The sequence below is a fragment of the candidate division KSB1 bacterium genome, assembly GCA_034506395.1.
GTDB lineage: Bacteria > Zhuqueibacterota > Zhuqueibacteria > Thermofontimicrobiales > Thermofontimicrobiaceae > Thermofontimicrobium.
Genome location: JAPDPQ010000001.1, coordinates 288,358 through 346,028 on the forward strand (window position 1 = coordinate 288,358; position 57,671 = coordinate 346,028).

Annotated in this window: 42 protein-coding genes and 1 tRNA gene (2 of these 43 only partly in view); 17 read left to right on the plus strand and 26 right to left on the minus strand. The window is 45.4% G+C overall.

All coding sequences use genetic code 11. The features are described 5' to 3' along the window. Together ONB37_01125 and ONB37_01130 are read right to left on the minus strand one after the other, a co-directional pair. Positions 1 to 777 carry the beginning of a TonB-dependent receptor gene (locus ONB37_01125; GenBank protein ID MDZ7398742.1) on the minus strand. Its footprint begins 1,593 nt before the window's first position, so the window shows 777 of its 2,370 coding nt (coding positions 1-777); its start codon is at positions 775 to 777; its stop codon lies off the left edge, out of view. Between the two features lie 195 nt (positions 778 to 972). Further along, positions 973 to 1,632, minus strand: a complete 660-nt coding sequence (locus tag ONB37_01130) for a hypothetical protein (GenBank protein ID MDZ7398743.1) — start codon at positions 1,630 to 1,632, stop codon at positions 973 to 975. Positions 1,633 to 2,078: 446 nt separating this feature from the next. Between ONB37_01130 and ONB37_01135 the strand changes: the two genes are divergently transcribed. Beyond that, on the plus strand, positions 2,079 to 2,483 hold the full coding sequence (locus ONB37_01135; protein MDZ7398744.1) for an OsmC family protein: 405 nt from the start codon (positions 2,079 to 2,081) through the stop codon (positions 2,481 to 2,483). Positions 2,484 to 2,699: 216 nt separating this feature from the next. Continuing rightward, positions 2,700 to 3,449 carry an HAD family hydrolase gene (locus tag ONB37_01140; GenBank protein ID MDZ7398745.1) on the plus strand — a complete coding sequence of 250 codons (750 nt, stop codon included), beginning with the start codon at positions 2,700 to 2,702 and terminating at the stop codon, positions 3,447 to 3,449. 269 nt (positions 3,450 to 3,718) lie between these two features. On the opposite strand, the gene ONB37_01145 is transcribed toward ONB37_01140, so the two are convergent. Then, positions 3,719 to 4,642 carry an NHL repeat-containing protein gene (locus ONB37_01145; GenBank protein MDZ7398746.1) on the minus strand — a complete coding sequence of 308 codons (924 nt, stop codon included), beginning with the start codon at positions 4,640 to 4,642 and terminating at the stop codon, positions 3,719 to 3,721. Positions 4,643 to 5,247: 605 nt separating this feature from the next. Between ONB37_01145 and ONB37_01150 the strand changes: the two genes are divergently transcribed. Further along, the gene (locus ONB37_01150) at positions 5,248 to 6,027 is read left to right on the plus strand and encodes a lysophospholipase (protein ID MDZ7398747.1); all 780 of its coding nucleotides are present in this window, start codon (positions 5,248 to 5,250) and stop codon (positions 6,025 to 6,027) included. A gap of 11 nt (positions 6,028 to 6,038) precedes the next feature. Then, the gene (locus ONB37_01155) at positions 6,039 to 6,914 is read left to right on the plus strand and encodes an LEA type 2 family protein (protein ID MDZ7398748.1); all 876 of its coding nucleotides are present in this window, start codon (positions 6,039 to 6,041) and stop codon (positions 6,912 to 6,914) included. A 441-nt stretch (positions 6,915 to 7,355) separates the two neighbouring features. Here the strand turns inward: ONB37_01155 and ONB37_01160 are convergent, their stop codons facing one another. After that, positions 7,356 to 8,972 (minus strand): sodium:solute symporter, encoded by a 1,617-nt coding sequence (locus ONB37_01160; protein MDZ7398749.1) that lies wholly within the window; start codon positions 8,970 to 8,972, stop codon positions 7,356 to 7,358. 588 nt (positions 8,973 to 9,560) lie between these two features. Here ONB37_01160 and ONB37_01165 point away from each other — a divergent pair. The 3 genes from ONB37_01165 (at position 9,561) to ONB37_01175 (ending at position 16,884) form a co-directional block, all read left to right on the plus strand. Further along, positions 9,561 to 10,766, plus strand: coding sequence for a 6-phosphofructokinase (locus ONB37_01165; protein ID MDZ7398750.1), 1,206 nt, complete (start codon positions 9,561 to 9,563; stop codon positions 10,764 to 10,766). 622 nt (positions 10,767 to 11,388) lie between these two features. Beyond that, complete coding sequence (gene gatE / locus ONB37_01170; GenBank protein ID MDZ7398751.1) at positions 11,389 to 13,317, plus strand: Glu-tRNA(Gln) amidotransferase subunit GatE; 1,929 nt, start codon at positions 11,389 to 11,391, stop codon at positions 13,315 to 13,317. A gap of 147 nt (positions 13,318 to 13,464) precedes the next feature. Continuing rightward, the gene (locus tag ONB37_01175; protein MDZ7398752.1) at positions 13,465 to 16,884 is read left to right on the plus strand and encodes a UvrD-helicase domain-containing protein; all 3,420 of its coding nucleotides are present in this window, start codon (positions 13,465 to 13,467) and stop codon (positions 16,882 to 16,884) included. 694 nt (positions 16,885 to 17,578) lie between these two features. On the opposite strand, the gene ONB37_01180 is transcribed toward ONB37_01175, so the two are convergent. Next, on the minus strand, positions 17,579 to 17,761 hold the full coding sequence (locus tag ONB37_01180; GenBank protein MDZ7398753.1) for a hypothetical protein: 183 nt from the start codon (positions 17,759 to 17,761) through the stop codon (positions 17,579 to 17,581). A gap of 311 nt (positions 17,762 to 18,072) precedes the next feature. Here ONB37_01180 and ONB37_01185 point away from each other — a divergent pair, with 311 nt between their 5' ends. Then, complete coding sequence (locus ONB37_01185; GenBank protein ID MDZ7398754.1) at positions 18,073 to 18,951, plus strand: M28 family peptidase; 879 nt, start codon at positions 18,073 to 18,075, stop codon at positions 18,949 to 18,951. 4 nt (positions 18,952 to 18,955) lie between these two features. Here the strand turns inward: ONB37_01185 and ONB37_01190 are convergent. Next, positions 18,956 to 19,028, minus strand: a tRNA-Thr gene (locus ONB37_01190). 416 nt (positions 19,029 to 19,444) lie between these two features. Further along, positions 19,445 to 19,807 (minus strand): hypothetical protein, encoded by a 363-nt coding sequence (locus ONB37_01195; protein ID MDZ7398755.1) that lies wholly within the window; start codon positions 19,805 to 19,807, stop codon positions 19,445 to 19,447. 217 nt (positions 19,808 to 20,024) lie between these two features. Between ONB37_01195 and ONB37_01200 the strand changes: the two genes are divergently transcribed. From ONB37_01200 to ONB37_01210, 3 genes are all read left to right on the plus strand, one after another. Further along, positions 20,025 to 21,722, plus strand: a complete 1,698-nt coding sequence (locus tag ONB37_01200) for an L-lactate permease (GenBank protein ID MDZ7398756.1) — start codon at positions 20,025 to 20,027, stop codon at positions 21,720 to 21,722. Positions 21,723 to 21,825: 103 nt separating this feature from the next. Further along, entirely contained in the window at positions 21,826 to 22,398 is a 573-nt protein-coding gene (locus ONB37_01205) for a sigma-70 family RNA polymerase sigma factor (GenBank protein ID MDZ7398757.1), read from the plus strand. 181 nt (positions 22,399 to 22,579) lie between these two features. Next, positions 22,580 to 23,119 (plus strand): zf-HC2 domain-containing protein, encoded by a 540-nt coding sequence (locus ONB37_01210; GenBank protein ID MDZ7398758.1) that lies wholly within the window; start codon positions 22,580 to 22,582, stop codon positions 23,117 to 23,119. Positions 23,120 to 23,140: 21 nt separating this feature from the next. On the opposite strand, the gene ONB37_01215 is transcribed toward ONB37_01210, so the two are convergent. Next, a complete protein-coding gene (locus ONB37_01215; protein MDZ7398759.1) occupies positions 23,141 to 23,947 on the minus strand; it encodes a M55 family metallopeptidase in 807 nt (268 codons plus the stop codon). A 137-nt stretch (positions 23,948 to 24,084) separates the two neighbouring features. Continuing rightward, complete coding sequence (locus ONB37_01220) at positions 24,085 to 24,768, minus strand: TIGR00730 family Rossman fold protein (protein MDZ7398760.1); 684 nt, start codon at positions 24,766 to 24,768, stop codon at positions 24,085 to 24,087. A gap of 300 nt (positions 24,769 to 25,068) precedes the next feature. Between ONB37_01220 and ONB37_01225 the strand changes: the two genes are divergently transcribed. Together ONB37_01225 and ONB37_01230 are read left to right on the plus strand one after the other, a co-directional pair. Next, positions 25,069 to 25,488, plus strand: a complete 420-nt coding sequence (locus ONB37_01225) for an RNA-binding S4 domain-containing protein (protein ID MDZ7398761.1) — start codon at positions 25,069 to 25,071, stop codon at positions 25,486 to 25,488. A gap of 398 nt (positions 25,489 to 25,886) precedes the next feature. After that, positions 25,887 to 28,181, plus strand: coding sequence for a hypothetical protein (locus ONB37_01230; protein ID MDZ7398762.1), 2,295 nt, complete (start codon positions 25,887 to 25,889; stop codon positions 28,179 to 28,181). A 300-nt stretch (positions 28,182 to 28,481) separates the two neighbouring features. Here the strand turns inward: ONB37_01230 and ONB37_01235 are convergent, their stop codons facing one another. Then, the gene (locus ONB37_01235) at positions 28,482 to 29,783 is read right to left on the minus strand and encodes a radical SAM protein (GenBank protein MDZ7398763.1); all 1,302 of its coding nucleotides are present in this window, start codon (positions 29,781 to 29,783) and stop codon (positions 28,482 to 28,484) included. 442 nt (positions 29,784 to 30,225) lie between these two features. Here ONB37_01235 and ONB37_01240 point away from each other — a divergent pair, with 442 nt between their 5' ends. Next, positions 30,226 to 30,990, plus strand: coding sequence for a DUF72 domain-containing protein (locus tag ONB37_01240; protein MDZ7398764.1), 765 nt, complete (start codon positions 30,226 to 30,228; stop codon positions 30,988 to 30,990). A 146-nt stretch (positions 30,991 to 31,136) separates the two neighbouring features. Beyond that, positions 31,137 to 31,304, plus strand: a complete 168-nt coding sequence (locus ONB37_01245) for a zinc ribbon domain-containing protein (GenBank protein MDZ7398765.1) — start codon at positions 31,137 to 31,139, stop codon at positions 31,302 to 31,304. Positions 31,305 to 31,376: 72 nt separating this feature from the next. Here ONB37_01245 and ONB37_01250 read toward each other — a convergent pair whose 3' ends face one another. From ONB37_01250 to ONB37_01275, 6 genes are all read right to left on the minus strand, one after another. Continuing rightward, positions 31,377 to 32,108, minus strand: coding sequence for a radical SAM protein (locus ONB37_01250; GenBank protein MDZ7398766.1), 732 nt, complete (start codon positions 32,106 to 32,108; stop codon positions 31,377 to 31,379). Between the two features lie 79 nt (positions 32,109 to 32,187). Then, positions 32,188 to 33,288, minus strand: coding sequence for a prephenate dehydrogenase (locus ONB37_01255; GenBank protein ID MDZ7398767.1), 1,101 nt, complete (start codon positions 33,286 to 33,288; stop codon positions 32,188 to 32,190). 224 nt (positions 33,289 to 33,512) lie between these two features. Continuing rightward, positions 33,513 to 34,526: a 3-deoxy-7-phosphoheptulonate synthase gene (aroF, locus tag ONB37_01260; protein MDZ7398768.1), complete on the minus strand. Its 1,014-nt coding sequence runs from the start codon at positions 34,524 to 34,526 to the stop codon at positions 33,513 to 33,515. Continuing rightward, complete coding sequence (locus ONB37_01265) at positions 34,492 to 34,797, minus strand: chorismate mutase (GenBank protein ID MDZ7398769.1); 306 nt, start codon at positions 34,795 to 34,797, stop codon at positions 34,492 to 34,494. The genes aroF and ONB37_01265 overlap by 35 nt, the downstream gene beginning before the upstream one ends. Positions 34,798 to 35,537: 740 nt before the next feature. After that, positions 35,538 to 36,095: a hypothetical protein gene (locus ONB37_01270; GenBank protein MDZ7398770.1), complete on the minus strand. Its 558-nt coding sequence runs from the start codon at positions 36,093 to 36,095 to the stop codon at positions 35,538 to 35,540. A gap of 106 nt (positions 36,096 to 36,201) precedes the next feature. Beyond that, positions 36,202 to 37,443 (minus strand): PLP-dependent aminotransferase family protein, encoded by a 1,242-nt coding sequence (locus tag ONB37_01275; protein MDZ7398771.1) that lies wholly within the window; start codon positions 37,441 to 37,443, stop codon positions 36,202 to 36,204. A 470-nt stretch (positions 37,444 to 37,913) separates the two neighbouring features. On the opposite strand from ONB37_01275, the gene ONB37_01280 reads away from it, so the two are divergent. Further along, positions 37,914 to 39,701: a hypothetical protein gene (locus ONB37_01280; protein MDZ7398772.1), complete on the plus strand. Its 1,788-nt coding sequence runs from the start codon at positions 37,914 to 37,916 to the stop codon at positions 39,699 to 39,701. A gap of 424 nt (positions 39,702 to 40,125) precedes the next feature. On the opposite strand, the gene ONB37_01285 is transcribed toward ONB37_01280, so the two are convergent. The 9 genes from ONB37_01285 to ONB37_01325 all read right to left on the minus strand — a co-directional run bounded on the left by ONB37_01285 (position 40,126) and on the right by ONB37_01325 (position 55,475). Then, positions 40,126 to 42,030: a hypothetical protein gene (locus tag ONB37_01285; GenBank protein ID MDZ7398773.1), complete on the minus strand. Its 1,905-nt coding sequence runs from the start codon at positions 42,028 to 42,030 to the stop codon at positions 40,126 to 40,128. Continuing rightward, positions 42,027 to 43,325 carry an HD domain-containing protein gene (locus tag ONB37_01290; GenBank protein ID MDZ7398774.1) on the minus strand — a complete coding sequence of 433 codons (1,299 nt, stop codon included), beginning with the start codon at positions 43,323 to 43,325 and terminating at the stop codon, positions 42,027 to 42,029. Before ONB37_01290 ends, ONB37_01285 begins: the two co-directional genes overlap by 4 nt. Before the next feature lie 330 nt (positions 43,326 to 43,655). After that, positions 43,656 to 45,038: a hypothetical protein gene (locus tag ONB37_01295; protein ID MDZ7398775.1), complete on the minus strand. Its 1,383-nt coding sequence runs from the start codon at positions 45,036 to 45,038 to the stop codon at positions 43,656 to 43,658. Positions 45,039 to 45,123: 85 nt separating this feature from the next. After that, the gene (locus ONB37_01300) at positions 45,124 to 46,530 is read right to left on the minus strand and encodes a hypothetical protein (GenBank protein ID MDZ7398776.1); all 1,407 of its coding nucleotides are present in this window, start codon (positions 46,528 to 46,530) and stop codon (positions 45,124 to 45,126) included. 72 nt (positions 46,531 to 46,602) lie between these two features. After that, positions 46,603 to 48,051, minus strand: coding sequence for a trimethylamine methyltransferase family protein (locus ONB37_01305; GenBank protein ID MDZ7398777.1), 1,449 nt, complete (start codon positions 48,049 to 48,051; stop codon positions 46,603 to 46,605). A gap of 620 nt (positions 48,052 to 48,671) precedes the next feature. After that, the gene (locus tag ONB37_01310) at positions 48,672 to 51,695 is read right to left on the minus strand and encodes a DEAD/DEAH box helicase (protein MDZ7398778.1); all 3,024 of its coding nucleotides are present in this window, start codon (positions 51,693 to 51,695) and stop codon (positions 48,672 to 48,674) included. A gap of 289 nt (positions 51,696 to 51,984) precedes the next feature. Continuing rightward, positions 51,985 to 52,341 carry a sulfite exporter TauE/SafE family protein gene (locus ONB37_01315; protein ID MDZ7398779.1) on the minus strand — a complete coding sequence of 119 codons (357 nt, stop codon included), beginning with the start codon at positions 52,339 to 52,341 and terminating at the stop codon, positions 51,985 to 51,987. 39 nt (positions 52,342 to 52,380) lie between these two features. After that, on the minus strand, positions 52,381 to 53,298 hold the full coding sequence (locus tag ONB37_01320; GenBank protein MDZ7398780.1) for a DUF72 domain-containing protein: 918 nt from the start codon (positions 53,296 to 53,298) through the stop codon (positions 52,381 to 52,383). A 515-nt stretch (positions 53,299 to 53,813) separates the two neighbouring features. Then, positions 53,814 to 55,475 (minus strand): M14 family metallopeptidase, encoded by a 1,662-nt coding sequence (locus ONB37_01325; protein ID MDZ7398781.1) that lies wholly within the window; start codon positions 55,473 to 55,475, stop codon positions 53,814 to 53,816. Between the two features lie 897 nt (positions 55,476 to 56,372). Here ONB37_01325 and ONB37_01330 point away from each other — a divergent pair. Then, a complete protein-coding gene (locus ONB37_01330) occupies positions 56,373 to 57,077 on the plus strand; it encodes a transglycosylase SLT domain-containing protein (protein ID MDZ7398782.1) in 705 nt (234 codons plus the stop codon). Positions 57,078 to 57,221: 144 nt separating this feature from the next. On the opposite strand, the gene ONB37_01335 is transcribed toward ONB37_01330, so the two are convergent. Then, a protein-coding gene (locus ONB37_01335) for a saccharopine dehydrogenase NADP-binding domain-containing protein (GenBank protein MDZ7398783.1) crosses the window boundary here: on the minus strand, positions 57,222 to 57,671 show its end. The gene runs 789 nt beyond the window's last position; the window shows 450 of its 1,239 coding nt (coding positions 790-1,239); the start codon falls outside the window, past its right edge — the gene reads right to left on this strand; its stop codon occupies positions 57,222 to 57,224.

Genomic DNA, 57,671 nt, shown 5'->3' on the forward strand with positions numbered 1-57,671 from the left:
TAAGGTATCGGGATCGAATGAGAGCTCTGAAATCATATTCACCACACCGCCGATCGCATCGGAACCGTACATCACCGAGCCAGGCCCTTTGGTGACCTCGATCCGATCTAGAGTCTCCACATTGATGGTGTTCATATATTGGTTGGCACCAAAGCGAAAGGTTGGCTTGTTCAAACGGATACCGTTATAGAGGAGCAGCACATCTTTTCCGATCATTCCTCGAATAATTGGAGCACCATGACCAGCCGTGGTCTTTTGGACAAGTACTCCAGGAATCTCCCTTAGCACATCGGCAGTATTCGGCGAAGGTCGAGCTGCAATTCTATCTCGCGTGGCAATCGTCACCTGCATTTGGCTCTTAAAAACTGTCTCCACATGTCGACTCGCTGTGGACGTCACTTCGGCAAGCTTGATTACCCTCGGGATCAACAAAATATTGAGCTTTTTGCTCTCGCCAGGTCTCAATTTGAGCGGGATAATTTTTGATTGATAGCCGATGTGGCTAACAACCAATAATTGTGAGCCCGTAGGGGCTTTCTCTATGGCAAACCGACCATGCTCATCCGAACTGGCGCCGATATCGCTGGTTTTAAAATAGAGATTGGCGTTGGCAACTGGCAATTGCGAAGTTTCATCGATCACCCACCCAAAGATCTGACAATGATCTGTGGGAAACTCAGCGCTCAACGCCTGATTGAGCGACCCAAAAGCCAAGTTGAAAAAGAATATAAAATAAATATTCGATAATTTGGTTTCACTTCTCAATCTCGAAAACATCCTTGCTCCCTCTTGGATTCCTTATCGCTTTTGACATTGGAAAAGAAAAACTGGAATACCTAAAATTATCCAGATCACTTATCAAAACTTCTACCTTCATTCCTGCATTTGCTCTTTAAAAAAAGGCTCCCCTTTTAAATCAGAATCGAGCTGGTCTTCTTAATTCGAATTCCCACTTTGTGGGCGCTTATCATCTTAGGGTCGATCTTGAACTCGTTGAATCATTCGATTCAAATCTGGGAGCAACGTGCTATCGCGTTTGGCAGCTTCCAAGCGCTTGAGATTTACAATATTGGAATCTCGTTTGAATAGGTAATAATGCGCATCGATGAACGACCGCATCAGCTCGCGATCGACCAAAGCCCGATATTCATAAACGCGGTTGCGTTGGTTTTGAGGACTCATTTCGATCAAAACGCCGAACGCATTGAACTCGTTTCTTGGAGAGACAATCTTGCGACTCACCAGCCCTTTACGCGCCATTCCCTCCAGCAATTGATTTAAATCCATCATAGTGATATTTAACACGGTATCCAGACAAGAATAGATCGTCGTATCCTGCACATCTGGTTTTGCCCAGAGCACTTCCAGGACCGCCATCTCAGCTCGGTTGGGCAAGAAATAATGGCGAAACGGCAACGGTTTTGGCTGAGGATCTTGGAGATCACTGGTTGTTATGGGCACAAGCATGGTCGAAGATTCGAAATAATTATATCGATCCGGTGGTTTATGAAAGGCGTCATAATTAGTCCATTCCTCAGGACGAGCCGATCGATAATGGCTGCGAATATCGAAATAGATGTTCTGCTGATCACCCTTGAGTGATGGCAATCGCGGCAATGTTGGAGCTAGCAACTGAGGCCTCTTTCTCAAAACAATTGACGTCTTTGATGTGTCGATTCGCAAGGTATCGGAGAAAAATTTGGGAGGATCGCTTGATTGGCTCTGCCCCAGACAGATAAGCAAAGGGTGAAGAAGCAGCATGAAAATAAATTTTTTCATATCAATCCTGATCCGTATTTATTTGAACCGCTTCGTCGGATAAAACTCCGCTCCCGCTTTTCAAAACACCATCGCCTTTGTGTATGCACTGGTAACGATCGGCTTTTCCGATTGGTTTGGTTCATTTATGAGGCTCCAATAGAAAATAGCATCCATATATTTCTATACAACCAGCTTCTAAATCCAACCAAAAACATATGTCCATCTGCACCTTTTGACCCAAATTTACATCTAATTTTTAAACCAAAATTGCAAATCTTAGTTCAAAGTATAAAGCAAAAATTTGAAAGGATAACTTTATGGAAATGGAAATTGTTTTCCCTGGTGGCAAAAAGGTCGATGCGATATTTAATGGTTTTCGGATTAAAACTGATCAACCGAAAATGAGCGGAGGCGAAGGTTCTGCCCCAGCGCCGTTCGATCTCTTTTTGGCTTCAATTGGAACTTGTGCTGGCATCTATGTCTTGGGTTTCTGTCAGCAGCGTGGGTTACCGACTGAGGGTTTGAAGATCATTCAGCGCATAGAATATGATCCCATGAAACGCGGTATCGGGGCCATCGCGCTCGAAATCCAACTTCCGCCAAATTTCCCTGAACAGTATAAAGATGCTGTCATTCGTTCGGCGGAATTATGTGCAGTAAAAAAGCACATCCAAGATCCACCCGAGTTTAAGATTTACACGAAAACAGCCCATAAGTCATAATTGCTTCAGAGAGACTTGAGAGGATGTAATGACCATGCGATTGAGAAAATGAGGACGAGGATGGGATTAAGCGGGAATGATTTATTCCGCCCATCTTCGAACAATCTCAAATCAAGAATTCACCCCCTGATGATTGCTCAATTATTGTAATGAGTCTTATTGATAAATCTTGCTGAATTTCTATTTTCTGATTCCCAGCAATATGAGGAGGCGATTTTGAAATTACAAGCTGTCCTATTTGATCTTGATAACACGCTCATCTTGTTCGAAGAACTGGTTTTTTTCAAGCATTATAGCCAGAAACTTTATGCTGCATTTGCTGACCTGATGACCCCTCAGGAATTTTCTGGGCGGCTGATCCATTCAACACAAATGATGATTCAGAACAATGGGGAACTCACCAACGCCGAGTTCTTTATTCAGGATTTTGCGAATGGAACTGGCGCCGACGAGCGAGAGTTGTGGCAACGATTCGCTAAATTTTATGAACAAGAGTTTGAACAATTTCAGCCCCTCATGCAACCCCACCCAGATGGCAGGGACGTAATCCAATTTCTCAAAAGTAAAAAATTGAAGATAGTGATCGCCTCTAACCCCATGTTTCCAACTCATGTTCAACTGGCGCGCCTGCGCTGGGCTGGATTGGGCGATATCGAATTCGACCTAATCACCAGTGCTGAGAATACTACCTATGTAAAACCTCGGCTCGAATATTACCAACAAATTTGCGAGCGGATTGCAGTCCCCGCCGATTGTTGCGTCATGGTGGGCAATGACCCGTTCAACGACATGATCGCTGCCAAAATCGGGATGAAAACTTATCTAACGACCGACACGAATCACTTATCGATCGAGCTGAGCCGGGAATTGGCGAAAAATGCAAATTTAGAAATGCCAAAACCAGATTTCAGTGGACCTTTGTCAGGGCTCAAGCAAGCGATCGAACAATTGCTTCAAGAAAAATGAGTTTTTGAACCCCAAGCTTTCAACGCGAGGGATCAGGCTATCGAAAGCGCACAAGGACTTCATCATCTGATACCATAAAGCGAAACCAAAAGCGCAGCGACATTCATAACTATGCCTTAGTTATCGATCTGACTCATTTTTGAAAAATATCAGAGGTAGAGTGGAACCATTGTTCGTTGAATGCACGATCATATTTCAAGAAGGATATGCCTGGATTTGAGTGAATATCGACCGGAAAGAATCAATTTTTGGGTGAACGCTTCTCAATTTTATTTAAATTCAAATACCAACACGCGATCGTTGTCTAACACAAAAACTTGATGTTGGAACGCCGCCACATCAATGGGTTGCTGGAATGAGCCATGTTGATCCGATATTTTCGACCACGTGATCAAAAGCTCGCCATCACTCTTGAACACCGCGATCCGCTTATTGCCCGCGTCAGCGACAAACAGTCGTTTCAATGCATCGAAAAATATCCCTTGCGGCTCCTTCAAAAAATTGGTGCCGATTTCGGTTAAGTAGTTGCCAAAATAATCGAACACCATTACCTTGTTCGCCCGACCGTCCGATACGTAAATGCGATCATCGCGACCGACAGCAAGCTGGATCGGCTGTAATAATCGACCCCGGCCATCCGCCAGCCCTCCGAAGCTGATCTCTGGTATTCCAAACGAATTGAGCTTGAGCACTCTAATATTTTCAGCATCGAGAATAAAAAGCTCGCCGTGGATCGAACTGGCGATGCTTTTTGGATAACCGAATTGCAAGTGGTTTGCCCAATCCTGGTTGGAGTATAACGAAGAAATGTAATTCAAATCTTTATCATAACGCTCAATGCGATGATTATTATAATCGGCGACAAAGATGTCCAGGACAGCGCTGGCATGAATATCAAACGGCGAAAAGAACTGCTCTTTCCCCCATCCAAAGCCGCCGACACTCCGCAATAGACGGCCATTCCGATCAAACTTCAAAATGCGATTATTGCCTGTGTCCGCAATGTAAACGGCTCCAATGAGGTCTACTGATATGCCTCTGGCCCCTTTTAATTGAATGCCCGAGGCACTATCCCCGGCCAAGGTGTAAAGATAAATTGGCTGGGCAATCTGGTCCGTCTGTGCTGAAAGCTCCCAATGGATCATAAACCCGATAGCAATGCCCAACCATAGCAGTTTCTTGCCAATTATCATAATAATTCCTTTTTTCAGACCTTCCTATTATCTTGAACCATCCTCCTGCAATACAAAATACATCTTTCTGTCCAAATAAGCAACATTAAATTTTGGCAGATGTGAAAGAGGCATAGCCAATTGTCTTATTGTCCATAAATGAAGGAAAACATAGAGTCACCGATTTTGAGCTATGCATCCAATATCCTCGTCTTTCATCTTGCTAAGCTTCTCTCTTCCAAGGTAATTCTGTCACTTCTTGAGGAAGAAACTGCAAGTCCTTTCTCACAAAACGGAGATGCATAGAAAAAATTTTCGAAGAATTTTGACGCAATTGATCTATTTAAATTTCCACCAGCTCCCACCACACTGCTGAAAATTCATCAAGGAATTTTTAGGGACCTTTATTTCTTGAGTGGAATTTGTAAATTGGCATTTCTGTGCGATTCCAATTCCCTAAAAAAGAAGTAACTAGCTGCCTCAAGTCAAAGTTGCAAGCCCAATGGCAAGACAAGAAAACCCCAATCACCGCAGCGATTGCTTGCCTCAGAACTGATTGGAACTTGCACGACAGTGTGCGGAGTATAATTGGTCGAAAAATAAGTCATTTAAAAATCGCTGGTCTTATGATTTCCAAACGACTTCATTTTACTGGCAGCCTCGGTTTCAAACTCAGCGCATTGTTGGACCTTCCGGATCGCGGCGACCCGCTGGTATATGCGATCTTTGCCCATTGTTTTACTTGTAACAAAAATTATAAGATTCTGAACCATGTGAACCAAGCTTTAACCGATCATAACATCGGAGTCCTCCGATTTGATTTTACAGGGCTGGGGGCCAGCCAGGGAAGCTTCGCTGATACCAATTTCTCGTCCAATGTGGGCGATATTTTAGCGGCTGCTGAATTTTTAGACCTGAATTATCATTCTCCCCAACTGCTGATCGGCCATTCTTTCGGCGGGGCGGCTGTGATCCATACGGCCCCAAAGATTTATTCCTGTGCGGCTGTGGTGACCATCGCTACACCAGCGGATGTTTCATCAATTCGGGCGATCTTATTAAGCAAACGGATCGAGCTGGAGCGAAACGGATTCGCCACGTTCAGTATCTCTGGAAGGGAATTTCTGATCGGTCGACAGTTTTTGGACGATCTCGAACAAATCGATTTTGCTCAATCGGTCAGAAATTTAAATAAGCCAATCCTAATTTGCCATTCACCCCAGGACGAATTGGTCGACATTCAAGAGGCTTATCGATTGTTAAATTTGGCTAATCACCCCAAAAGCTTACTGTCGCTCGATCGCGCCGATCATTTGGTCTCAAATGAAAAGGATGGCAAATATCTCGGTTCTGTTATAGCCGCCTGGGCACAAAAGTACATTCATCTTCCTTCATCATCTAACTGAAAGGGGTCATTATGAAAAAATCGGGTTTGATCTATGGTTCGTCTTTGCTGCTGGGGTTAATGCTCCTGGCAATTCTAGTTTTTCGGTGCGCCACATTGCAGCAGATTGCAAATATCCAGCAACCGGTAGTCAACATAGAGAGAGTGAGATTTACCGGTATGAGCTTTGAGTCGCTGGACCTGGCGTTTGATCTGAAAATCACTAATCCAAATCCGATTTCCGCTACATTGGCCGGTTTCGATTACGATTTTCAAATCGGCGATGCTTCTTTTTTGCGCGGCAATCAGGAAAAACAACTCACGCTCCAAGCACGAGGCGAAAGCTTGTTAGAGATCCCTCTTACTCTCAACTTCAAAGATCTTTATAACACATTCCAGACACTAAAAAATCAGGATAGCTCCGCCTATAAATTGATCTGTGGGCTATCATTCAATCTCCCAGTTCTGGGTCCTACGCGGATCCCAGTCAGCAAATCGGGCAGTCTTCCGAATCTTAAGCTACCAGACATCTCCATCAGCTCGTTGAAGCTGAACAAAATATCACTCACTTCCGCAGATTTGGAACTGAAATTAAACTTGAAAAACGCCAACACTTTCAGCTTGCTACTGAGTCAATTGGATTACGATTTTGCAGTGAATGGAAAGACCTGGGTGAAGGGGCTAACTCAGAAACAAATGGAGGTCAAGGAAAAAGCAGCAAGCATCATCTCCATCCCCATTACGCTCAATTTTCTGGAAATGGGATCCGCCATTTATCAAATGGTTACTGGGAATCAAAAGCTCAATTATCAATTGAAGGGCAATGTTGATTTAAAATCTTCGTTGCCATTATTGGGCCAGGTAAAGTTGCCATTGGATCATGTGGGAGAAATAAGCATTTCGCGATAGTTCGATCTTTCATAGCAACGAGAAAATCATTCAACTTGAAAATTGGCTCCGCTTCTCCCATGCGCCTCTCATTTTACAGGCTGGTGAGAAAGGGAGAAACCCGGCTTCTCTCCGCTCCGTCGACTGGCAGATCTGTTCAGTTTTTAGAGGCCTGAAATAAAACGGTTGGTCCCTGATCGGACTGCCAGTCTACGGAGGGATCTGTCCCAAATGAGTATTGAATTCTAAAGCTGCGGAGCTTTATCCCAAATGATATTTGCGCAGAATGCAGTCGGCAAGGGGTTTTCATCCAATTTCCTTGGCGATGGTCTATGGAAAAAATGAGTGGCTTGACCCGAGAAAACTGAAAACCTCTATGTCCAGTTGCATAAATTTGGGACGCTTTTTCAAGTTAAGGACTAACTGATTCCCTCCGTTGGGTCGGCTGCACACGATCTGAAGTCAATTTCGTGCAACCATGGCAACCAGCACGCCAACTATCAAAGCCACGCTACAGCCAAGGAAGACGTACCATGGCCAGAAAAAATGCAGCGGTTGAACGAAGCGGATCAATGAAACGAAGCCGATCAAGAGCACAGATAAAATCATTTGCTCGCGCCGGTCGTTCAGTTTCATGAAAATCCAGATGAAAGCGATCACCAACACAATGAGGATCGCATATTTTGGAATACCTGTAAAATTTCTGGCTGAGATAATGATCCAGGACATGAAGAAAATGGCGCTCCATTGAGCGATGAGCGCAGCGTTTTCCTTGACATGCCTGAAGAATACTCCGAGCAGAAATGTGCCCAACAACCCACCATAAGTGAATGAAGCGATTTCGAGGCCCAGTTCGACCACTGGATTGGTTTTATCTTTGAACAACATGGCCCCGCCAATGAACACAAATCCCCAAACAGCTGTCATCAGCCGAGAAATAAATAGGTCTTTTCTTGGAGCGTTTCCCTTGCCAAAACGTGTTTTATAGATATCCAGCACCGAAGAAGATGCAAGAGAATTCATCGAGCCGCTCAAGGTGGACATGGCTGCGGCAAAAATCCCTGCGATAATGAGTCCAGAAAGACCTGGCGGCAAGGCTTCAACGATAAATTTGGGAAAAATTTCATCGGAGCTTGTGACAAAACTGCTCCCATCGCCCACTGGTTGAGCGTGATAAAAAGCATAAAGCATCAGGCCAATGGTAAGAAATATGGCGAACTGTACCATCACCAAAACACCGCTGGTGATGAGCGCCTTCTGGCTATCCCGTAAATTATTGCAGGTCAACAATCGTTGCACAATGAGCTGATCCGTTCCATGAGAGGCCATTGATAGGAACATTCCGCCTACAAGGCTGGTGATGAAATGATAACCGGACTGAAAGAACGTACGCCAGTCGCCGTTCCAGGAGAAATTGAAAAGCTGAAATTTATTCTCTGGCTGAGCAGCGGCAACCACATCCTGCCAGCCATTGGGCAGATGCTGTAGCAGAAAAACTCCCGCAACAATTGCACCGCCGAGGTAGATTACCATCTGAATCACATCAATCCAAACTACAGCGCGAATCCCACCCAAATAAGTATAGACCACTGTCAAAAATCCGATGACGGCAATAGAAACTGGATAGCTCCATCCGGTAATCACTGAGAGCGGAATGGCTGTTGCGAACAATCGGACACCATCGGCCAGCAGTCGAGTAATCTGGAATATGACTGAAGAAAAATTTCGCATTCGCTGTCCAAACCGACCACCTAAAAATTCGTAAGCGGTAGCCAATTCGCCTTTATAATAGGCTGGTAAGAAGACGAAACTAACGATAATGCGCCCCAGAATGTAGCCGAACGTGAGCTGAAGAAAATTCAGGTTGCTCACATAAGCAATGCCGGGGATGCTAATAAAAGTCAGCGTGCTGGTTTCAGTGGCGACCACTGAGAAGCACACCGCCCACCAAGGCAAGTTGCGACCACCCAAAAAATAATCCCGAGTATCCTTTTGAAATTTTCCAAACCAAGAGCCCAGAACTGTCACACCAATCAAGTAGAAAAGCAAAATACCATAATCCAGCGGGGTAAATCCCATGTCCACTCCTTGTTCGTTTTAAGATCTGACCGTCTGCTTACGCTGAAGTTGCGAAGCACAAGGGAATTCGGTTCTAAAAATTAATTTGAAAAGTTCAGTTTTTTATCTATCCCAAGCAAAAGTAGCTCATTGATCAGCCAAAATCTCTATCGAGCATGACTTGCGCAGATTAACGATGTGTCCGCTTTTTTTGATATGATGCAAAAGGAGTTCATGAACTGCATCAGCCATGAAAAACGAACGTCCTTACTCAATTTTGAACCTAATAAGATAAAAATAAAACGTCAAAAAGCAAGGGGAATTTGCAGGGATCCGATTGGGCGAGTACCCGCATTAATTGATAATTTTATGAAATAGCGAAAAAAGGTATTGACAAAATCTGCGAAAAGCATTATATTTTACTCCCAAAATTGATACCACAGGTAGAAATAATTAGACCGACCGTATCCCCACTGATAGTTTGCCGTCCTCTGGATTGATCAGCGAACAGAAGCTGAGATGATTGTTGATGATTGCTGTGTTATGCGAGAAGTATGTAGAATGAATTTATAGATAGAAAGAATGAATTTTCAAATGGAGTGAACAACTATGATGACAATTGACAAGAAAAAAGGTATTATAGCCATTCTTACGGGCGGCGGCGATGTCCCGGGGCTGAACCCGGCGATTCGGGCGATCACCATTCGGGCGTTGCGTGAAGGCTTCCAAGTTATCGGTATTCGCCGAGGCTGGGCTGGGATGATCGATATTATTCCAGATAAAGATGCCGACAACAGCGAGAATTTCATGGTTTTGACTGAAGAGATAGTGAACAAAGTTGGCCGAACTGGTGGCACTTTTCTTCATACATCTCGAACCCGTCCCAGTCATGTTCCGTTAGATGCAGTCCCTGCACATCTCAAAGACAAGTATCATGACAAAGTGAATGATTTAACTCCAGAGGTGTTGAAGAATCTGGATTTCCTCGGGGTAGATTATCTAATTCCGATCGGCGGCGATGACACCTTGAGCTATGGAGTTCGACTGCATGACGAAGGAGTGAAAGTGATTGCAATCCCTAAAACCATGGATAATGATGTCCCAGGAACTGATTATTGCATCGGCTTCAGCACCTGCGTCACCCGGACCATTGAGATGACCCATCGATTGCGGACCTCAGCCGGATCGCATGAGCGCATTTTGGTCATCGAGGTGTTCGGCCGTTATGCGGGCTTCACCGCCTTATTGCCCACAATGGCCGGTGCGGCGAATCGCTGCGTCATCCCAGAGTACGAATTCGATATCGAGCGGTTGATCGAACTGTTGGTCGCAGATCGGTTTACGAACCCCAGCCACTATTCTGTTGTATTGGTCTCCGAAGGGGCAAAATTCAAAGGCATGAACGAGATGGTCTATCAAAGTCATGAAACCGACGCTTATGGCCATAAAAAATTAGGTGGCATCGGCGATATCATCTCTGAGAAGATCAAAGAGCTCTCGCCCAAATTTAATAATGGCAAGCGCATCAACGTGATCAATCAGCGACTGGGCTACCTGGTGCGCTGCGGCGACCCCGATGCATTGGATTCCATCGTGCCCATGGCCTACGGTAACCTCGCCTTGGACCTGATCCTCGACGGTGCGCATGGTCGAGTGACCATTTTGAACAACGGCCGTTATGACAATGCCCCCATCGGAGTGGTCACCAGCTTTAAAAAGGTCGTCGATGTCGAGAAATATTACAATACCGATCGATTGCGACCGCACTACAAACGGTTCGAATCCAAACCGCTCTTCATTATGGCAAGCGATTAATTTCGACAAAAATCTCAAAACAAACCTCCCGATGCTGATCTTTCAGCCTCGGGATTTTTTTTTGCCTATTGCGAATTCAAACGATACATAATTATGTTTAGCAACAATACTCAGAATTTTTATGCCTCAATTTTGTGGTTATCTCAATCCTATGAGAGAAATCTATCAGTTCTCCATGGAAATGAAATCCCCCAAAGATGGGTTAAAACTTTTTCGGAATTAAAAGCAATCAAAAAAAGCTATTGAGCATCTTTCAGTAGAATGAGCGATAAAACTTTGGACTGCGGAGTCAAAAGGATGCGCTCGACAATCTTATTCACCATTTCTCTGGATCACAATGCTGTGGGAACAATCAATCGTTTTGCTCCGAACCTATTATCATCGCCATAAACTAAAAATTATTTTTCAAAATGCCTACCAACAGAAAACATTTTTTGAGAAATTTCATTTCTGATTTGGAACGATCCTCATCATGGCGATACATTTGCACATAATTTTCCTAGCATGCATTATCGAAGTTGTCCTTTTGATCCCGCCATATTAATCTCTTGACATTTATCAGCCAATTTTGTATTTTCCACTCTTCTCTTTTGGATGATGAATAAAGCAACTCGAGGGGATTATGCTGAAGCCGATCGAGGCGATGAGCCCTGAGGATTATCTCGCTTTGGGATTAAAGTCTGGGCTGGAAATTCACCAACAATTACGAACAGAAAAGAAATTGTTTTGTCGTTGCCCAGCGGGGCGTTACAGCGAGAAATATGATGCAGAGATCTTGCGGCACATGCGCCCCACGCTTTCAGAGTTAGGGGAGTATGACGGCACGGCACTGATGGAATTCAAAACCAAAAAGGAGATCGTATACCAGCTCAATAAAGAGACCGTTTGCACTTACGAAATGGACGATGCGCCGCCATTCGAGCTAAATCAGCAGGCGTTAGATATCGCGCTGGAAATCACGCTGCTGTTGCACTGTAATGTTGTCAGCGAGCTGCACATTGCGCGCAAACAATACCTGGATGGCAGCATTCCTACTGGTTTTCAGCGGACGACTATTCTCGGGATCGATGGCTGGATCCCTTATAAAGATCGCCGCATTGGGATCATCCAGTTGGGATTGGAGGAGGATGCCTGCCGCGAAGTCAGCGACATTGGACATGTTCGCACCTATAAAACCGATCGTCTCAGCATGCCGCTGATCGAAGTTGTCACCTATCCCCACATGCGAACGCCACAGGAGGTGGCAGAGGTGGCGCAACTGATCCGTCAGCTAACACGAAGCACGGGCAAGGTGAACCGTGGTATTGGAGCGACCCGTCAGGATGTTAATGTGAGCATTGAGGGAGGGACTCGGGTAGAAATTAAGGGCGTGCCGCGCATTCCACTCATCCCGTTGCTGGTCCATAACGAAGCGGGACGCCAAAAGGCCCTCCTGGAGATCCGCGATCTGCTGAGACAGCGCGGCCTAACACCGGAAAATTTCGCACCTGAATGGTTCGATGTTACGGACATTTTAAAAGACACTGGCTATTTGCCTATCAAAAATTATAGCAATGGTCCAATCAAGATCAAATGCGTGAGACTGCCTTTATTTCAGGGCATCTTGCGGTTTCCAACTCAGCCTGGGACCAATTTCGCCAAAGAGATCTCCGATCGCGTGCGAGTAATCGCCTGCCTGGATAAAATTCCAAACATTATCCACTCCGATAGCGATGACGAGACCATCGGCAGCGCAGCTTGGATGAAGATCAAAAAACAGTGCCATTGGGAGCAGAGGGACGCGCTGGTGATCGTCTGGGGGGAAGCTAAGGATGTTGAGACAGCAGCGCAGGAGATCGCCATTCGGGCACGCGAGGCCATCATCGGCGTGCCCAACGAAACGCGCCAAGCATTATCCGACGGAACGACTGGCTTCGAGCGCATCCTGCCAGGGCCAGATCGCATGTACCCAGATACCGATCTGCCGCCCATCGCGCTAACGAGCGAGCGTATCGCGCGCATCCAGAAAAACCTGCCACCCGCACCCTGGGAACGACGGCAACGCTATATAAAAGCAGGGTTACCCGATTTCATCATCGAGCAATTGCTGCTCTCTGGGAGGGCAAATCTGTTCGACCGAATGATCGAACTTTTGCAAGTGCCTCCAATGATCGCGGCCGTGTGTCTCACTCAACATTTAAAGCATTTCAGCAGAAAAGGGCTACCGGTCGCCCAATTAACCGATGAAACCATTTTCGCCATTTTTCAGGCACTTCAAAAACGAACAATCATTTCAGAGGCCATCCCTCTCATTTTTAAACAATGGCTATCGAATAATTCTCAACCGATTGAATCGCTGCTGGAACAACATCACGTGGCGTCTGAAACAGAATGCAAGCAGGTAATTCAACAGGTCATTGACCAATTTGGGGGCGAGCCAATAGCTGATCCCAATAAAAAGTTTTCATATCTGATGGGCAAAGCTATGGATCAAATCCGCGGACGCATCGATGGTCGAACGATTGCAATCATATTGAGACAGAAGCTTTTTGGCAGAAATGAATCCCAATAATCAAAGCTTACGATTGCAACTCTTGGATTTAAGCAACTCGACAATATTCGAAATTTCTAATCATCTTTGAATGCAAGAAGAGCTTTTTAATCGAAATTTTGGTAAGTAATTCAGTGCGTCAGCCTTTGTTTCACGAAGTGATCGTCTATGAAATTCATCGCTGATTTACATATTCATTCCCATTATTCCCGCGCTACGAGTCAGGAGTTGAATATCGAGCCGCTGTATGAATGGGCACAGCGCAAAGGGATTCAGGTAGTGGCAACAGGGGACATTACGCATCCTGGCTGGCTGGAGGAAATCAAGCGCAAGCTTGAGCCGGCTGAGCCAGGGCTATTTCGGGTGAAAGGCGAGTTGGCGCGCCCCATCGACTCGCGCATACCCAAGGCGTGTAGGGGTGAAGTACGGTTTATCCTCTCCGGGGAAATCAGCAACATCTACAAAAAAGGCGATCAGGTCCGCAAGGTGCACAATGTTGTCTATTTTCCCAGCATCGAAGTCGCTGAGCGATTTCAGGTTCGACTGGAACGGATCGGGAATATCCGCTCCGATGGCCGGCCCATTTTGGGATTGGATGCGCGAGACCTTTTGGAACTGGTGCTTGAATCCGATCCCCAATCGTTCCTCATTCCAGCGCACATCTGGACCCCATGGTTTTCGGTATTGGGTTCCAAATCTGGATTCGACTCGATCGAGGAATGTTTTGAGGATCTGACGCCGCAGATTTTCGCATTGGAGACTGGGCTTTCTTCTGATCCTCCCATGAATTGGATGCTTTCAAAATTGGATCGCTTTGCGCTGGTTTCTAATTCAGATGCCCATTCTCCAGCTAAACTGGGTCGTGAAGCGAATCTGTTCGACGCCGAATTTTCCTATCCAGGCATTCTCAATGCCCTGAAAGGGCAAGGACCTGATCGATTATTGGGGACGATTGAATTTTTTCCTGAGGAAGGGAAATATCATCTTGATGGTCATCGCAAATGCAATCGGCGGATGACCCCGGCGGAAACCATCGCCAATCACGAGCTGTGTCCCGTTTGCGGCAAAAAGGTCACAGTAGGCGTGCTTTATCGAGTGCAACAATTAGCCGATCGCCCAGCCGGCAGCAGCCACCCGAATGCTCGCCCCTACCACAGCTTGATACCGCTGAGCGAAGTGCTGGCGGAAATCCTCTCTGTCGGCGAGGGCAGCAAAGCTGTCATCAGAAAATTTGAGCAACTGGTCGAGCATCTTGGCTCTGAGCTAACAATTTTGATGGAATTGCCGATAGACGATATTGATCGTTGGGGCGGTCCTATGCTGGCTGAAGCGATCCGCCGTATGCGCGCCAAACAAGTACAAATTGCAGCCGGCTATGATGGCGAATTTGGCACGATACGACTCTTCTCTGATGAGGAACGGCATCGTTTCCAAACGCAGTATTTGTTTGTCCCAGAGGAGATCCTATCAGAGTCAACAACGATCCCAGACGCTTCTTCAAAAAAGGTTCGAGATCAGCAAGCTTCGTTCCCAGCAGGGGTGGATATTGCAGCCTCAGCAGCGATCAGCACAATTGAGGATGAGGAGGAAGACGAGACTGGTCTTAACAGGCAACAGCGAGAGGCGGTGACTTGTCGAGATCGTCATCTATTGATCGTCGCTGGTCCTGGAACTGGTAAAACCCGAACGCTCACCCATCGCATTGCCCATCTGGTTCAAGAGCATCATGTGCCTCCAGAGCAAATTCTGGCCATTACCTTTACTAATCGCGCTGCTGAAGAAATGCGCGAGCGACTGATTCAATTATTGCTACCAGAAGATGCCAATCGAATCACGATCAAAACATTCCATGCTTTTGGGGCTTCTATTCTGCGTCAGGAGGCAGCTCTCCTCGGATATCAAAGCAATTTTTCGATCTATTCCGAGACAGACAAGCGTCAATTGCTTCGGCGCCTCACCGCTTCGTTGTCATCCAAAGAGCTGGATGTTTATTCAGAGCGCATTGCTACCATCAAAAACCAATTGCATCCTATCCTGAGCGAAATTGATGCCGCATTTCCAGATATCGACGGCCAATTCCAACAAATATTAAAAAAATATCAGGCGACATTGAAAGATTATCAAGCTTTCGATTTCGATGATCTGATCGCGCAGCCGATTCTAATATTCAAGAAGCACCCTCGCATCCTTAAACGTTATCAAGATCGCTATCGCTGGATCTCGATCGACGAGTATCAAGATATTAATCTGGCGCAATATCAACTGCTTCGGTTGCTCGCCGGACCTCAGGCCAATATCTGCGCCATTGGTGATCCAGATCAGGCGATTTATGGTTTTCGCGGCGCAGACCGAAAATTTTTTCTCCAATTCGAGCAAGATTATGCTGGTTGCAAGGTCATTCGCCTTGAGAAGAACTACCGATCATCACAAACCATCGTCCAGGCAGCTACTCAGGTCATCCGCCGAAATTCCGATCATCAGACGCTCAATCTCTGGTCCCCCATCATGGATCGAGTCAAGGTGGATATTTTTGAAGTGCCGACCGAAAAAGCGGAGGCAGAAACGATCGTTCACCAGATCGAGCGGATGATGGGAGCAACCAGCTTCTTTTCAGTGGACTCTGGCCGAGCAGGAGAGGCTGAGTTGGAAAGCTGCTCGAGCTTTAGCGATATTGCAGTGTTTTATCGTGTCACTGCACAGCTATCCGCTTTGGAAGAAGCTTTTATTCGATCGGGGATCCCATATCAATCGTTTGGGGAAGTCCCTTTTTATGAAACCCCCGAGGTCAGCGAGATCATTACCGTTCTCAAAGCCATTCACAATCCACATGCCGATCCAGAGCTAATGCGTCTCATTCAAATGCCTCCCCGATCGCTCTCGGAATCGACGCTGAAGCTGCTTATCAATTACCAAAAGAGTAATGAATTTTCGCTATGGCACGCCATGCAAAAAAGCCACCAGATTGCCTGGCTCAGCCCTACTCAAAAACAACCGATCGAATTGTGGGTTGAGATGATACAAACTGCTCAACGGATCTCTCAAACAGAAAAGCTCCCAGCTATCATTCAGTATATTATCGAAGCGTTTGGGTTAGCAAAATATTTTAAAAATGATCGGAAACGCCAGCATTTTTGGAAGCAGTTGATCGAACGGACCGCCAATTTTAATGGGAGCTTAGGCGAGTTTCTCGAGCTTATCGCATTGCAGAAGGAGACGGATATTTATGTTCCCAATGCTGAGAAAGTCACATTGATGACGTTGCACGCGGCCAAGGGATTGGAATTCCCAGTGGTGTTCATCGCAGGCTGCGAAGAAGGACTGCTGCCTTATCATCGCGCTGGTTCATCGATTGAAAACATTGAAGAAGAGCGCCGACTGTTCTACGTCGGAATGACGCGCGCGAAAAAACGGCTCATCCTCCTTCATGCAAAGAGCCGCTTCCTATTCGGCGAACGAACGACTCATCGACCGTCCCGCTTTCTCAACGAAATCGATGCGGCTTTAAAATATAAGCAGCGCGCAGAATTAAAGGCAAAAAAAGTTTCTAAAGAGAATATAGCTGAACAAGCACAATTACGTCTATTTTAAGCTATTCAAAAGCCAAGTAGTTCTGATTCGGATCGCATTATGGTTCATACACAGTTCATAATTCAAAAATCACGATAGATGAAATAATGTCGTTCCTGCGATTACAGGAATCTCCTCTTTACCCCATGCTCTTTTGGAGTAAAAAGATGGCTGCTTGAGCAAACATGATATGTGAGCCTATTTTGATAATTTTGCAATAGAAATTAACAAAAAAGGCAGCCGTCTCGTTAAGCGAGCGACTGCCCAACGTAAGTCCTGGTATTTTGATAGAAACTAATGATGCAATTCCAGCCGAAGCAATCATTGCCTGGAAATAATTGAAACAAAAGCTTTGCAAATGTGTGCGTCAGTCGCTGGCATCGAGGATCGTTTTCGCAAACCAGGTCAAGATATGGATAGAAAATACTTGTCGTTCATCAATTCGATTTTCAGTTTGATAGCGGTCGCTCGAAATTTTTAAGGAGGTCCCTTATCAGTAAACTTGAAATTCTTATCTTAACCAAGAGTTTTGGATCGGAAACCGCAAGTGCATTCATTTGATCAGGTTCAGAATAGGCACCAGAAAGAGGACTTCGGAATAGACAACGCAATCGAAAAGCATAATGATTTTCGGGCATCTACGATTCTCGATGTGCAAAAATTTTGTTAAAAAAGCGCTATCGTTATTGAGCGCTGACACACAGATTTGCATACCCTATGCGCAGATCCTTGGCGGAGGCGGCGGCGGTGGAGTCGGTGGCAAAGGTGTCGGATCGCCCTCACCAAGCGTTAGCAACAGCAGGCAGTTTCTTACCATGAAAAAACGATTCGATGATGCAAGATCAGCAATGGAGTCAAATAGCCAGGAACCGATTTTGAAATACATCGCTCTGTTCATATAACCCCCTGAAGCTGATTGAATGAGGTGGGAACATCGGAATTGTATGCTAATCATATGCAATCGCTATACCAGAAATAACCCTTTAAATTATTATGCATAACTGCTTGTTTTTGAGGGTTAATATTTGGATAAACGGTTCTGGCTTGTTTCGTTTTGTTGTGCTGTTGACACAAAAATAGGGCAAAGCTGTTGTATTTCTGCAACAACTCTACTGACCGTTCAGGGCAGCGCAACTTGATAAATCGCAAAATATGAAATCAAAATTTAGGAGAAAACACACTGCTCGGATGAGCTGGCGAGACTATCGGATGCTGAAACGCAGGCTCTATGGTCATGTATACAAACTCGCTTGTGAATTTGGCCCCCGAAATCTTGAACATCTAGCTGCGCTTGATAAAACGCGAGAATATATCCAGCAACAGATGTCGCATTATAACAACAATCTATCGACACACGATTACCTGGTCACTCACACCTTGATCCAGAATTTAATCGCTGAGCAAACTGGACATCAATACCCCGACGAAATTATCGTTATTGGAGCGCATTATGACACCGTGAAGGACTCCCCAGGCGCCGATGATAATGCGTCTGGTGTTGCAGGCATGCTAGAATTGATCCGGTTGATGAAATTTTACGAGAATCAAAGGACATTGCGCTTCATTGCCTTTAACCTTGAAGAACCACCATTTTTCGGCACAGAAGAGATGGGAAGCCATCGCTACGCGAATCATTGCAAAGCGCTAAATGAGAATATCGTCGCAATGATCTCTCTTGAGATGCTTGGGTTCTATACTGAAAAACGCGGGACCCAAAAATATCCGGGGGCGGGCATGATTGGTCGGTATGACACCCGAGGAAATTTTATTGCAGTGGTTGGGAACAATCAATCGAGAGAATTGGGCAATTTCGTCGCAAGAAAACTGGACGAGATGGCTTTGATTAAAACGAAAGAAATGATCCATCCAACTCCAGTTTTTGGGAGCGATCTATCGGATCATTCTTCATTTTGGAAGCATAATTATCCAGCCATTATGATTACCGATACCGCCTTCTACCGCAATCCGCATTATCATGAGACCAGCGACACGATTGACAAGCTCAATTTTCGTTATTTTGCTCGCTTGGTTTATTCGCTGGCGTATATGATCCAGCAATTAGATGCCGAACAATCCTTGACAAAATAAAAAGAGCCACCGGGCGGATTCGAACCGTCGACCGTCTGATTACGAATCAGATGCTCTACCTGCTGAGCTACGGTGGCTTATACAATTCCTTGAGCTTCTCTTGCCCTGAACAGCTAAAAATCCATCAATGAGCGGATGCGCCATCTGTTATGCTGCGGTGGCTGATCAATATCAAACTTGTTTTTTGAATAACCGTCGATCTCCCACCGGCCTGAAATTTGCCTGATAATGCATCGTCGAATCAATTGAAGCTTGTTGGGACTTATGCTAAAGAGCTGCTCATTTGGTTGGCAATAATATAATAAATGAAATGCCAAAAGTCAATAACTTTAATTTGATCTTGTTAAATTGAAATAGCACGGAATAGCCATTTGGGCAGCAACTTTCGATCAGCAAGGGTGAAGGATTGCAATTAGGCATGCAGGCCCTTCGAGCAAAGGGTCCATTATTCGGAGGACCTGCATGTGGAAATTAGTTGCAGTGACTTATCAGCTTAATTCTGTGAGGAATTTTTCTCCTCTTCTTTCGCCTTGCTATAAATACGCTTAGCAACAAAATAATAAACAATTAACCCCAGGCCAGCAAAAAAGAACATAGCGCCTATGGTCACCTCTTCGAACGCGCCGCGAGGTGCCATCTGCCCCACGAAGAATGCCAGCCCGATGCCAACAAGCACAAAACCCCATTTCAATGAGGCAGGGACCTTTCCCTCAAATCTGTCTAAGAAAAGATATTTCATGTTTTCGTTGAGCAAGCCTTTCTCAATCGCTAACCGCCGAATCTTATTATCTGAAAGCAATTTTATGACATAAGCGACTGCAATGAAAAACGCTAATGGAACCAAATCATCAATCATGATAACCTCCTCATGGATGAATTTTTTCTCAATTTTCAAGAAGTGAACTTTAGTGGTTCTATTAAAACAGACAAGTGATTTGAAAAAATGTTGCATATCGTAGCTGATCATTTGAATTCAGGGGGCTTTGCCAACTGAAATTCTTAGCATCAAATAAATTGCTTGATTTTTACATAAAATGCTTATAACTTTGGTGTCCTAAAATGAGGAATTCGACATGTTAACTTGGACACAGACTTATACTCCGATACTGGATCAACTCGCCCTCTCGGCTCTGGTTGCAGCGTTGCCCGTAATCGTCTTATTGGGATTACTGGCATTTTTTAGGGCAAAGGCTTATCTTGCTGCGTTTCTTGGGCTCATCAGTTCTCTACTTATCGCTTTGTTTATCTATAAAATGCCAGCTCCCCTTGCGCTCATGGCAGCCGCTAATGGTGCGGCTTATGGTTTGTTTCCCATTGGCTGGATTGTGCTCTGCGCTATTTTTGTTTACGACATTAGCGTTGTTACTGGCAAATTCGAAATTGTGAAACGCTCGATTGCCGGACTTGCTGGTGATCGGAGGATTCAACTGCTATTGGTCGCGTTCAGTTTTGGCGCCTTTATTGAAGGTGCTGCAGGCTTCGGCACGCCAGTGGCCATTTCTGCCGCCATGTTGATCGGTTTGGGATTTCAACCATTGCCAGCCGCAGGATTAGCGCTGCTGGGGAATACTGCCCCGGTCGCTTTTGGTGCGCTAGGTACTCCCATCATCGCACTGTCGGCGGTCACTGGACTGCCGCTGGAAACGCTCAGCGCAGCAGTCGGGCGTCAACTGCCATTTTTCTCCCTTATCGTGCCGTTCTGGCTGGTCTGGGCCATGGCGGGCTTCAAAGCGATGCGAGAGGTCTGGCCTGCATGCCTCACCTCAGGGCTAAGCTTCGCAATCGTCCAATTTCTGGTGAGCAATTACCATGGTCCCTGGGTGGTGGATATCGCTGGAGCCATCGTCTCCATGGCTGCCATGGTTGTTTTGCTCCAGTTTTGGCAGCCCCAATCTATCTGGCGATTTCAACATGAAAACGAAACCGAATCAGGGCTCACAACAGAACCAACCATGACCATCGACCATGCCGCTCACAAACAATCCCAACAGCCTACAAAGCATGAAATCTTTATGGCCTGGCTGCCATGGATCCTATTGTCCATTTTCGTATTCATCTGGGGGCTCCCTCAGGTGAAAGCCTTCTTGAATAAATTTGTCGGGGTTACTTTCTTCAAATTTTCTGTCCCAATGCTCCATCAAGCTATTTTTCGCACTGCACCGGTCGTCATGCAGCCCAAAGCCGAGGATGCCATCTTCACCTTTAACTGGCTATCTGCCACTGGCACAAGTTTATTGCTTTCTGGGATTCTCTCTGGCCTATTGCTCCGTCTCAGCCCAATGCGATTGCTCCACATCTTTTATGGCACGATAAAACGCGTCAAGCTCTCTCTGCTTACCATCGCTGCGATGTTGGCGTTGAGCTTCACTACCCGATACGCTGGATTAGATGCTACTCTTGGGCTCGCCTTTGCCAGCAGCGGTTTCCTGTTTCCGTTTTTTTCACCGCTCTTGGGCTGGTTGGGCGTGGCTTTAACTGGCAGCGACACATCATCCAACGTGCTGTTCGGAAACCTTCAGCAGATCACAGCGCAACAGCTTGGTCTGTCGCCCATACTGGCCACCTCGGCAAATAGTTCCGGTGGGGTTATGGGCAAAATGATCGATGCCCAAAGTATTGTCGTTGCTGGCGTCGCCACTGGCCAACAAGGACAAGAGGGCATCATTCTTCGCTACGTGTTTTTTCACAGCCTCGTATTAGCGATCCTGGTGGGCATTCTGATCTTATTGCAAGCCTATGTGGTTCCCGAGATGATTCCAATCATAAAATAGTCAATGCATCAAACTCTTAATATCTGGTGCTCGCAAGCGATCGGTTCTGCCAGCTCCTTGCTGCTTTTGCGGCAACATTTTTCAATCAAATCTGTCATATTCAATGATGAATGATCCCAAAGACCTAATAAAAAAAATTCAAGCTGGCGACACCATTTCGTTTCGATCGCTAATCGAACAATATCAGCGACTGGTAAGCCATATTGTCTTCCGGTTGGTCCGTTCACCGAAAGATCGAGAGGACATCTGCCAAGATGTATTTCTTCAAGTTTATCAAAATTTGGGGACATTCAAATTTGAATCAAAGCTTTCGACCTGGATCGCTCGGATTGCTTATAATCGCTGTCTCAACTATTTAGAAAAGAAACGAATCCCACTCTATCATGATGTTCTCAGTGCTGAAGCATCGGTTGAGACGTTAGCCGAGCACGGTGTGCAGCCAGATCAAGAGGTTGAATCAAGAGACCTTTCGGATGTGTTACAGCACGAAATTGAGCAACTACCCATCCAGTCTCGAACGATTATTACGCTCTATCATCTCGAGCAAATGAAATATCAAGAGATCGCTGAGGTGATGCAAATGCCAGAGGGCACAGTGAAAAGCTATCTGTTTCGTGCGCGAAAATTGCTGAAACAAAGACTCAGTGAAAAATATCGGATCGAAGAGTTAATTTGAGTGATTCGGCTGGGAAATTATCAATTCTTGAGTTTGCAGGCTATTATCATTTGAGATTCTGAATGTTGATTTCATCGATCCTGTTCATCGATCATCTTCCTGATGGCAACCGGCTCAAGAGCAAGAGAAATCAGGCCGAATGAAAAGTCATTACCGTGGGGAAAAATTTGTTGGAGGCCTAATGACAAGCGATCATTTAACCGATCAACAACTGCAAGAATATCTTGACGGAGTTCTCGAGCCGCAGCAGGTGCTTGGTATCGAGAAACACCTCCGGCATTGCGATGTGTGCCAGGCGGAGTTGCAGCAGTACCAATTTCTTTATTCTGAGTTGCAGGCCGCACCTCCAGCTATATTAGCTCCAGATTTTTCTGTCGCGGTGATAAAGATAATTCGCTTTGAAAAAACAAAAGCTTTGTTGACTCGGTTATGGTCCGCGTTGTGGCCGATCGGCACTTTTGCAGCGGCTGTCGGTGTGATGAGCCGTTACGTCGATCTCAAATCGTTTGTCAGCTTATTCATCGAAAGTTTGAATCCAACGCGCTATTTCGATAGCACTATCATCGCCAATCTCTATCAGATCTTGGAAAAATACCACATCAATTTGAACATCATCATATTCGCTGGACTCACACTGATCCTAGTATTTCTGATCGATCAATTCATCTCAAAATATCGATCCAAGATTTTCACTGATTTGAAAATTCTACCTATCTTGTAGCCAATTGTTATAGAAAAATTTTCAAAATCCCAAGTGAAAAAACCGAATGCAATCGAAAAAATCATCGCATTTCAGCATCACAGTGAAATCGCCTCTGCGCTGTGCGCCTGGATACCATGCCGCTCGATTGGCGACATCCTTCTTTTTAAAATCGACTTCGATCGTATAAGGGGGATCATATCTCAGAGGCTTAAAAGTGCCAAGCCGTTGTAACGCTCGGCTCACCCCAGATTTAATGAGCTCCTGCGATTTTTTGGGATGCAGATTCAAACTGGCCTCTCCGAGCCCGCGTTTCACCGCAACGGTTTCAATCCCAGGGATTAGCTTCTGGGCTTGATCGCAAATCGCCTGATCGCCCGACACAAAAATTACTGGCACGTTGAAATAACCAGCAATCAACGCATTCCAGCCCAGCTCTGGCAGCGAAATTCCATTAACGCGTAGATCGAAAATGGCACCACTCATGGTATGGGCAAGCGTGCCGTCTGGAGTCATGGATTTGGCATGATAGCCAACGCAGCAGACCGCTGCAAAACTCTGATCCAGCCCCTCCATCATGGCGAATGGCCCTTTGGACCACTCTCGAATCAATAATGCACTTTCGTGCAATTTATCTGGAATCAGATTTCTGGCAGAGCTATGAGCGTCGCGCACGACAATTTCCGTTGCACCCTGCTCCAAAGCACCCTCTATAGCCGCGTTCACCTCATTGGTCATGATCTGCCGAAAATACTGGTAATCTGGATGATTCCCGCTGGTCTCATCCCAATGGATCACACCCGTTATTCCCTCCATATCTGCCGAAATGTAGATTTTTTTATTATTCATCGGAATCGCCTCATTATTCGATTCATCCCCGTTCTGATTTGGATAAGATCCATCAAGCATACCACCGTTCGTATGCAAGGATATAATTTCAATTCTCCTTTGCGCAGCAATTTATCAGTTATTAAATCGCGAGTTGTTCATTTAGAATTTATTTCTCGATAAAACGAGACGATCCTTTGTACCACATCCTCTGCTGAGTCTGCGATTTGGAACAACAATAGATCTTCCTCAGATATTTTCCCCTCTGCCAGCAAGGTATTTTCCAGCCAATCGACAAAACCTTTCCAATACTTGGAGTTCACGAGGATCACTGGGAATTTGCCGATTTTTTGCGTTTGGATCAAAGTAAGAGCCTCACAGAGCTCATCGAGCGTGCCGAATCCGCCCGGCAGGATGACAAATGCCTTGGCATATTTCACGAACATCACCTTTCGAACAAAAAAGTAACGAAAATCGAGCTGGATATTGGCATACGGATTGGGTTTTTGCTCAAACGGAATATCAATATTAAGTCCCACAGAGACACCTCCAGCCTCGGCCGCACCGCGATTGCCTGCTTCCATAATTCCAGGTCCGCCACCCGTGATAATTCCGTAACCTGCTTGCACCAGAAGCTGCGCGATCTGTCGTGCCATCTCGTAATCAGGATCGCCTGGTTTCGAACGAGCAGAACCAAACATGGTAACGCAATCCCCTACCTTGGAAAGCTCTTCAAATCCTTCCACAAACTCCGAAATAATCCGAAACACGCGCCAGCTATCCTCAATGAATAATTTCTCGATCTGTCCATTGATTGGCTTATACATTTTCCGTTTCAGCATATTGCGACCTCAGCTTTCTTAAAATTCATCGTTCCCAAAATTAGACCACAATTCAACTCGATCAGATTTTGCCAGTTAAATAAACCGCTGTTGCTTTCAACTGGTCTGGTCCTTTCACTGATGCGCTTCTTTCGAAAGTCCCAAATTTATGATAAATCAATTTGAAAAGCAATGAATTTTTTGGTTGTTTCAATGATATAAGATTAGTATATTTTTCTGTCGAAAACATTGCCCTGACGCAATAAAAGATGCAACATCAACGATCGACATAACATGAAAAACGATTATGGGAATCCCATCATGACTGAAAGCCAACAGAAGACGATCCGAATCGATAAATGGTTGAAGATTGCGCGGATCATCAAAACGCGCAATCAAGCAGCAGAAGCTTGTGATCAAGGTAGGGTAAAGGTGAATGATCAAATTGCTAAGCCAGCGAAGCTCATCAAGGTTGGGGATGTGATATCGATTAAATTCAAATGGCGAACCCGGACCTTTGATGTGCTGGATGTAGTGCAGAAGAACGTAAAAGCGGAACAAGCTCGGTTGCTCTACCATGAACATGAATTGACGCCTGAGGAAAAGGTCCAAGAGGAGCTTCGAAGTCTGTTTTATCAAGCTGCGAAATCGCAGCGACCCAAATTTAAGGGTCGTCCCACTAAAAAGGAACGTCGCGAGCTGGAAAAATTTCGCGGGAGATGGGGTCATTTCAATGATTGAATTGCTACTGAATGATTAATTTCAATACCAAGCACACCGATCCATCAAAAAAATCTCCTGATTTGAGATCAAATTCTCCCTTCTTTTTCCCTGCGCTGGTTATTGTTATAATAATTTTACTTGCCTAAATGGCCAATTTTTACTATTATTACCGAAGCAAATCCTGGACTATATGGAGGGAGGACCAATAGTCCACCTGGTCTTTTGTCTCATGCTCGGAGCTCAGATCATTCGGTGGTTTGAGCTTTTTTTATTTAAAGAGACATAAAACCTGGGTCGCCAGTGGGGCCTCAGCGCTAATTTTTTCAACCGATTTTTATCTGGCCAAGCGAAATGATCGATACAATGACGGAGCGATCTTTTATGCGAAACGATCACGATAAATCTGAGAACCAGCTATGATGAAGATGATAAACATTGTCTGGGTGCTTCTGAACATAGCGGCTACTATTTTTCTTTATCTCTTAACCAAAAGAATTAACGCTAAAAAGTTCAAAGTTGAAGTCTTGGATACAAAAGTAAAAGCCATTCAGAAACGTCTGGAGAATGAACGCCATGAATTGGAGGAGTTAAGCCAAACGCTGCAAGAACAAAAGATGGTTCTCAATCAAAAATGGGATCAAATCCAAGAAGCCAACCAACTTCTGGATGCACGTGCCTTGAAATTGGATGAAGAACGGAAAGGGCTGGCGGCGCAACAAGAGGAGTTGACTGCAAAAAAAATTGAGATCGAGCAGCAAGAGGTCAAATTGGAACAGACGATGCAGCAGCTCAAGGAAAAGTGGCAGCAGCATCGGAATGAGATAAGGGCTGAGCGAGAGCAATTGGTCAATGAATTTGAGCGCATCAATGAGGCAATTCGATATTTGGAGTCGCTGGAGAGCAAAGTAAAGCTCGAGAATCAAAAAGCAGACAAGGAAAAAAGCTATTTAGCCGAACAGTTCAAGGCATTAGAAAACGCGAAACGCGACTTGGAGCAAAAGAGCCAACAACTTCAGGAAAAGGAAAAGCAACTGAACGAAGCGGCTCAACAGCAGCGAGAGGAACGGGATCGTCTGGAACGCGAGCGGGAAAAATTGTTTCAATGGCAACAATCATTGGAACACCAGATAGCAGAACAAAAGATAGTGAAAGGATCCAAAACTTCGGCTCATCCGAAAAGTGAAGTGCCTAACAATGACCTGCGACAAGATCAAGTCGCGCCATCATCGCCGAGAATCTCAATTCCTCGGCCCGATGAGGCAATGGAAAAAAATATCGCTGAACGGTGGCATTGGGTGGGAAACCTGTTGCGAGATGATGGCCGGCCTGACGAATTGCTGTTCGGCAAAACGCTCCCGCGCATAATTGATCAACAGCGGTGGGCAGACGTTGACGGGATCGTTATCGGAGAGCAAGTCGACGGAACTGATCAACTTCTGTGGCAACTTCGACCCAATAGAAGCGAAATGGAATTGGATCTCAATGCTCTGGAACAACAGCAGAAAATAAATATCTTGACACAGAGCCACAACACGCAATTTTTTCTCGCGGCCTATGATAAGGATCAGCGTCTCATCGGATTTCAGACTTTTCGATTTATGGCTCAACTGCATGATATCGATGTCGAACATCCTCCACTATTGCCTGGGCCAGAGGGGCATCGCCCCACCCAGATTCGGTTTGCTCATGAACCCGGTTGTCAAATCCGGCCACTCACTCCCGATGAAAGCGGAATCATCGCTCGCAAGGAGAGCGATGAGACAATCGCTATCATTCCGCCCCACCCTGAGTTAGATGCTACGAACTGGGAAATCATAGATAGCCAAGGCCGAAAAATTGAGATTTGCATCCGACTTCACCGGATTTGGTGGAGCTTGATGAGCAACCAGGATTCGATGACGCAAACAATGCTATCCAGCCAGCCCTTGGAAATCCCCTGGGGACAAATTCACTCTGGAAAATTAACGGGTCTCGCAATTTGGTTGCCTCTGGCGCATGGCCTGCAACAAATCTATGTTGGGCTCACTAAGCAGAAGCGCAAGGCATTCCAACTTCAGCCAGAAGATCGACAAATCCTCGTCTCACTGGATGGATGGATAAAATCCACTGAACTTGCACAGTTTTCACAACGCGTTTCAATTCAACTCTGGCTCGATAAGCGCACACAAGAGTCCACGGAAATAGCTTATATTTTGCCTGCGCCATGGCAGTGTAGAGCACCCGATTGTCAGTTCAGAACGTTTGATAGAACCGATTTTCGAGACCATATCAAAGATCATCATTTTGATTTCTATTTTCGACAAGCCGAGTATTCCGAGATCCGAGATCATCGGGATTTAAATTTGCCAGCACAAATCTATCAATGCGGCTATTGCCATCAATACATTGCCACGAAGGCGGATGAAGCCAATCCTGTCAATGTCATCATTCATCACATCCTCGGCTGCACCGAGGCCAATCAGCTCAATGGGGCCCCAGTCATTCAATTTCGGATCGTCACCAATAGCGACGAAATTCGCCGCCATGTCATTCCAAACTTGCCGCGCTTCTATAAATGCAATTTATGCCAAAAGTTCTTTGAACATCAGGACAGGGATCAGATGTTGGACCATCTTTTGTCTTCCCATGAATCGGCGATACTTGAATCAAATGATCTCACGACAACCCAACCCAAATCTGAAAACGCCTTTCAGCAGCCTGCGAGTGTTTAACCGTGATCTGAGATGAAACGAAAATATGAATTGTTCATCGGATGGACTTGGCCAATAGTTATTCTGTATTCAATCTCATGAAGTCCTTTTCTGTTTTCTTTATCCGCTTACTCCAATCCCTGACAAATCAGAAGCATCCAGATCGACCATCAATGAGGCGTTTAACGCGATAATTTCGCTGAGCCATATAAGCTAAGCTGATTGGCGATTGTTTAGACTCTAAATGCACTGCGAAGCGCGATAATAGCAAGCGATAATTCAATTTGAAGCTTAGCGGAAAACAAACCGAAGATCCATGAATTAATAATTCCCCCAGCGCTCTTTCGGCGGATTGTAATAGCCGAATCGGATCCATGGGGCATTGGCTTTAATGGTCTGCTGCCACCTCAAAATACCCACTGGTCGAGTGACTTTTTCATTTAATTCTAATGCTTGAATATACCAGCCGGGATCAATATTCAGGTTGCGCATCTGGATCAAATCGACTCGATACTCTTTGACAATTTTAATTAGCTGTTCCATCTCAATGGGATCGTCGGTCAAACCTGGGAAGATGAAATAGTTCAACGAAATCCATTTCTGATAACGCCGCATGACAGCCATGGACTCCAGGACATCTTCGAAAACATAGCTTTTTGGCTGATAATAGCGCAGATACAAATCTCGTTGTGCGCTGTTGAGACTGACACGAATGCTATCCAATCCGGCACGACAAAGCCGTTCGATCGTATTGGGATCACTGGCATTTGTGTTCAAATGAATCGTGCCGCGCTCGGTGATGCGTCGAATCACTCGAATTGCGTCCTCTATCAAATCTCCCTGGAGCAGTGGCTCCCCCTCGCAGCCTTGGCCAAAACTAATCATAGCAGCTTCGGCGTGTTCGAGATGTGGCACTGTATATTGAACGATCTCGTCGATGGTGGGAACAAAATCGATCCGGTCCTGCGTTGCAGTTACTCCCTCTTTGGGCTGCTTGGAGATGCAACCAATGCATCGCGCGTTGCAAGATGGGCTGATGGGAACTGGGCACTCCCACCGCTCCAGAACGAAATTTTGGGCATTAGGGCAGAAATAGCGCCGCACGCAATTATGAACCAAATGCGCGACCAGCCGATTATTTGGGAATCGAGCTAACATTTTTTGACAGCCGCGTTCGATCAAATCAGGATCAAATTGCTGTGGGTCGTGCCGGACATCGGTGTCGACCCGGATGGCAGCTGTCCAGAACTGATCCCTTTGCCAGCCGATGGGACTATAAGCGAACAGCGGCAATCTCGCAGCATCGGGCTGGGATTGATAGGCGACACAGTATAGCTGGGTATAAGCCGGGGGCAAAAATAGCGCTGCGGCAATGATCGGTTTTCCCCGATATCTTTTCAGTGTCACCATACGATCGCGTGTCCGATCATAGCCAATCGGAAGTCGATCTGGCAATTCAAACAACAAACTGCCTGGAGGCATGGGCATCAATTCATCTCGCTCTGGCAATAACTCACCTTTCACCCTGCTCACCACCATTTCCAGTCCAGGGATCTCAAATAAATTGCCATGTCCATCGCTCACAACCAACCAGGGAAGATTGTTCGATTCTCGGTTGCTCATTTTATTGGAATTTGATTTTTATGATTATCTCATTTTCAATTTTCTAATATACACAATTCCCTCATCAAAACCAAAGCGATTTTTTCGATTATTTGATTGGCTCCCGATTAGGAATTGAAAAAATAGAGTTCTCTCCTATAATCGCTTTCATTCGCTAGAGGCTGTTGATTTTGTTTAAACGCTTCATCTAATCTCCACTTGACAAGCGGGCGATTTTTTAATAAATTTAATTTGACAATGATTAAAAAATTCAGAGGATCTTTTATCAGTTGGCACTATCACTACTGAATTGGGTCCCCTTGCTGATTGAATGCAGGTAGCGAGATCGAATTATGCAAGCTTGCGCTCGTTTTAGTGATAAAAGGTTAGTGACGATTTCATATATAACATCTAATCAGTTTCGCTTGGATCGTTAAGTGCAATCGAAGCAAAAGAGGTGTCTATGCTCAAAATTGGCTGTTGTGGCTTTTCCGAGGCCAGATCAAAATATTTCTGTGAATTTAAGGTCGTTGAGGTTCAGCAAACTTTTTATCAACCGCCAAGACTTGAGACGCTGGAACAATGGCGAAATGAGGCGCCACCAGAATTCGAATTCACTTTGAAAGCCTGGCAACTCATCACGCATCCCGCTACCAGCCCTACCTATCGACGGCTAAAGAAACCAAATTCAATTTCAAATCCAGCGAACTATGGTTTTTTTAAGGCTACCGATGAAGTGTTTGCCGCATGGGAAGAGACACGCAGATGTGCCAATGCGCTTAATGCCAAACTGGTTATCTTCCAATGCCCGGCGAGCTTCAAGCCAACAGATGAAAATATCGAAAACATGGAAAAATTTTTCTTAGAAATCGATCGGCCTGGGCTGACGTTGTGTTGGGAACCTCGCGGCCAGTGGGAGAATAAAATAATTGCGTCACTTTGTGAGCGACTCAATTTGGTGCATTGTGTCGATCCCTTCGTCACTGAACCGGTACCCGGTTCAATATACTATTTTCGTTTGCATGGTATTGGTGGCTATCGCTACCGTTTTTCGACTCAAGATTTCGAACGCCTAACCGTATATCATCTTTCGGATAAGCCAATTTATTACATGTTCAATAACGTGGCGATGCTGGAAGATGCCAGATCATTTTTGAAATTCATTGCGAATCGCGATGCAGAAGCAGCAACCAGCCAATTGCAAGGAGCACAACTCATACAAATCTAAAAATTCATATCATTGGTCAGATTTAATCATGAATAAGCAATCGCTTTTTTTCTGGTTCTTGGCGAGGATTGCCATCAGGGAGGACGATTTATTTCTTGGAAAATATTCCTAATCGAATCAAAATTGATCAATGAGGAGGAAAAGCTATGCCTGCGTATGAGTACAAATGTGCAGATTGCACGAAGACGTTTGTTGTGTACACGACCGTTGCTGAACATGAAAAAAATCCTAAACCCAACTGTAGCCATTGTGGAAGCAACAAAGTAGAACAGCAGTTCACCAGTGTCTCAGTGATCACATCGAAAAAGAGCTGATCGGCTGAGGCCAGAAAAACAATCCCGAAGACCAGCTACGGAGCTGGCAGTTGGTCTTCGGGACTGAACTTTTTACTCTTGTGGGATAAATCCGAACTGCTGGAGTCGCTGCTGGATTGCTGGATAGAGGAGCAATTGTTCGGTTTCTATTTCAGCGAAATCTGGGTTGATCTGGTGCAAGCGTCGGCGTAATTGGTGAAGCGCCATGGAGGGCGAGAAGTGATGCATCACAGCAGGGTGGCAACTGACTCCTGCGCTGAACAAGTTTCTCAAGGCCTCTAATTGCAGAGTGAAACCATGCCCATCCATTCCGGTCAATTTTTCGAAATCCGCTTCGTTGCATCCTTTCAAGCTTACCCGCACATGAAGGTTGGGAAATTGAGCAAGTTCCTCACAAAATCCTGGATCATTCCCCAGCAAGATGCCATTTGTTTCTAGAATGAACCGAAGTTGCTCTGGAATCAGTTTCAATACCGCTATTAAGTGTTGGCGATTTAAAGTGGGTTCATTTCCGCTGATTCGAACGCGCCGAAAACCATGGCGTCGAGCGATTGTGACCAACTGGTGGGTTACCTCGGCTGGTGAGTAAAATTTTCCCACCCGCTCGGGCTGACAGACGATATTCCACGACCAGCAAAAGATACAATTGAGGCAGCATCCTACGCAATCGGCGGTAGCGATCCCACCATAAAATGGCGCGCTCCGAAAGCGATAGTACTTTCGTTTTTCCCCCTGCGAGACAACTGCTGCGATCTTTTGTGCCTGCTGTAATGCGTCCATAGCTATTTGGAGACTAGGGGTCATGAAGATCTAATTTTGATCGAGCTTTGATTTTTGCCAATGCCACTCGTATCTTCAGAACGGTTGAATAAAGATGCTGTCGCTAATCCCGAGCATAGCATGAAAAGCCGGCTTGCCGAATGAGTTCCACTGCCCGTTGCCGCTCTGCATCTGTTTCAAACGATAGCCGGATCGTGCCGCCCTCTCCCTCGCGAACTTTCAGCACTTCGATGTCTTTGATGTTGATCTGATGTTCAGCCAGCACTGAAGAGAATTTTGCGATAACCCCGGGTTGATCTTCTACTGCGATGGAAACATCATACAATTGACGGATGAATCCGCGCGTATCTTTCGGAATCGCTAACCGAGTGATTGCTGCCTGATTGAAATAGGATTCCAGCGCGTCGCTATTTAGAAGTTGTTTGATGCGCTGCAGTTCCGCGATATATTCGTCGATGAACAGCGAGATCGGCTCCTTATTGGTGCGGCAGATATCCCTCCACACTGAAAATGGGCTGGAGGCGATGCGCGTCATATCGCGAAAGCCGCCCGCAGCCAATTTCAGGTAGTTCGGGTCCTCTTGATGAAATCGAGCAATCAAGTTGACCAATGAGACAGCAGCAAATTGGGGCAAATGGCTTACTGCCGCCACAATACGATCATGCATTTTGGGAGTCAACATCAAGATCCGAGCGCCCATTGCCTCCAATATTAGTCCTACCCGCCGGGTAATCCTTTCTGGAATCCGATGGCCTGGCGTCATCACCCAAATCGCGTTCTCGAACAAGAATGGATCTGCTGATTCGATCCCGCGGAACTCAGCTCCGGCCATGGGATGAGTGCCCAAAAAATATTTGTTCTCAGGAAAATGTCGATTGGCTTCCTCGACGATTTGTTCCTTGCTACTTCCAACGTCACAAACCAGAACGTGCTCATCAGCCGCTTTTGCCACAACGGGAATTAATTCAATGATCTGCTGAACTGGGGTGCAAAGAAAGATGATCTCCGCCCCCTTGATCGCTTTTTCCATTTCGGTTCGATTATAGCCTTCATCGATGGCGCCGCGCTCCAGCGCTCGATGAATGATTGAAAATTCATCGACCCCCACGACATGTTCGCAGATTTTCTTGCGCTTCAATGTCAGCCCAATGGAGCCGCCGATCAGCCCCATGCCAATAATTGTGATACGACAGTAGTTTTCCATGGCCCATCCCTTTCAATTTGATCCGAATTGATCTATCGAATGATATCTATCGGAATTGGTTAGTTCCAATGCTGATTTCAATATCAGTTTTGCCTTGTATTGGAATGTAAAATCTGACAGAAAATTCATTATAAAAATGGATCAAATGATCTATTGTTTAACCCAACTTGCGCTTAAGATCAATCAGCTCAGGTCTGATAATGACTCCTGTAAAGCAAAGACAATTAAACTGTGCGCCCAATCGCCCAGGCGATCACCTTCAATTCCTCCATGAGCCGCTGAAATTGGTCTGGAAATAGCGATTGCGGCCCATCAGACATCGCCTTATCGGGCTGATGATGCACCTCGATAATCAATCCATCGGCTCCAGAGGCGACGGCGGCCCGAGCCATTGGAGCAACAAATTCGCGTTTTCCCGTCCCATGGCTTGGATCAGCAATAATGGGCAGGTGACTCAGTTTTTTCACAATGGGTATCGCAGAGATATCGAGCGTGTTGCGCGTATATTTCTCGAACGTCCGAATCCCGCGCTCGCATAGAATCACCTGATAATTTCCTCCAGACATGATATATTCTGCTGCCATCAGAAATTCCTCAATGGTGGCTGCCATTCCTCGCTTCAATAAAACCGGTTTATCAACGGTGGACAGTGCCTTGAGCAATGCGAAATTTTGCATATTGCGCGCGCCAACTTGGTAGATATCAACATATTCGTACATCGGGTCTATTTGACTGGGCTCAAGAATTTCGGAGACGATTTGTAGATCAAACGCATCCGCTGCTTGGCGCATCAGTTTCAATCCTTCAATCCCCATGCCTTGATAAGCATACGGCGAAGTGCGCGGCTTAAAAGCACCGCCACGCAGTATTGTTGCCCCTGCCTTCGCAACCTGCTCAGCGATCGTGTAGATCTGTTCTTTGCTCTCGATGGAACAGGGACCAGCCATGACCACGATCCGATCTCCGCCCAGTTCCAGACCATTGAATTTGATGATCGAATTCTCAGGGTGAAAAGTTCGGCTACAGAGCTTATATGGCTCCATGATGCGAACAACATTGAACACTCCCTCCATATTTTCGAACTCTTGGATATCGACAACCGATGCATCTCCGATCGCCCCTAAGATGGTCCGCAATGCCCCATCGACGCGATGAACGCTCAAATTCAATGATCGAATCTTTTGCTCCACAGCTTCAATTTGTTCAGCCGTGGCATTGTTCTTCATCACTATGACCATATTCGTTTCCTTTCCTCGTTTGTTCAATTGTTCGACATGCCCTAATGATCTGTTTAAAAATCAATCTGAGTTGATCTGAATCTATGGGTCCATGATTAAGATGTTGCACATGAAGCAGCACTTGCTCTTCTCGCTCCGCGTCATAAATCGGGAGGCCCAGCCGCTGCTTCTCCTTCAAAATTTCCAGGCTAAGCAGTGCCCGCCTATTCAAAAGATCAACAAGTTGCTCATCGATAAAATCCACCTGCACGCGCAATTGCGCCAATTCCATGTTCCCTCCTGTAAAAAAAAACCCACTGCTTGTTCAGAAGCAGTGGGTAAATTTGAATGAATTTCAGATCTTTTAAGAGAAAACCATAGCCCCACTGCTTCTGGCGCTGGAGAAGCAAAAATAAAAGTAATAAAAAAATGTCGCAGTGAAGCTATTCATGTTTCTTACCTTTTGTCAAATTGACCTTTTAGGTAACGACCCTCTATTAACAAACCTGCCGAGATTTTGCGAATTTCAATTTTCACCACCGCAGCATACCCCAACCATTTCATCATGCATCAGAAAGCGATGGGTTAATTTAACAATATTTCGGTAACAATCAAGAAAAATTTCCTTCGAAATCTTCTTTTAATCATTCCAATGATTCCTCATAAGCAAAATCCTTCAGGATATCGAAGCTTATTTGCCGAGGACAAGGATTTTTTCGTCGCAAATGGTATTTCGGAATCAAAAAGTTGCTAAATAATAGCGGCGAATAAAATGGATTGCGGAAATTTTTTGTTGCAGCGATGTCCTCAATGTTTTGCTTTAAGACTCGCAAGGACGATGGTCATCGCTTGCTACTACATAACCTCCCCGGAGAACGGATCATCCCCGCAGGTCGCTATAATCGTGTTAGATTTCAGGCATCAATATCATCAACCATGATCTATGCACTTTCTGGTTATATTTCGGGTTCGCGAGCCACAAAATCAGCTTCCCTGTCCTTCAATTATCTGAGGAAACAGATTGAGAAAAGATCAAATATGAGAACCGATCTGACGAAGTAAATTCACTTGGTTTATGGCAGGGCTTTCGATCTTTTCCGCTAATTCTGCAAGCAACTCAAGGATCAAAAACAGCTTTTTACTATCGATAATTTTGCCGTGCTGCTCGTAACTTAGGATATTACCATCCAGGATCATCAACATTTCACCCAGTTCAATGATTCTTGCCCGAATATCTGGGGAGATTAGCCATTTGACTTGGGCCTCATTGCTTCCCTCGATGATATATTTCTTATCAAATGCACGATCGTTAAAGATGATATCCTGCGTGCCAAAAAGCTTGGTCAATTTCTGAATGATCCCTTCGCGGTAAATCTTCATCTTCAATCCGATTTTGTTATCAAGCGTGATCTCAAGATGTGTTAAAAACAAATTGACCTTGGGCGCAGCCTGGATGAAAATAATTTTTAGCAGAAAGGGATATTTGCCGTACGTCCCTGTCACTTCGGAAGTCCCTTCCTCGCTCAGCCGATATTTGCCGCCTACCTCCCGAGCAAACGTTTGCCAGGGATTTTCTGTATCCTGATACATTTTCGCCCCCCAGGGAGAAAAATTAATCTTCTATGAGTGATTGGTTTCTATATCTCAACGAAATCATCTTTTTGTCATGACCATCTTGATTCTCCAGAAGGTTCAGCTATCGATGAAGTTCATGCTTAATCATCTCAGCAAATCTTCGCATTCCCTCGTCGATCTGCTCTGGGGTGACCATGCTAAAGCTGGCGCGCATGAAGTTTTTGCAGCCATTTTGAGACGAGAACGCATCCCCAGGCACCAATAGCACCTTCCGTTCCTCGCACTGCTCTTCGATCATGCGCCGAGCATTACATTGCTGTGGCAGCTCGAACCAGATGAACATCCCAGCATCTGGGATATTGTATTTCACCTCTGGCAGCAGATGCTTTCGGGCCGCTGCAACCATAGCATCCCGATTGACACGGTATGAATCGCAATTCCTTTTGATTAGCTGGATGAATTGCTCGAAACCAGCAGCTTGAAGATATCGCAACAAGATGACCTGGATGAATGTGCTTGTATGCAAATTAGCCGATTGCTTGAACAGAACGAACTGCCGCATCACCTCCGCTGGCCCCGAGACATACCCAATCCGTAATCCTGGGGCGAATATTTTGGAAAAACTGTCCAATCGAATCACCCGATTGTTCTCATCGAGCGACTGCAGCGTGGGCAAAGGCGGCTTATGATCCAATCGCAATAACTGATAAGGGTCATCTTCCAGCACGAGCAGATCATACTGTTCAGCAATATCGAGCAACTGTTTGCGTCGATCCAGGGATAGCGAAACTCCAGCCGGGTTATGCCCATTCGGAATGGTATAAATGAATTTTGGCAACGGCTCGCCAGTCATCTCAATTTTTTCCAACTCGTCGGCTAAAACTTCGGTCTGCATCCCATGCGCATCCACTGGGATCGCCAAAAAATTCTTGGTAAACGAACGAAACGCCGCCAGTGTGCCAGGATAAATCGGCTCTTCTATTATGATTCGATCATGGTGGTTGGCAAACAAATAGGCCATGATAAACAGCCCCTCCTGACAACCATTCAGAACCACGATTTGATCATCCTTCAGATCTACTCCGTCCTTGTACTTATGCCAGGCTTGCAGTTGCTTCTTCAAATTCGCATTGGCATCTGAGGGGCCATACTGAGAAGCCGCAATGAGCTCCTCACCATCAATCTCGATGGCTTTTCCACCTTTAAATTCAATCTTCACACGCTCGAAAACAAAGGTATCTGGGTTAGGATATCCCCCACCGAGCGAAATCATGCCATCGATGTTCATATATTTTACCAATTCGCGGATTGCAGAAGGAGCTTTATTCTTAGCCCGATCGGCCAGTCGTTCTTGAATATCCATTGTCTTTCCCTGTCGTTGATAACGATTCCTAATTTTCCATCATGATCGCGATGCTAAAACATCCGACTGGGCTACTTTGTCAGCCCATTACCAGGTCTCGATCCATTTTTTTATTTGTAAACTATCGCCGGCCAGCCAATATAGTAAAAATATCTTAAAGAAGCAATAGCTTATTTGGGAGTGAATCACATATCTGAAATACAATTCTGATAACACCCTTCTGGAGCTGAGCTGAAAGATCGTGGACGAGTGAACTGCAAATCTCTAAATCACAGCAGCTAATTTGATCGTTGTAACTAGTGGTATAGCGTTTGCCTGATTCGAAAGTTGGTTATAGGATGATTCTTAAAGGGAAAATTATGAGATTCCGCTATAAACATTTTGGTCTGCTCTGTTTCGTTATCGCAATGGGCTCCTGGAGCTCGATTGGTTTAGGGCAGGCAAATCCAACATCATTTGAGCAGAGACGAATGGCATGGTTAGCTCGGGACGGAGCCGATATCACTGGCGAATTTGATGATCGCGTGTTTTATGGACGACCCTATCTCTTTGCTTGGTTGGAAAAGAATATCTATATCACCGATCCTCATCCAAGCTTGGGTAGCTTTCATGATCAATTGATCGAAATGTATGATGAACGGGGCGATGCTGGCTGTCGCACAGGGATCCATCTGTCTCGTATCTTTTATCAATATGCTGACAAACTGAAAGCTCCATCCTATCCGCATCCCAATGATTGGAACGATATCAAGAATCTGCTCAGCTTTGATGCCCATGACGATCATCATATTGACACGCGAAGCTGGAGGAAGTCCACACAGATGGAACGGACCGTAACAGTGTTTCTTTACACCTTGGAGTACGATCGCGACGCCACTGTCAAATGGCCCACTGGGACGTTCGATGATATTCAGTTTTACTCCGATTATAGCAATAAAACTTATGTTCCGGGAAATTCATATCAGACCTATGAACTGTCGCGTGACTGGATTTTATACGCCATGGATACCTGGGCAAAGCATGGGAGCAGCGAATTGGATGGCAATTACAGCGGCTTGGCGTTGCACTCATTGCTGATGCTTTACGATTTCGCCGCCCGGCCCTTGGCGCGCTTAAATGGCCAACCCGACCCAGACGGCGTAGAAATGAAAAGGCGCGCCAAGATGATGCTGGATTTATTGATACTGGATCACGTCATGGATTTTTCCGCTAACCATCATGGCGGCAGTTTCGGTCGCATCTATCGCTATAACATTACCCATGCCCAAATGAAATCGTTTTACCATGCATATTTCGGAGTCGATACTGGTGACACAAACGATGAAGGAGATGCTTATGTCAGCAGCTATCGAGTTCCAGAACTGATTGAGGACATGGGCATTTTATGGGACGAACCGACAGAATATTGGCACATTCATTTCGAGAACAATCTCGTGGGCGCTGATCCAGCATCTGGCAAATGGACCTTCGTGACCAAGTACTTTAACCTCGGCGGCGCTGGGAATGACGGGAGCTGCTGGCAATTGGCTATATATTCTAACGACAAAGAAAGTTCACGACCGGGACAACCGTTTCGCCTCTGGATCGATACTAACCAGAGCAGTGCTGATCCTGATGAAAGTCTCAACGAATATACCAACATGGGCAGCGGCCGGATGTATCAATTTCGCAACGCGGCCTTCTTCAAATTCTGGGGAGAGCCCCATGTCCATGTTTGTCAGGATGGCAATCGCTTCGACTTGGGCCAAGAGCAACTTCGTCCAGCCAGCTCATTCGCGCAAGACTATTTCATTGATCGTGGTTGGAATTTCTTTCTCGAAGGGAATGTCGCAATTGCTTTGCGCCTTGACGAAAATCGAACTGGCGCAATGGAAGTTGTCATCATCGATCCGAATGCCAATGCCGATCATTGCTTCCCGTCGGTAACTGCCTTTAAAAATGCGGTGGAAAATTCCGCAGAGCTGACCTCCAATTATTTTCGCACCAGTCGCGGCTACGTTATCGAGCCCAGCGAGACCGGCGGCAAAGTCAATGGCCAACCAATCTGGAGCTTTCCGTTCCCTCGCATGAAAACCATAGATTATCGCGGCAGAACCTTGATCTCATGGCACGATAATGTCATGACCGTTGCGCGGGACAATCGAGCCATCATTTATGATTTTAATCAATGGAAGTACTCCACCTCGAATAGTGGGATCGATACCATTGCGCCAAAGGCTCCGACCAATTTGTTGGTCACGCCTGCAAACCATCCTTAGGCTAAAAATGAATCATTGTGATTACTGAGGGGATGATTGCGATCTTGTAAGTGGATAAAATTGTGGCAATGGCGAGAGCAATAAGCGGACTTGTAATCAAGGGTATTGCGCGACTGAATGAGCTGTTCAAGTGATTGATCAGCTACGAAAATGGCAAGCAGAAGCAAGGCGTCTCCTGTCGATCTCATCGGATTTTCAATGCCACGATCAAGCGCGAAACGATCTGATTATGGTACCATAGGTTCTTCTGATCGAATGGGAGTAGCAGTATTTGTTCGTTCATGCACCCCAATTCTTCGTGGCCCCAATGGGACAATTGCTAATCTTAGCACGAATTTTACGCTTTAAAGCGATAAGGAATGACCATGCAAAATTTTTGGCTGATCCAACTAGAAGATGGATGAATGTCTTTGAAAAACTGGGATCAAAAATCTAGCTCCCTTTGCTCGCCGGCGGAGATGTTCTTCGAGACGAATTTTCGATAATCCTCAATGTGCAGGATTTTGTGTGAGATTTTAGTTGGATCAGATTTGTAAGGGATCTCTTCGACCCAAAGTCTTTTTGGTTGTCGCCGATAGTGTCGGCCAGAAACGTTGTCAATAATCAACCAGACCAACTGCTCTTCCAAAATGGGCTGCTTATGCTTTAGGACAGCTCGGAACGATTGGTCAAAGAATTCATCGACGTTGGGATAGTGGGACAATTTGATTCGGTAATCGGCATTGGCGAATAGGGCCACATTAGCCGCACTGATGTCTGGTTGTGAGATATCTTCGACCCCGATCCCCACGGCGACCAGGGAATAAACATTGCACAAATCTAATAGAGTAGGAATAAACAACGGTTCGTTCTTCAACAATGGATAACTCGTGCACAACTCTGCGGTATTATTGATCAAAACCGATGTAAATGGATTGTTTTGTTTCTTCGCTGCTTCAAGCTCTTTTTCGATTACATCAAAACATTCTTCAGGCGCAAGCTGACCGATTCTGAAGGCAGTGATTGTAACAATGGGGAGGCAATTTGGATCGACGCCATAGCACAACCGAGAAAACTTGGATTGCCCACCGATAAATTGCTCTGAGATTTTTCCGAGCCTTCTCCATTTTTGATTGAATTTAGTCCAGGCAATACCGTTAAAGCCAAATTCTGAAGTATTGCCAAAGTTCACAATTAAAACCCGTGGCTGTTCGCGCTCGACGAATCGGCCCAATGCCAAATTGACGGCTAAGGCTAATTTATGGCTACCGTTGGGACCAATAATTGCTGTGAACGAACAAGATTTGATCATGGGGCTATTGAAAACAAGCGCTAAATCTTGATCGGTTTGATCATCAAAATCGACCTGAAATTTTGGTTCGCCAGCGCCCATTTCTCGCTGCTGGCCGCGAACTTTGGTGAGCATGTAATGAATGGATTGATATACCAAAATCCCTGTTTGTACCGCACCATCTTGTTCGCTGATTTGGGGCTGCGTGCGAATCTTATAAAGATGTTTGCCTAATGCATGTCTCCCGACCCGCGATTTAATGATTTCGAGATAATGTTGCAAATAGCCACCAGGATGCTCTTTGGTGAGGCTGATAACCACATCGGCGAGAAATCGGGTGCACTCGAACGTGATCTGTTCCGATTGTGGTGGCTCGTCCGAATAGCGCTCCAGGGTGATCAGGCTGGGGATATGGTAATTCCTGAGCAAGGTGAAAAAACGATAGATTTCGTTGCGCTGCAATGGCCGACCTGCTAATGCCGTAATGCTATCCAGGACTAACAAGATCAAAGTGTCCGGGGAAGTCTGGCTTGTCACAGTATTGAGAAGATGATCCAATTCGGAAATGCGTTGTTCAAAAATATCGCTCTCCTCAGCCACCGTGAACGGTCGTGGCGAAAATTGACCAAAATAGATCCGATTGAACTTCGGGTCAAGCGGGAATTCAATGTTTGATTCGCTAAGATCGATAAACTCAACCTTTGGGTCATTTGAATTCTTTTTAAAAAATCCAAAACCTTGAGCTGCATTATATAGCGATTGAAGAGTTTGCTCAAGACTGTAGTAAAACACAATCCACTGCGCGTTTCGGGCAGTGGCATGGGCGATTTGCAGCGCAAGCGTGGTTTTGCCTGTACCCGTTGTACCTTCAATCACCACGATCGGGGTTTCCAACTGCTCCCGCCTAAGACCAGCGTCCAGATGATCATCGTGACCGAACCGTGTGGTCCTCGCAATAAATATACCGCCACTGATCCCCTTATCTTCTCGATCTGGGGAAAGCAAATCATCAAGATTGTCGATCCCCGTGGACAAATAAATAAATTGTCCATCCTTCATAGCTGTATCCCTTTATATCTGCACCCTAAATCTCGATATAGTTCGCTGATATGGCGATGATCGAGTTGAATCTTCAACTTTTCGGCCGATGGAAATGTGATATAAAGGTACCTGGATGCATAATTCATTCGTTCCACGATCCATCTCTCCCGAAAAGTAAGTGCCTGGCCGATCTTAGTCTCGATTGCCTGCCACGTAAATGTGTCATGTCCCAAGCTTCCGAGCGAGAGGCTGACGATAGCATCCACAAGATCTTGCAACTTAGGCCGACGACCGAGGTTTGGTTGATCGAATACCTCAGCGAGCGTTTGTCGCTCGATTGTGCGCGAATCATTGAGAGAAAGCCTTGTCAGCAGCATATTTTTGTATTCATAAAAAGCCTGGCGATAAGCAATATGATGCTCCTCTAATAATTGCGACCATGTTGTCAGTACTTTATCGGTACTCCCTTTGAGCCGGCTAAGTTGCTCAAATTCACTTCGAGTTAAATAGAACATCTCACTCGAGTCTGATTCGCGCCCAGGCGAACTTGATCGCTCTGTTTGACGATTGATCTCATCACCTTCAGCCCTCTCTTGAATTTTCAGTTCAGGTACGTGAAAGATAATGCATTCTCCTCTCAAACAGAACTCAACATCCTCAATTAGCCGGCGGACGCCCTTGATCAGCGATCTGTCGCTGGCATCTTTGATTCGTTGATATAAATAGTATTGGAGCGAGCGCGTCCAACTGGCTTCGGTCTCATCAGCGATCCTCAAAATTGCCGCATTGAATGGGATCATCAAATGACCATAGGGATCCAACGTGGTAACGTTATAGACGCGGATATCCTCTTCGTCTTCAAATGGATTGTCGACACAATGATAATAGACGATTTTGCCGATATATCGGGCAATGCGCTCGTCAGGCAAGCCCAATTCCGCCCAATTACGGGTAATGATTTCCTCGCTGTGGCGATGATGAAGCCGGACTCGATTTCCTAAGGAGGCCCCCCGCTCTTCAATGGAAGCAGCAGTCACCTTCCCAATATCATGCAGAAAAATTGCCGCCAATAGCAAAAATATCTGTCCAGCGGTCATTTCTTGCTTAATGACATCGGGCACCATCTTGTCTGCATTGCGCTCAACATTTATCAAATGGGGATAACCACTGTGCGAGCCACGATCAAAATTCAGCAGCGGCACCCATTCAACCAACGCCTTTTGTTTGATCAGCTCCAACCGATCATATAGCGCCGCATTTTTTTGCTTGAGAATATCAGCAAATTTGATCTCAGTTTTAAATTTCGTGTCCATGGCTTCGCTCTATTTGAATTTGTCAGAAAAGCATCTTTTGGCAATATGATAATTTTGCCAAATTTCATTATATTAGTGCCTCAATGCAAAGAAATCTTAATCAAGGCCTCATAATCAGAAGCATTAACAAATCAACAGAATCAAAACAAATATTGATTTTTCGAATTGGATGGATCTGAGGGAAAGCGAAGCAAAAGCAGATTTTCAGGCTAAAGATCAGTGTATTGGCAATCTCAACTATGGCATTTAGCCATCGGCCAAAGCTTCATTGTTGAATATCAACGAGCCCAGATGATGATCTTTTCAATTTGTTTTTTATTCGAGCTTCGCTCAGAATAACAAATACCTGAACCCCACGTTCATCATCATCCCAGAATTTTTCACCTCTGGTGGCTCCTTGCTCCAATAAGCAGAAATTTCCATATCATCTTCGCTGTATTGCCAGTTTTTATTGCGCATCCCCAATCGATAGCCGAGCAGAAACACGAAATCGACTCTTTTGGAGATCAGCCACTCGGCAGTAACTCCGAACGAGATGGAAACCAAAAGAGTGTTCACCAAATTGTTATCATCATCCCATTTGAAAGGAAAATCGAGGTCGAGGGTAAGTTTTGCTCCAAAATCAAATTTTGGGTTATCGATGAATCGCCAAATGCCAAAACCGCCGAGGCCAAAACCGTAATCCTCTTCTTGATAGGAGTCAGCAACGCGGATCATTTGGAGAGCCAATCCGCAGTCTAATCGTGATAAGGGAGCAACATGAAAGCCCAAGCTGAAGTTGATATAAGAGCCTAACGCTGTTGGGGAGAAATTAAGACCTAGGCCATAGATCTGCTTTGGCATTTCAACCGCCCATGCGCCTGGATATAGTTCCCGCCACTGCCTCAGGATTCTGATGCTGGAGCTGTCCGCAGCGGTATCGCTCACCGCCGCTATCGCCGCGGTTCCGCCATGTACCAACCATTCCTCCCCCTCAGATTCCCAGATGCGATCAGGTTCTATCAACTCGAAGGTCATCCCTTTGCTAATTCCTACTCGAGCTCCCAACGAGATGGTTTCTTTATCGCTCTTCACTCCGGTCAATTCAGCGGAAAGCCAATAGAGGCGTTTCAACTCCTGGATTGCTGTATCCTTAAGGCGTTTCATGGCATTGCGTTTAGATTTTGCCATGGATCGACCAGTCCCCCAGCCTTCGAGAGCAAGCGGCGCCAAAACTTCTTTAGTTCCAACATCTATGATTTCCGCCTCAACAGAAAGTCGCGTCTGAATGATATATGGCGTTTTGGCCTCAGATCGATTACCAGCACGCCTTTTTATCGAGAAATAATCAGGTTCCTCGGCAGGAACATTTTCTTGTGATATTGAAACGGAAAGGATCCCAATCACTTGATCAGCACCGACAATTTGATCAAAACTGAAAAGCTCGAACTGCGATGATCCAGACGCATTTGATGCCGCTGTTGAGTCCAGCAAGATCCCAACCATCAGGCCATAGAGCCCGAGCTGACGTTTGGCTTCCAGCAAATGCATCGCCACTTCGTCTTCTATATCTATGGCCTCTTTGCCGCTTATCGTGGTGAGATTTCGGGGCAGGCGAATATATCGAATTGAAGTAAGATTAAGGCAGCTATCGCTTTGCTGACAGATCAAGCCTGTTGGGATTAGAAAAATGATATTCAGAAAAATTAGGATGATTAGCACGATGAATTTCATAATCCAGATCCCAAATTAGCTGAATTGAATGATTCATATGTGCCTGCCGGAAATAAAGTGATCGCGAAATTTGGAAACACGCACATCATAGGTTTATCTGCAAACTGGCACAAGGCATCCATCGGCCACTGCGGTGTGGATTCCGCAGCAATGATAATTGCGGGGTGATTGTTTTTGAAAATCGCACAGTTTGCTCATATTGAGCAAAGTTCATTGGATCATCAACAGATAAAGCTTCATTTCGGAGGTGATCGAAATTTTTAGTTAATTCTTTTCCAGCAACCAGACCACCGATGCTACCCAATCCAGCGATAGCAAAAGCAGCAGAGGCGTCCTTGATTTCGAATAGCAAATCGATTCCAAATCCGAGGAAGGTACCGACAACACCAGCGAGGTTGATGATGCGAATCCTCGCTTTGCTCATTTGAACGTCCTTTGCAGCGATTCCCATCCCCAACACCAGGGCATTACTGCCGATCAGCATATCCCTTAGCACTTCATTCCCGGAGTGATCCAACACAGCGGCCGTGACGGCACTGAACCAAGCCCCCCACGGCAGTGCCGAACTGGTGAGACTGGCATGACCAGTGGAAAATTCGACCCTACTGGTAAGCAAAGTAGCCATTCCAATTCCAGCCAGTCCAACGAGCTGCCCGATGCCGATAATCTCGTGGCCCTTTTGGTCGGCATAGATCGCCCATCCTATCCCCTGCCAGGTGCCAAGATGTCCGCCCAGCGCGATCATCGTGGCACGAGCGTCGCTGATATTCGCCTGTTTGGTCAAACGATGGGTTACCAACAGCGAGATCGGCGCTCCCAGAAGCAGTCCAGCAGCGACTGCCTGCGAAGACTTCGCCTTCAATGCGATCGGCGTCGCGATCCCCTGCCATAGCCCATAGTACCCACTGAAAATCATCACATCCGTGCGACCGCTCTGATCCAAAAATGCCCCTGGGACAAATAAGGCCGTTTTGCTGCGATTGAGCCGTTCCACAATGCTGCGATTCTGCTGACATTCAGCAGCAATGGGGTTGGCAGGGTAAGCTGCGATCAAGTCATCCCACAATTGCATTGTTAGGTCATAGCGAGCTTGCGCGGCGTATTTCAGCCCGAGCAGATAGATGATCTGGGGCTCCGTGGCCGGTTCGTCGGGTTGATTGCGGCGTAGATTTCGATACTTGTGGCTGAAGGCAAGATGCTGTCGCGTCAAATCCAGCGCCTCGGCAGAGACGGGAATCGTTCTGGTGCGCAAGCCGCTCGAAGTCTGATAAGCGTACTGAAGCCGATATTTTCCATTGGGCAACATCATGATCCGGGCAGATTGAAATTGTTCAATGCCAGGAAAAAGGTGATAGCGCGTCTGTTCACTCGCATCGATCTCAATGCCGATAGAATCATCAAGGGCAATAAGTTTATTTTGACCGTGCAACGGGATCTCGATCGCAAACAAGATTAAAGCAAAGGCTACTTTGAAAAAACATGTCGTTTTCAATATTCACCCCACTTCATATTGCTATGCGTTTTTATTCGAACCGCGCTTCAGATTTACTACGGCTCGAACCGTTCAGGGCAATCGATTCATGCCATATTTTCTGGCATCTGTGATCATGATTTGACCTAATTCTTTGGCGATAGCCTCTGACAGTTCAGGGGCGGGCGGCTGCTGAAGCAACCACTGAACCTTTTGATGGGCGCGTTCCCCAGCCGATCGAACATCAGTGCTCAGCCAGGTCTGATAATTGGCCCGATCGATCACTTCGGACGGAGAATAAAATTCTTCCCTTAGCCATTGGATCGTATGCTGCGAGGTCAGAAAATGCTCGCCATCATAGATATCGCCGAATAGGTCGTCGCTCATCCCGGGTCTTAGGACAATGCCATTGACCAAACGGAGTACCATACCGCAAATTTCGTTGTCGATCACCAACTTCTCTAATGACTGGCAGCTTTCGAAATCGAGCATGCCTGGGCCAGAGATCACGTTAATGCCGCTTAAAGCAGCGATCACCGCGCCCATCCCGGTCTCCAAACCGGCTTGCGCGTCAAGCAACTTGGCATCGCTCAGCGCCATATAGGCATGGGTCGGCAATCCCAAATGCTTTCCGATCTTGGCATAAGCGGCATCGATCATCATCGTCTCGATGGCGCCCATCGGGGTCGTGCCATGGCGCATGTCAAAAGCAGCGGGTGAACCGCCCCAGATGATCGGTGCCCCAGCCTGTGCTAATTGATGAATGACAACCCCGCTCAAGCTCTCTGCGGCATGCTGGACCAGTGCCCCTCCCAACGTTCCGGGCGATGTCGCCCCAGTTAATGGCATGGATACCAATTCCGCTGGGATGCCCGCTTTGGCGCAGTCGATCAAGTTTTGGCAGGTCAAATTGCTCCATTTCAACGGCGGGGAAGGACAACAATCGAAAATAGCCAGCGGCATCTGGCGTAATCTCTCGGCGCTGCCACGGATTGCGATCAGCATCGCCTTCATACTATCAAATCCATCCAGCGCGAAAGTGCCAGTCACCACGGGCTTGGTACTATGTTGCAACGCAATATAAAGCCGATAACGGTCTGCGATCTCTTGAGGGACATCGGAGGAAATTAGACCAGTGGACTGAGCTGCCAAATATTGAAGCTGATGCGTCAGACGGCTTAAATTTACCAAATCTTGGGTCACCGGTTTTCTCTGTCTTTGCGTCTCCCAATCCAGAATGGTTAGCGCCGCCGAACCAGGATCGAAATGGATCTGATCCCCTTCAAGCATCATGGCTGGCTGCTCATTCCGATCGTAAATGGTAATCCTATTGGGCACAGACTTGAGACTCTGATCGATGAGCCATGCAGGGAAATAGGCCTTGCGCACTGCGCGATCCACCTTGGCGCCATTCGCCTCCAACAGTTTCATCGCCTCTTCGTTTTCAATTAATACTCCTACCTTTTCCAAGACAGCATAGGCATCTGACAGAATTCGCTCTATCTGCTGGTCTTCAATCATTGCAAATTTGGGCCGATACATGGAAAGATCCTCCTTGTTGTGAATTTTCGCAGCTCAGTTCATTCGGCTTTCATTTCAAAAATCATCCTTGTAATCATTCATCTCTAATAGCTCATTTTTATCAACGGAATTCCTTTGGATTCGATTGGAAGCAAACAAACATCTTGCTCGTATTTCCTACAAGGGAGAAATTGCGCAACTCAATTCAAACTAACCTCAGATTTTCAGATTTACATGCTTGAAGCTAAAACGGCATTGCAATATTCAAGGCAATTTTCTCTGAACAGTTGAGAATGCTCAATAGAATGTTGCGTCAGCGATTTCAATCTAGCTTTTGGTTCAATATACTTAAACTTCTCTCATTTGTCAAGCAGAAAAATCAGCGAGGTTCAGATGGGCGAATCAATTTGCAGTTGAATACGAAAAAGTGTTTTGCACTGATTAAAAAATGAGTTGACTCTTTTTTGTGCAATTGCATTTGATTTTCATTTGGAACTTTGTGGGGAGCAGCCATCCGAATTGCAAAGATGGCGGTAGGCTATTGTCAGAAAGATTAAAACAACAGCATTTTTGATTCTTCTTTGCGATCCTAAATTTCGTTGCATGGGCTATTAGCAAGGTTGGGCGATCAAAAGACACAGTTACTTGTCACCGAATGTCAGTAAGTCAATTAATTCTTCCCGATCGAAGCTTTTAATAATGGTTGCGTCATCCTCTTTCACTAGATCGCTCATCAGTTTCTTTTTCTTTTGAATGATGCGATCGATTTTCTCCTCCAAGGTACCTTCAGTGACCAATTTCAATACCTGCACACCGCGGGTCTGCCCGATCCGATAGATCCGATCTGTTGCCTGGTCCTCCCGCGCTGCGTTCCACCAGCGATCATAATGAATCACTACGGAACCGCCGGTGAGATTAATCCCTAAGCCCGATGCTCGTAAGCTTCCAGTGAACACTTTGCAATTGGGATCATTATTGAAGCGATCCACCATTTCCTTTCTGTTCTTGGTCGCTCCTTTGATTGTTGCAAATTCAATATGATTGTCCTTTAAATAGGCCTCTATCAATCCTAACATGTTCAAATACTGGCTGAAGACGACTACCTTGAAACCGCTGTTTAAGCTTTCTTCTAACAGCTCACAAAACAATTCCCATTTTCCCGAAGCATATTTGTTATAATCCAAACAACCGTCTTCCAATTGGGCTGGGTGATTGCAGATTTGTTTAAGATAATTGAGCACGGCAAAGATATGGATGTAGGGGATGTTTTCCGATTTATCATATAGCTGGGCCAGTAGCATCTTGGCCCTCGTATTAAGCACGTCCTGGTAAAGTTTTACTTGTTCATCGCTCAATTCGCATTTGCGAATTTCTTCAATTTTGGGAGGCAGCTCCTCCAGCACCTGTTTTTTGGTCCGTCTTAAGATGAATGGCTGAATGATTCGCTGCAGTTGTTCGCGTTTCTTTTTATCCTCCTGGCGCTCGATGGGATTAATGTAGTTTTTCCGAAAAGCGGCATCCGTTCCCAAATATTCAGGAAGGATGATGTCGAACAGTGTTTTTAGCTCGCTCAGATTGTTTTCGATCGGTGTGCCTGTCAAGCCGATCCTCATTTTGCTGTTCAGCCGATTTACGGCCGCATTCGTCAAACTGGCCTTGTTTTTCGCGGTCTGAATCTCGTCGAATATCGCCACTTCAAAAGGAATGTCTGCCAATTTATCGAGATCGTTTCTGAGAATGCCATAAGAAGTGAGCACGACATTGTGCTTCGCCCTTTTGCTTTGGATCAGTTTCCGATCTCCACCATAATAGAGAATCAAATTCACCTTCTTTTTCAATTCATTCAGCTTCTCGTGCCAGTGCGGCAACACCGAAGTTGGGCACACAATGAGAAAATTCCTCGGCTGCTGGTTCTGGATAATGATCCCATCGATCAATGCGATAGATTGGTAAGTTTTGCCAAGCCCCATATCGTCGCACAGCAAGCCAGAAAGTTGATTTTCATATAAAAACCAGAGCCACTCATAACCGTTCTTTTGATACTCCCGAAGCTGATATTTCCTGCCCTTTAATGGCGGAGCAGGGGTATTTGGCTTAAGAGCAAGCAATCGGTTCAAAATATCGGAGAGCGCTTGATGAGTATCGAGTTTTCCCTTTGGAGGTAACTCCGCGCTCAATCGCAGGAAGTTCATTTTATTAACCATCATGCGCGCATCCTTCTTGCCCTGGCTGACAAATTCTATCCCCTGCTGCTCAATCAAACTTTGCAGCCAATTGAAATCGGCAGTATATAAGTCAATCCAATGGTCCTTGGTGATCAAATATCGCTTTCCGTTGCGAAGCGCAAGATAGATCTCATACAACGGGACTGTCTCACCGGTTGTCCGATATTTCACAGAAAGATAGAGCCAATCATTCTGAATTTGATCAACAAAAAGATCGATGCTCTTGATGCTTTGAATGGCCTTCCGATTTTTGAGCGGCGGGCTCACGAAATAGAATTCATCCGCGTCGATAAACCTTCCATACTCACTCACAAATCTCAAAATATCGTCATTGGGAACGATCACTTCGTTCAAGCTGAACAATTGGCTATCATAATACTGAATTTTTCGTTGAAATGAGAAGAATCCCCGATCCTGAATGTAGAGATAATCACCGAATTGGATTGGATGCAGCCCATTCTTATTTCCGCAAGGATATGGCGTTGGATCATCTGGCAAAAAAAGAATCGGTGTGATCTTCAAATCATAGTCATCGGTCAGGGTCAATGAATAATTGAGAATTGCAGGTTTTTCTGAAATCGACAGCGTGTGGCGGATCGCCGGGTTTAGAGCCAGCTTTTTTATGATAGCAGGAATCAAGACTTTTTGGAGATAGAAGGCGAAGCTCCCATCGATCGAAAAAATTTTTATCGCCTGATTTTGCTCTGAAAACTCAACAGAATAGCCAATCTCATCAAATTCAAGAAACCACGCTTTGCTCAAATCGAACCAAAAACTCTCTTCAAATTTTTGTTGCCAGGACCTGTAGCCCGACATATTCATTCGGATTTCGAGCTCGGTTTTCTCCGCTTCTAAATATTCCAATTGAATTTGATCGGTATTAAGGGTAGAAACAGCATCGAGCAATTCAGAAAAGAAGCGAGATCGGTACTTTTTAACAATCCGGACGGCTGCTTCTTTACCCAAAACAAAATTTAGCACCTCGCCATGGTTAACATCGCGGCCGATCAAACGCAGCACCGATTGGTCCCGAAATTGTTCCAGATGCGATGCGATAATCAGTTTGTCATCTCCGAAATATTCAAAATATAACTTGGCCAATTGGAACCAGAGGCTGCGTTCATAGTGCCGATATAATGTCTGTTCAATATCAACCGTTTCTGGATTTTTTGAATAGATGATGAAAAACAGGGCGGCAATGTGAGGACAGCTCATATTCCGCAAATAGGTGTTGCATGAGCAAGTCATCTGAAAAATGGGCCGATCCGCTCTTTTTCGGACGATCGTCCAATAATGTTCTTTGCGACCTGGAAACCGAGCCGTGTATGCATTGCGGATGAAATCCAAATACTGATATTGACGTTCAATAAACAGTTTCCAGCCAATCTCAAGAAACTGTTTCGGCAATTGATTTTTGATGACACTGGCGAGTTTATTCATTGTTCTGAACAAATCGATAATACCAAATAATCATGAATTCATCAAACATACGCTAATTCCCAGCTAATCTCGATCACCGCGAAAGATTCGGTATTGAATAGCAGAATTCAATAATCAAAATAGCCATTATTGGATCAGCTTTGTGGCGCTCATTCAGCTATCACCATAAATGATCAAGCGCCTCGATGATTTGCTTCTTATTGCAACAAACGCTGGCCGTTGGCATCTTGCAAATATGATCGTCAAGCGCATTTAATAGCACTGTGATTTCTGGACACCCTACAATCCGCTATTTAGCGATCCACAGCCGAACCGCAGAGTAGATGAGAAACAGGGCGAAAGCCCGCTTGACATAAAAAGCAGGGACATGTTCAATAATCGATGCGCCCAGCACGGCACCGATAATACCGCCCAAACCAGCCCAGAGTACAATGGAAAAATGAACATTATTCAATGTATAATGCCGCAACGCTCCTGCAATTGAGATCGGAATTACCACCATTAATGAGGTTCCAATCGCAGTATGGATTGGCTGCTTGAGAAATAATAGAAAAGCTGGCACCATCACGATCCCTCCGCCGATACCAAACGCTCCTCCTAAGAGACCCGCAACAGCACCAATAACGATGATCAGCAAAATTGTCATTTTTCTACTACCTTTCTGCTAATTTTATCTGCCAAGAAATTAGCCCGGGTCACGATCAAACAACGATGTCTGGCTTCCCTCCATGCTGACCCCCTTGGCGATTTTCTTCAAAAATGGATAAGTTTCCATCAAAGATGCTGGGATTTCTCGCGGCTTTCCGTCCATCAAAAACATAATTTGAAGCGCATTTGCAATCGCTTGGCCCCGAAAATGGTTATTGAAAATAATATAGCTTTTTGGGCTTTGTTCGATCAGCTGTTCGATCACCTCTTTGATGCTTTGTAATTCCTCATCATTGTAAAGATAATCGTAACGGCTGGCCGCATCCGCATCATTCGCGAACCAATTTTTATAGTTTCGCCCATGAAGCCGAAGATATCCGATCCGCTTCGCTCCAATAGCAGTAAGCCCAATCGAATTCCCAATCACTGGCTGATCGATATTGGCGAATCCAGCCCCTGCCTCATTTAAAAAATCAAATAGTATTGGGGTATTCCAGGACCCATGGCGTACTTCGACCACTGGATTATAATCTCGAAACGTATGGACCACTTTCCGAAGCCAGTCGAAATTTTCAGGCGTGTTCTTGAACGACCACGGAAATTGAATCAATACAGCACCAAGCCGTTGCTGGGATAAAAGCACATCCAATCCTGATTTGACCATGGCCTCATCTTTGAGAGTCGGGAAACTGGATCGTTCATGGGAATAACCCTGCCAAAGCTTATAGGTGAAATGAAAATGAGGCTGATGCTTCACTCGTTCCACCCAATTTCGAACGGTATGGATTGAAGGCGGCCGATAAAACGAACTATTGATCTCAATCACAGTAAACCAACGCGCTAAAAATCCAAGGGCATCAAAGCCCGGACTCGTTATCGCTGGATAAACGATCCCCTCCCAATCTTTATAACTCCAGCCTGCAGGGCCGACATATATTTGATGTTGATCTTTCAAACAAACCCCCTGGCTTTTTCAGGCTCTTTTTGAATAACAAATTTTAAATATACAAATTTCATCTTTTTTAGTCAAGAAATTCTTTGGCGATATTTGATTAAATCAAAAAAAGTGCTGGAAAAAGCGCGGCCGGTTGACAATGCAACTCCGATCTTCCAATGATACGGTCAAGAAAAGATATTCTCAGACTGAAATTATCCAACAGCACATGTCCTGGCAAAAGAAATAACCACCATCAATTGCCGTTTTGTCTACTAAGAGTTTCAACAAAATTGTCGCGTCTCTGAGCTTCGTCCCGAAAATGAACTCCATCGTCCCTCCTATGGCTGGTTATTATCTTGTCCATCCATAACAAGTTCAGAAAAGAAAATGATTGATCTGCTCGTTCAAATGGAACAGGACTACGATCGGACGCTAATCAAAGAACAGAGCTTGCCTATGCCTCAAAAACGACCATCATTTTCGAGACAAAGTAATGATGTTAAAATAGAACTTTCATCTCATTCCAACTGGAATCAAAAATTGCTGTTTTCTTTCTTAGCAATGATGGTTGCGACCAATACTGGTTGCATGATTCGATACACCGGGAACTGATTCAATTCCCTTCCCCATTGGCTCGCGTAGAGGTAGCGGTCAAAAAAATTCCATTTGACCAATCCACCGTCACTTTCAGGTTCCAGCAAATAGGCGATTAAATTGGCTAACGGTTGATCCATTCGTACCAGATAGCTCCCAGCAGGGAAAACGAGCTCGATGGTCTGATAACGACCGCTGATATGCGTCCACCGATGCCCTTGCATCAATTGTGGCTCACTCTGGACGGACTCCACCTGAAACGCCTGAACACGAAATGTATCCAATTCGGCAATTTGTTCCACTCGAATCCCGTGGCGCATCAGAATTTCCGCGATCTCTTTCAGATTCGCTGAAAATAAATATGCTTTGGGGAGCGTAATGCTCTTAATAATGACGAAGTCTTCAAAAAATGGAACTGTATAATCTCGGAGTCGCTCAGTCTTTCTGACGCGGGTACGTCCGTTTGCGTCCACATATTGCTCAAACTCAAAGCTATGAATCAGCAATGGCTGCTCTAATGGACGGGCGACGATTTCAGTACCGAACTGTGCAGTGGTATCAGCACTTTGGCCTCGAGCGATCGTCTTTTGGTCTACTTCGCGGATCAATTTCATCATCTCCGCACCATGCCGATTGGTGTACTCTAATATTAATTGAACGAAATGATAGCAGACCATGATTCTGGTTTGATAATCGGCATAGGCATAATTTTCGTTTAAAATCGAAAAACGATTTCTCAATCCCCAGTAGTTGGTGCTATAATACGGCTGGTGATCAAAACTTTGCCAGCCTTTGCTTGGATCTAAATCATCCACAAAATCGCCATAGGGCACGCTCATAATATGATATTTATCGTTTAGCTGCCTGGCAACCTCAGGGAACAATTTCGATCGAACATAATGGATCAGCGAACCATCGCCGTTAGGATTATGCGCGGTGGCATACGTCAATGGTTCCTGATGATATGAACCATTGGTAGTGTGCAGATCAATCAAGACCATGGGATCCCATCGGTTCAATATCTGTTCGACAGCAGCACGATTTTCTGGCGTCTCCAGCTTGATGTAATCGCGATTCAAATCCAGATTCTGGCCGTTATGGCGCACCCCGACCCCCTGAGCTGGCCCAAGTTGATTGCGACGATTATGAGGACTGATCTTTTCATTGCCATCGGGATTGAAATTCGGGACGATCAACAGTACTTGTTGATCAAGCAAATGGCCGAGCGAGCCGACCAAAATATCTCGCATCAGCATCAACATCGCCTCTTTGCCCTCCACCTCTCCAGCATGGATGTTGGCTTGGATGTAAATCGCTGGCCTATTCATAATGAACAACTGGCTCGCGCTCGTTGGCACCGGCCGACCCAAAATCGCCATAAGAATTTCCCGGCCTTCTGTAGATTGTCCAATTGATATCACCCTAATTGCTGGACTCAAATGTTGCAGTTGGTTCAGCCAGGCAACGACATCGGCATAGCGGCTGGTTTCTGTGAAGTTAGTTTGTTCGGCCCGCGTCAGTAACTTTTGCGAGGACAAATCAGTGAACCACCAAAGGAAAGATATAAGGGCCATTCCGAATGACAAGCTCTTTTTTGTCATGATTAGCGTCTTCCTTCTTTCATTCATGATTAAACAAACTTTTGGAAAATTCGATTAATTTGCAATTCGGTTGTCGTGCCTTCGAATAATGCCATCTATTAATTGGTGCTTGAATAAAAGCTTCTGTTTTTGTCATTCCGAACGAAGTGAGCAATCTGGTTAACCCAATAATTTATTGCAACAACTAGATTCCTTGATTCCGCTTCGCTCCGCTCGGAATGATAAATTCTGCCGGTTTTCGTTCGGACACTAATTAATGTCTGAACGAAAACTATTGACTTTGTAGCAAGCATGTCATTCCGAACGAAGTGAGAAATCTGATTTTTCCACAAAAACCGGACTTACAGATTTCTCCCTGCGGTCGAAATGCCAGAGAGATGGGTTTTCGTTCAGACACTATTTAGTTGATTCGTGAGACAAAAGATCCCCCTTTCCCCATCCTTAGGAGTGATAAGTATTTCTCTAATGTCAGGTCTCTTAATTTGAACTTTAAAGCTTATAAATGTGGGCTTAGCCTTTGAATTCTCACTTGGTCATGTTATTCTTATGATATTGATGTTTTAATAACTGGTTCAAGTTGATTTTGTTTCAGCCAAAATATTTTTCCTATTAAAAATGCTTTTTAGAGTCTGGTATGGTTCGAAAGAGAAATATGCAAAAATTTGACTGAGGTCACATACATTTTTTTGAAAAAAATTATATTTTGTCATGAAAAAAAGAATAGCGGATACCAGAAACAAATAAACGAGCGCAAAAACAATTTTGGAGATTTTCATTTAAAAAGGAACTTGAACTTACCTGTATCGTTTAACAGCACAATTGTTACAAAACAATTTTCATTATCTATGATCTTTAATTTTTTCCAAACGAAAAATAACTAAAATGGAGAACGGGACCATGAGAAAAGAAGACAGTCTCTATCGACACATTCGGATGCCGCTCAAAATCATCATGATCCTATTTTTGTCGATCACTGTCATTGGTTTTACCTATAAATATTTCGATACGACCGATGAAACCAAACAGAAGATGAGAGAACTCGAGCGATCCCTTCAAGATCTCAGAGCGGCGATGAGTGTGGACAGCGTCCGACAGTTCAACATCCAAAAGATTATGAGCATTATTGATACCTACAATAAAAATTTATCATCGGTAGAGAAATATGATATTGCCAATGAGATTTACTCGCTGAGCCTAAAATATACGAATCTGGATGTTGATCTGATTTGCGCCACAATTACTCATGAGTCTGCTGGGACTTGGGATCCCAAAATTGTTTCGCGCGCTGGAGCCATCGGGCTGATGCAGATTATGCCGGCAACGGGGATGTTTTTAGCAGAGTATGAAGGCATCACCTGGACCAATGAACAGGAGGTATTGACCAATCCCATTTATAACATTAGAATGGGAACTCGATATCTTTCCACATTGATTTCCTATTACGGCATTGATGGCGGCTTGGCCGCTTATAACGGCGGCGAAAAATATGCCGCTCTCTGGGTAAAAAGCAACAAAGCCGATGGCATCCTGTTGAATGAAACCAAAAATTACATTCCAGCAGTCATGAAGCTGTGGGATCGCTACCGCGAGAAAAGCTTATAATTTTCCAACACTATGGATCGCATAACAAAAAGGCTACTGAAATCAGTAGCCTTTTTTGTTTCGGCCAGCAGTCACAGAATCGCTTAGAGCAACATTGTCAACCCCATAAATTGTTTGCTGCCGATGCTGTTCATCTTTCGCGATTTAACTCATAATACTAGTTTCTTCCAGGATAGCAATATCCCGTTTTTTCAATTCTTCCATAAAGCGCTGATAGAGAGGTCCTTTAATACAATCCTCCGGGGGAACGATCCCTTTTTCCTTTATTAATCCTTCGAGCAGCAATTTCACGGTAATGGCGACAGGAAAACCAGTGGCGCGCATCATCGATGAAATGCCATGGGCTACGTCCGCCTCGTCCCACATGAAATATTCGATCTTGATTTTTTTCCCGTCTTTCACACCGGTTACTGTATTGTACATCACGCAGACATCGGTATCGCCTTGCTGAGCTCTCAGCCGAGGGGTAATTAACGAGAGCAGAAATTCGCGAGGCACGATTTTTACACCCTTGAAATCGTGGGGATCCAGATCCAAAAGGCCGCATTCCTTCAGCGTATCGATGGCCTCCCAATGTCCCGGCCAGCGGATGGT

Coding starts and splice junctions, on each gene's coding strand:
- ONB37_01135 (MDZ7398744.1), top strand. CDS start 2,079: ATGGAAATGGAAATTGTTTTCCCTGGTGGCAAAAAGGTCGATGCGATA.
- ONB37_01145 (MDZ7398746.1), bottom strand. CDS start 4,642: ATGATAATTGGCAAGAAACTGCTATGGTTGGGCATTGCTATCGGGTTT.
- ONB37_01150 (MDZ7398747.1), top strand. CDS start 5,248: ATGATTTCCAAACGACTTCATTTTACTGGCAGCCTCGGTTTCAAACTC.
- ONB37_01155 (MDZ7398748.1), top strand. CDS start 6,039: ATGAAAAAATCGGGTTTGATCTATGGTTCGTCTTTGCTGCTGGGGTTA.
- ONB37_01160 (MDZ7398749.1), bottom strand. CDS start 8,972: ATGGGATTTACCCCGCTGGATTATGGTATTTTGCTTTTCTACTTGATT.
- ONB37_01165 (MDZ7398750.1), top strand. CDS start 9,561: ATGATGACAATTGACAAGAAAAAAGGTATTATAGCCATTCTTACGGGC.
- gatE (MDZ7398751.1), top strand. CDS start 11,389: ATGCTGAAGCCGATCGAGGCGATGAGCCCTGAGGATTATCTCGCTTTG.
- ONB37_01175 (MDZ7398752.1), top strand. CDS start 13,465: ATGAAATTCATCGCTGATTTACATATTCATTCCCATTATTCCCGCGCT.
- ONB37_01180 (MDZ7398753.1), bottom strand. CDS start 17,761: ATGAACAGAGCGATGTATTTCAAAATCGGTTCCTGGCTATTTGACTCC.
- ONB37_01185 (MDZ7398754.1), top strand. CDS start 18,073: ATGCTGAAACGCAGGCTCTATGGTCATGTATACAAACTCGCTTGTGAA.
- ONB37_01195 (MDZ7398755.1), bottom strand. CDS start 19,807: ATGATTGATGATTTGGTTCCATTAGCGTTTTTCATTGCAGTCGCTTAT.
- ONB37_01200 (MDZ7398756.1), top strand. CDS start 20,025: ATGTTAACTTGGACACAGACTTATACTCCGATACTGGATCAACTCGCC.
- ONB37_01205 (MDZ7398757.1), top strand. CDS start 21,826: ATGATGAATGATCCCAAAGACCTAATAAAAAAAATTCAAGCTGGCGAC.
- ONB37_01210 (MDZ7398758.1), top strand. CDS start 22,580: ATGACAAGCGATCATTTAACCGATCAACAACTGCAAGAATATCTTGAC.
- ONB37_01215 (MDZ7398759.1), bottom strand. CDS start 23,947: ATGAATAATAAAAAAATCTACATTTCGGCAGATATGGAGGGAATAACG.
- ONB37_01220 (MDZ7398760.1), bottom strand. CDS start 24,768: ATGCTGAAACGGAAAATGTATAAGCCAATCAATGGACAGATCGAGAAA.
- ONB37_01225 (MDZ7398761.1), top strand. CDS start 25,069: ATGACTGAAAGCCAACAGAAGACGATCCGAATCGATAAATGGTTGAAG.
- ONB37_01230 (MDZ7398762.1), top strand. CDS start 25,887: ATGATGAAGATGATAAACATTGTCTGGGTGCTTCTGAACATAGCGGCT.
- ONB37_01235 (MDZ7398763.1), bottom strand. CDS start 29,783: ATGAGCAACCGAGAATCGAACAATCTTCCCTGGTTGGTTGTGAGCGAT.
- ONB37_01240 (MDZ7398764.1), top strand. CDS start 30,226: ATGCTCAAAATTGGCTGTTGTGGCTTTTCCGAGGCCAGATCAAAATAT.
- ONB37_01245 (MDZ7398765.1), top strand. CDS start 31,137: ATGCCTGCGTATGAGTACAAATGTGCAGATTGCACGAAGACGTTTGTT.
- ONB37_01250 (MDZ7398766.1), bottom strand. CDS start 32,108: ATGACCCCTAGTCTCCAAATAGCTATGGACGCATTACAGCAGGCACAA.
- ONB37_01255 (MDZ7398767.1), bottom strand. CDS start 33,288: ATGGAAAACTACTGTCGTATCACAATTATTGGCATGGGGCTGATCGGC.
- aroF (MDZ7398768.1), bottom strand. CDS start 34,526: ATGGTCATAGTGATGAAGAACAATGCCACGGCTGAACAAATTGAAGCT.
- ONB37_01265 (MDZ7398769.1), bottom strand. CDS start 34,797: ATGGAATTGGCGCAATTGCGCGTGCAGGTGGATTTTATCGATGAGCAA.
- ONB37_01270 (MDZ7398770.1), bottom strand. CDS start 36,095: ATGTATCAGGATACAGAAAATCCCTGGCAAACGTTTGCTCGGGAGGTA.
- ONB37_01275 (MDZ7398771.1), bottom strand. CDS start 37,443: ATGGATATTCAAGAACGACTGGCCGATCGGGCTAAGAATAAAGCTCCT.
- ONB37_01280 (MDZ7398772.1), top strand. CDS start 37,914: ATGGCATGGTTAGCTCGGGACGGAGCCGATATCACTGGCGAATTTGAT.
- ONB37_01285 (MDZ7398773.1), bottom strand. CDS start 42,030: ATGAAGGATGGACAATTTATTTATTTGTCCACGGGGATCGACAATCTT.
- ONB37_01290 (MDZ7398774.1), bottom strand. CDS start 43,325: ATGGACACGAAATTTAAAACTGAGATCAAATTTGCTGATATTCTCAAG.
- ONB37_01295 (MDZ7398775.1), bottom strand. CDS start 45,038: ATGAAATTCATCGTGCTAATCATCCTAATTTTTCTGAATATCATTTTT.
- ONB37_01305 (MDZ7398777.1), bottom strand. CDS start 48,051: ATGTATCGGCCCAAATTTGCAATGATTGAAGACCAGCAGATAGAGCGA.
- ONB37_01310 (MDZ7398778.1), bottom strand. CDS start 51,695: ATGAATAAACTCGCCAGTGTCATCAAAAATCAATTGCCGAAACAGTTT.
- ONB37_01315 (MDZ7398779.1), bottom strand. CDS start 52,341: ATGACAATTTTGCTGATCATCGTTATTGGTGCTGTTGCGGGTCTCTTA.
- ONB37_01325 (MDZ7398781.1), bottom strand. CDS start 55,475: ATGACAAAAAAGAGCTTGTCATTCGGAATGGCCCTTATATCTTTCCTT.
- ONB37_01330 (MDZ7398782.1), top strand. CDS start 56,373: ATGAGAAAAGAAGACAGTCTCTATCGACACATTCGGATGCCGCTCAAA.